Consider the following 56,264-nt stretch of genomic DNA (forward strand, 5'->3'; position numbering starts at 1 on the left):
CTTTATGTAAAACAATTAATAAACATGAATATTACATTGTGAACAAATTATCAAAAGAACAATTAACATAGGTGGAGAATGCGTAAAAAATTTTAGGTGATGAAATAGGTAGTATCTCTAAACATATCTTAAAAACCTAAAGTCTGCAGCACTCTATGAAGATTTGCAAATCGAATATCCGATAATTAAAAGATATTTTGTTTAATGATTCAACTTACTTGGCCCAATCGAAATATATTTTACCACTTGTTTTAAGTGATTCTTTTATTAGCATAAGAAAAAGGCTTGTTAAAATACTCAATAACTATCTAAGTGGTAAAAGTAAACAATTGGATCAGAATAAGTTTAAAGAACATTTATTCAATTATTCTGAAGTTAAGAATCAAATTATGAATTTTAATGATAAGTCTTCAAAAGAGATTTGGAGTTGTTCAATTGATCTTAAAAGAGACATAGAAAGAATCCAACCAGATTCAGCAAGTCAAATCATAGAGTTAATCGAAAAACATAACGGTCTAATTTCGTTTTCAATTGCACCTAAAATACAAGTTGAATCCTTTTTAAACACCTTTATGGCTGTTTTCAACGTATTGCACTTTCCCGAAATAAAGATAAAAGACTTTTCAATAGGTAAAATTACATTTACTTTTAATGATCTGAGAAATGAATATAATTTTTCAATAAACTCATCAATATTTATCGGATTTTTTTCAAAACAAGTTTTTTCAATTCGAGATGTTAAAGTTAGTGAATTTACAAGAAAATTCTATGATCAATTTACCCCATCGGATTCACTTACTTTTAAATTATTAGAACAATTATCAGAAATACATCTAGAGGAACAGTTTGGTTTTAAAGAGATGGAGATTAATTACAAACTTATTTTTAAATCAGATATTGAGACTGACTATAAATATACGGATAGGACCGAACGTATAGAAAAGATAACAAATAATCTTTTAATTTATCAAAAACAGTCAAGTGATAAAGTATATGTGTTTGATCGAAGCGACTTGTCTACGACAGGTATGGCTCTTAAATTTAATTCTGTCAAAAAAGACGATATACTTGATGGATTACTTTCGCGTGTAACTATCTTAACACAGAGTAATTTCTATCAATATTTAAGAAAAAATGTTTATGCTGTTAAAATGTCAAATTTGTAATTATCTCAAGTCTTCTTTAATATGAACAGTCTCATTTCTTCAGTAGTTGCACTACGGTTCATTGTAATAATAGAAAAGTTTTCTTTAATCACCACAGATATTACTGATCTAACAGGATTTACTTTATTTGGCTGTGGATACTTGTTAGAAAAAGAAATATATCTATAAGTTTTCATTAATAATAACCTCCAAAAAAAGACAGCACTAGCAAATTTTGAAATAAGATCACTCACCTCTTTCAAAAAATTGTGCTGTCTTTCTAGTCAAGTTAAGAAGAATAAGCGACGAGGGGACTATGCCCCCTTTCGATTTATGGATTGTTGTGAGTAGTCCAAAACCAGCTCTCCGTCTCTTCTACGCTATTACTATAACCCGTTTAAATCAAGAAATATACACAGGCTTTGAGGTCGCATTTTGTGACAATGTCAAAACAAGCGCAACTGATTCTGGTCTGCTGCATAATAATCAATTTCTTCTTGCTTCTTTAAGCGGTCCTCTCGCCTTGCCTCATGCTCATCAACAAACGACAACGTCTTTCGAATCTCAGTATGCCGCTTTCTTATATAAGACACGCTGTAACCTGTAGCATCTGCTATATCATAAACATCCATGTCATCAATATATTTTAATTTTACAATCTGATTGTCTGCTCCGCTGAAAGAATCGATTAATTCCATCAGTTCAACTTTTTCTTTTTCAAGCAGCTCTAACTCATTCTCTATAATCCTGATATTTTCTTCCAACGATGATGATCTTGAATTCTTTTCAAGGCGCACGTTTGCTAAATCACCGTTGACCCATCGATCTAATTCCAACCTACTCTTGTTAAGATTCCATTTCATGAAGAGTATTTGTTCTTCTAAGTCTTGGTAGTTTTTAAGCCATTGAAATCTCACAAACGCCACCCCTTTATGGTAAAATAGTCTTGTCACAGGTCACTTACCCAAAAGGTAGTGGCTTTTTTTATTTATCAAAATGTGAGCCATGTTGATGTTCTTCATCAATGATCAAACTCTTCAATGTCTTACCAAGAGATTTTTTATTTATGGTTCCGTTCGCCTTGGCTTTTTCTAGCAACTTACGCTTCTTCTTTTTTACTTTCGATTTTTTCTTTGGCAATGGCTTGCTTCTCCTTTTCATCTAATTCTTTACCGAAAATTACACTTGCGAATACTGCCGCAAAAAGTGCCACGGCTACTAACACTGCAAAGTCCATCATTTATCCCCCCTGCTTCCATAGCATCTCGTACTAGAGGATCATTGATAATAATCTTGTACTTAATTTGCTCATCCTGCAGTTGTTCATGTAACTGTTCAATTTGTTCCTGTTGGTCTACAATTGTATAGACAAACTATATTGAGTCAACCACGAATTCATTTTTTTAAATAACGTAAATCCCTTATAAATGTAAGCATGTCAAATAAGCTACATTAATAGGTAATTTTAAAAATAGTTAATTGACAACCATTTTCTGTTCGTCATAATCTTCGTTACTTCTTAATAGTTGGAAAAGAATTCGTACCAATTTCCTCACTACGTGGCTGAGTGCAACATTGTAGTGCTTACCCTCGTCTAATTTTTTCCCAAAGTAGACACGCATAGACGGTGACCATATTGACATTAACCTCGCTCCTTCATACAATGCCCAACGTAGATGTGAAGATCCACGCTTAACCATTTTCCCAGACTCTAATTGATTCATGCCTGAAGTGGATATTGACGGCTCTGCACCGGCATAAGCAAGTAATTGATTCGGCGATCGAAAATTTTTAATGTCACGAATCTCGGCTAGAATGACACTCCCTAATCCGGTCCCAATGCCTGGTATCGTTATAATAGGGGAATCAATTTCACTCATTAAACGTGTTACTTCTTCTTCGGCTTTTGAACGCATTTTTGTAAAGTACTGAATAGCTTCAATAGTTTGAATCAGTTCAAACTCTAGTGCTGGTGATTCCTGACCAATTGACGTTTGAGCCAAGCGTCTAAGTTCCACAGCCTGTTCTTTGCCTAACCTTCCTCTTGAATATTTTGATATAAGGTTGGTTAACTTAGTTAAGTGGGCATTACCCATTTTTTTAGTAGATGGATATTCTCTTAATAGCTCATACACATATACTTGGTGTTTAGCAGCAGAAGCCCCTAAAAATACGGCTAGTTCAGGAAATAAAATATCCAAAATGCGCGTGTAATTAATTTTCTTTCTAGTGCAATCATCTTTAATTCGAGCAACATGACGTGTTGCGTATTTCAGTTCAATCATGTTTGATTGGGTATCAAAAATTTGCTTATCCAAATCTTCCCTTAGTTTACGAGCAATTGTCATTGCATCCTTCTTGTCCGTCTTTGTTTTTCGTAAACTTTGATTTTTCGCAAACTCTTTAATTAAGAATGGATTATAGCTGAATGTTGGATAGCCCTGTGTCCGAAGAAAATGCAAAAGATTAAAACAATAATGACCGGTATCTTCTAGCGCAACCTGAATCTCTTCACCTGTTGTTTCTTGTAGATTAGCTAGCGTCATCTGAAGCTTTGTAAAACCTTCACGATTATTTTTAATCTGAAGATGACGAATGAAGATCGTTCCTGCAGTATCAATTACCGCCAAATCGTGTTTATTCTTTGCGACATCAATTCCAACATATAGCATAAGATCACCACTCCTACTTATTTTAAAATTACGCTGTGTTCCACTTACTCTTTGCCTATGTAACCTTGTGATCAATCAAGCGTCACGAACGTATGTCATGCGCTAACAAACTTATTACCAATTAGACAAAGAGCTGTGGCCAGAGCCTATACAAAACAGTATTCCAGTGGAATCTGGTGGATAACATACTGGTCCACAGCGTCTAGCTCAATTATAGAAAAGATAACAGCTGATTAGAATAGATCAACTGATTAATTGAGTACTTTAAATATACAAGGATAGCCAACTCAAGCTTGCGATCGTTAGCATTATAGATACAAGAGCTAGTACTGTATATTGATTAACTTTCAACCGTGATTGAACAAATCGGCATACTAGCCAGACCTGTGCCATGTCAAATAATTTGAATATCACATTATCCCTCCTGTTCAATCTGGTGGATTGTATCAATCAAATTAATGACCTGCCCTTTGCTAAGATTCCCCTTGATTCCCAAGACCTTCTTTTTCAGATTCAATTTAATTGCAGCCGAAATTTCTTTAGAAACCTGATCCGATATTTTTTCAGTGATTAGCTTTTCTTGTCTTTTCAGCTCGTTTACTTCATCAGCTAACTGCTTTTTTTCGATCCTCAGCGTATTATTTTTTGATTCTAGATCTTCTATCCGTAATTTATAACGATCGATACTGTATAGCCTCCCATTCAAATCCGCAATTGTTTTCTCTTTGTTCTCCAGTACGACTTTCAATGCCTCAAATTGCTGCAGATCATTTTGAAGTTTTTCAATTTCAGAATCTTTCTTTTCAATTTTTAATTCCAAAGACTTCTCTTTCTCGTATCCTTGGACCACATATTTTTTCAGATTATCAACCGGAATTTGATCTGCTAAATCATATTCTTTTTTCTTCTTTTTTAATCCGAACATCTTATCCCTCCATCCATGATTTAATCGCCATAGGAGGCGATTGGATGAAAAATAAAAAACTGAAAAACATTATTATATTTTTATTGGGTATTCTTGCTGGTATGCTTTTAAGTTCATTTTTCAGAAATTTTTGATTTCATTCCTTTTTAAAAATCAATCCTCTATTCCGTTATCGCTGACGACCAATTCTACTTTGTTACTAATCCTAGCATTGATCATGTTCCACAATAGCTCACTCGATGATTTCGTCCGCCTTGACCACGTTCCAAAACTGTTCGAAGTATCGAAAGCCACAATCAATCCCGTTTCGGATTTGTTCGGAACTAACACTTTTACACTACTTGGTAATAAACCCTTTTGGTATAGTTCTTCTGCCAAACTTCTTTCGCATACTAGATAATTTTCATCACCTAGAAATGTTTTTCCGTGACCCGAATTGAAATCGGCCATACAAGACTTCACTTCGTAGAAGCTGAACGTACCTTTGTCAATGGCCGCCGCGTTCATTCCGTTTTGCATGATGTTAAACGGCTTGAATCCCACAAAATCTATTCTTGCTTTTCCGAAATCCAATTCAACTTCTTCTGCCCAAAAGTTGCAGTTATTGGTCAGTTTCTTACGCACAAGATCACTAAGGTTTCTAGTGACATAATTTCTGTTCATCTTATCCCTCCGTCCATGATATAATCGCCATAGGAGGCGATCGTATGAAAATTACTTTTGATGCACGTGCTGCTATGAAATCTTCTATGGAATACGTTTTAAATGATTTGGAGTGTCTTCCAGTAGAGCTTGAACTGACAGACGATCCAAACGACTTCTTAAAAATCGCGTCCGATATTATTAGTGAATATCAAGACGAGTTCTTCCGTTGTCTTGATATGGAATTCAATTTTAGATTATTCCATAGTATTAGCGAACAACTTTCTGATAACGGTATTCATATTGTTCGCAAAGAAGACTCCTAGCAGGTCTTGACTTACCTCCAACTTTTGCTTTAGAATATTTATAATGCCTTTATATTCTTTTAACTAACCCTTTCAAGTTTAATGGCATTGCCAGCAATCGATTGGTTGTTGGCTTTTTATTTGCTCAAAAAGATTAATTAAAGTAATATTTTAAAAAAGGCACACTCCTAATCATAAGTATTGAGGCCCAATCAATTTTAAACGTAGCCTTTCCAGTACCTCTGCTCCAATGGTACTGGTTTTTTTATGGTTATTCCTTTATCGCTGACGATTGCGGAATTGCACACTTATATAAAATTACTATTTTGCTTCCTTTAATATGGTATTATAAAAATATCATATAAATGAGGTGATCCTGATGAACTTTTTTTTCTCTGACACGTATCAAATCATTCTTAACTCAATTACGGCTATAGGTACGCTAGGATCTGTTATTTTCGCACTCTACTTCTCGGCAAAGGAACTAAGAGAAAGAAGAGTACTTTTATTAAAAGATCAAGCATCTAAAATATATGCTTCAAGCAAATCTGGTAAAGAGGGTCTTCTTGTGAAAGTTCATAATGAATCGAAACTACCTATACATAATGTTTTTGTCATTACAGTTTTGAATCAATCAGGCCCTTCTCTTGAAAAACAGCTTGAAACTTATAATGATATAAGGTTCTTAGAATTATGTTACCCTTCGGAAACCAAGACTCTAATGCAAGACCGTGGTCATTCAATGGGTGGTAAACATGAAGTAGTTGTATTATTTTTTACAGACGCTCGGGGTATTGAATGGTCCTTAGACAACAAATTTAAACTTAGAAAATCAAAAAATTACAAAGAAAAAATTATCAAGTCTAAACTCAAATTTTATCCGCCATATTAAGAACCTATATAAACATAAGTTCTTTTTCCGTTATATTGGTGGATAGTGGAATTATCTATTATCTTTTTTAAAACATTGAATGCAAACATATGAATCTTCTACCTTTCGCATTCGGCCAACAAGATTACACTTAGAACATCTGATAACTCTACCTTTTCGATAGTTATTTCCCATAAGGTTATCTAATTGCTTTGACAAACGCATCATTTCAGATATATTCATCTGTAACTTCCTCCTATTCCATAATCTCTGTCGCTAATATACTTTAACCCTTTTAACATCATGAACCATTTGATCCCCTGTTTTTTCGATTGTAGATACACATGACAAATTCTGATTATCTGCCGTGGTCTCTGTTTTGAGTCCTGCTCTTTGGTCATATTTAACTTGATCCCAAAAAGCCTTTTCAACTTTTTTTCTGCTAGAAAAAATGGCGGGACTTGGATCGTCTCCTGTTGGTGTAGAAATCAAAATCCAAACATGTTTCATAAATCTCACCCATTCCGTTATCTCTTCCGTTAATGGAAACCTATCTAAACCTGTCCATACTAACATCTAAAGCATCTGCAATTTTTTTGATAAGCTCAAAGCTTGGTTTCTTTATTCGTCCTTTTTTCAAATCAGATATTGTACCTGAATGAATGCCAATTTTTTTAGCAAGTTGCTGTTGATTAAGGTTTGCTTTTTTCATTTCGATTTCTATTTTTTTCCACATGCCCATACCTCCCACTACATATAGTGTTGTTCGTATTGCGTTCCCCGTATATATCGTATACAATTGAAATTGAATAATGCGTCTGCCAATGTATTATTCAAATCTATAATGAAAGGAGAAATATACATGGGTGTTAAAATTAAAGGTTTAAAAGAACTGCAAAGAAACCTCAAAAATTTAGAAAAGAAAGCAGATTCTGTTAATGGTAGTCATTCTGTTCCTTTTAACGAATTATTTCATGATGGTTTTATGCAGTCTTATACTAACTTTTCTAACATTGATGAATTTGTTGAAAAGTCAGGTTTTGATTTTTCTAACATGGAATCAATTGACGAAAATGAATTAGATTCTTTCATAAAAGAAAACTCAAGTTTTGATTCTTGGAACTCTATGAAGTCTAAAGCTGCTGGTCTTTGGACAAAAAAACAGCTTGGGCTTTAAATTTTTCGATTTTCTCTAAAGTATCTTTTAACTGATCAATTTGGTATCCGGCCCGATTGATCAGTTTTTTTAATTCTTCCATATTTGTTATTTCAACTGGTATAAATAATTTATCCATAATAATCCTCCTTTTTTGATTACCTTTCTCTTCCGCTTCCTGAATTATTTCAGGTCACTGGACTTAACGAAAACACCATTGACCATCTTTCCAGTCCGTCCTTTGATTTCGTCGTAAGCGAAATTCAAGCACTCGTATAAATCCATGTCGTTTTGCAAAGCTAAAATAATTATGGTCACTGAAACATCTCCGATGCCATCACGTAATGCATCTTGGTCTTTTCTAGCTAATGCAGCCGCAACTTCACCAATTTCTTCGACAACTTTCAGCATTTGTTTGCTAGATTCTGCCTGATCAAGCCCCCTATTTTTTTGCCCACTTTTCTACTAATTCAACTAATACATCCATGTTATTTCCTCCAAATTTAAGTTATGCACATATCCACAAAGTTATGCACAATATATTGCGGGAACGTATTTTCGCCTACTATATATTGTTTCGAAATCAAATTTAGCAGGTATTAATTTCCACCTTTAGCCAAAACTCTTTCGAATTTCATATTCGTGGTCGATCAACTCTTTCAATGTATCTTTGGGATATAATTTCTTGCCCGACCGCTTTTGATGCTGCACACACAACCACTGAAACTTTTCGATGGTTGCATCATCCATAGCGTATCTGGGTCTTTTTTTCTTCGTAGCCAATAGGTGGGACACCTCCTGTGAAATGGTGGGACACCTTGAAGGTTACTCCTTCCACCGGTATATTCTTCCTTGTTTATCAGGGGACCCGCTTTGGATTAAATTTTTAATAGTGACTTTGGACTTCTTACATTTCTCACTAACGGTTTTCTTATTCCCTGTAAAAATGACATCCCCTTTATAGAGAACCTCAACTAAACGTTTTTCAGGATTTACACCTTCATAGAGATCCTCCCGAAGCTTTTCCCATTCCTTTTTGGCCTCCAGGTCTTTTTCGAGATCGACTTTTTCTGCAAGGTACACCATCCGCTGCCGGCGAATCTTTTTTTCAAGACTTTTTTCTTTATCCATCTAACCGCCTCCCTTTTTGTTTAGATAAGCTTGGACCTTAGCATTTATTTCCGCTTGGCGTTCTGGGGCAATTTCAGGCTCCGGTTCAGAATTAACAAACCTTTCAGGCAATGTTTCTTCTCGAATAAAAGCTTTATTCATTCGCTTTTGGTTACTTGTTTCTTTTTTTATCTCAAACTTGAGACTGTCAAATTTTTCTCTCAGCTTTTTAGCGCTTCTGATATTGCCAAACCAAAACTCACTTGAAGGAAGCCAATTGATCACATACTCAATTTGTTTGATAGTACGATCATCCTTTTCCTCCATAAGGCGGATAACATCTGCCCATTTTTCCAAGTTGGCTTTTTTCATTTCTTTTGGAAAATCATTAATCAAATTATTTTTAAGCTTCGAAGCAAGCGTGAAGTGTTCGGTAGAATACTTCACAGGAGAAGTTTCAACTTCTTCTTTATTTGTATTATTAAATGTATTATTAATAGATGTATTATTATCTTTGACTTTTTCGTCAATAGGGGTATTGACATTTTGATCAATAGGGTCTTGATCTTTTTGAGGGTACCTATTGATATTTTCGTCAATAGGGGGGTGATTTATTCGTAGATATCTATGGCTTATTTCTCTTGTACCATCTTTAAAAACTATCTCCCTATTCAGATACCCAAACTTTATTAATTGACTGATCCACCTACTGATTGTTTCTTTGCTAACCCCATATAGATCAGCAAAGTACTCATTCGTTGCCCAACAGAATCCTTTTTCATTACACAAAGCTGTTATTTCACCGTAAAGTAGCTTCGTATTGGCTTTTAACCGCTGATCATAACGAACGTTAGATGGAATGACGGCAAAATATCCTCTATGGCTTGTCACACAATCACTCCTTAAGTACTTTCTTAAATAATTCTTCATCTTCATATTTTTGATCAAAACTGATAATTTGAGCGTTGGACATTATCCCAATCTTGATCAATGTTTCTTTATCTAGGTAAACTGGAGTAATCACAAAATCATTTAGTAATTGGTTCTCTCCAATCGTATGAGCGATGTTGTGATGCACCCAGCACAAGCTTGCGAAAGGAAACAACCGGTGATCGACCTTATTCCTGTTTCGTTTCCCCACTGCTTTCACGTGGTGAATCTGAGCATGTGGCTTCCCACATATGCAGCACCTGCGGTACTTGCAGCAATAATAAAAGAATTTCTCATACTCTAATAAATAGCTATATCGTTTAGGAAGAGAAATCCCTTCGCTTAGGACATGTTCAATCAGGAACTCGACCCAAGTGTTCATTTCCGTCATAGATGCTTCGGCATGGCTAAATTCAATGCCCTGACCTTCTTTGTACAAGTCTTTCATCATTTGTTTTGCCTTGTGTAATGGCAATTCCTGATGCTTTGAGATATCTTTGATCAATGCATGAGCCAAAGCGTTTTGTTTTGCAGACTTTGGCTCATTATCAATCAACTTCACATCCGTCAGATTTTCTTTGTCTCGTGCAAGTAACTTCAAAAACTCTGGGTTGATTTCCTCTTCAAACTCAATCATTAATCGATTACCTTCGTGATAAATGACCTTGCCTAGCATTATTCGCTCACATTGACGACTTCAATTCCTAATTTGACAATTGTTTTATTTAACAAAAAGAATTGATCGTCGGTTCCTTTTAGTTTTAAAGTTACGACCTTTTCGGTACTCGAAGTTTCTTTTTCTTCAATTTGGATTTCACCTGTTTCCTGATCAATTGGCACCGCGGGAACGTGCTCTTTTTGTTTGACTACTTGAACGACTTCTTCTGCTTTGGTAAGACGAGCTTTTTGTTCTGCGACCACTTGGTCAATTTTCGACATGATGTCATCAACAGTAAGTCCCTGATCAAGGAGAATTATCCATGAAACAGGATCTAAATGAGCTGCTTTCGCATATCCTTCTACAATTCGCTTATTGACAGCTGCTTGTTGGCGCTTCTCAACAATTCCGTTGATTATCCCTGTAATTTCTTCGATTATTGCTTTTTTCAGCTCGCCTTTAGTTGTTGTAAAAGCTCCTTTATTTGTCCATTTATCAAGGATTTGAATATCACTTGGATCAACTCCAACAATGGCACACAATTCATTGATTTTTGCTTGCACCTTTTCAAGCCGTGCATCTCGTTCCGTTGATTCGAATTTTTTGAGACTTTCGGAAATGCCCTCTTTGGCTTCTCCCATTTGGTTGACATATCCCTTAATTTTCTTTTCAAAAGATTCTAAGGGCGCTGAGTATTTGCTCTTTATTTCTTTGCGTTTTGTTTCAAGAAGCTTGATTTTGTCTGTCAAAGATTTTTGTGCCTGTTTTGCACCTTCGATATCTCCCTCGGAAAAAACAAGGCTTTTGTAATGTTTAACAGTATTAGTAACGAGTTCAGTTAACTCAGCTTCATTTTTGATTTCAATCGCACTTGGTTTGAAATCAATCTGAATCTTTGTATCAGATTTGATTAATTCATTCATTTATCATTTCCCCCATGTAAAGTTTGTCGTTTGTGGTGCCGAAGTTGGTTTCTCAGTCACTTTTGCAGCTGTTACATTCTCTTTTAACTGCAATTCAGCTCTTTTGCCCATTGCTTTGACAGTGCCGATTACCTGTGCATACATGTCAGGGGTCACATCATCTAATCGGGCAAAGGTATTGACACCTAAGACATTTGCCTCTATTTCTTCATACGGCCTATTGGTCAATTTTGCAACGCCGTTGGCATAATGCTTAAAGTAATCGAAGAATACTTCTTGTTCGGACTTCTCCGGTTCTTCTTCGTCCTTGTTTAACGAATCTGGATCGATTCCATCATCCACAAGGTAAAGCCCTTGTAAGGCGTATTTACGCGCATAAGAAGAAGCAGAACCAGTGAGTTGACTATCATCCATTTTGGATTTTGACTCTGCTTCTCGGGCATAAGCATCAATGCAGATGGCTTCTTCCCCATCGCTAAGGGTTGCGGTCGATCGGATATAAAAGCGACCTTCAATAAATAAAGGGACGTCTGTGAGGGTCAATAAAAGCCCGTGTTCCAGATTATGCTTTTTGACAGCTTTCAAAATATCTTCGGCATTCCGGAAGTTATAGCCACCGTATTCACTAAAATTGTTTTTTGGCACTTTTAATTCTGATTGGATCTGGATCAATTTCTGCTGGATCGTACATTTTTCTGTAGTCATAACGGCACCGGCTTTCCTAATTTTTCTTGTGTATAGCGCAGTAAGTCATCTTCATGTACAAATTGATCATCAATGGAATAAACCATTTCCCCTGTAAACAGGGGATCACCTTTCCAATCAAATGCAATAGGGTCATTTTCATCTGGTGACAATTGCCTTGCCCCTAGACTGTCAAATGAATTCATAGTATAATCTCCTTAACTAATAATGTTTACATTTGGTCTACACTAGCGGGAACTGGTGTAGGCTCTTTTTTTGTACATACATGTAGTTGATAATAGTAGTTAGAAATAGCTCTTGATGCTTGATTAGTATGTGATCGATCAGGTAAAACTTGAATTTCCCCAGTTTTTCTCATCAGTTCAATTTTTTTGAAAACTGCACATCTTGATCTACCGGTTAAACGCATCAGCTCATTTACATTTGCAAGATAACCAAATTGATCAAATTTGCTGTGGGCTACTAGTAACTTACACTCATTCTCCGACCAATTCTTGCGCCGATAGTCAATAATTTTTAGATCGCGCAATTTAACGATTCTGGCGTAGACGGATCCTTCACTTCTGTCTAACACCTCTGCAATCCCTCTGACAGGAGTCCCTGATTTAAACGCATTCGCAATGAATCTATCCTCACGACTTGTATAGTTCTTTCTAAAAGGGTAAATCGGATCGTCATAGTAAATATCAGGTAATTCTCCTTCTTTTCTAAGTCTGTATACTCTACGATAGATTGCACCAACTTCTCTTCCGAACAAAATAGAAAGTTCTAAAGCATTATTTGTCAGTCCTTGTTCATTGAATGTCACTTTATTTTTTAACAAAAGGATCTCTTGGTCTGTCCATTTCCGATTCTTCATCAGTCTCACCTTCCTTTAGTTGGTCCTAACCTCCATCAATGCTTCCGCTTCGTAATAACATTCCTTCCAATCAATCGTCCGGTAAAATAAGTCTAAAATTTCTAATTTAGTCATTTTCTTTCCACCTCCGAGAACGGTGCTCAAAGATCGCATCATCATATGCAATCAGCCAAATCATCACGGCTGTTGGATACATAATTTTTAACCAGTTAGGCAGTTCTCCGGCGATCAACGTCCCCATAGCGAATACTGTCAATAGAAACGCAGTGCGTCTTAGCCAATAGATTTTTCTCATTATGACTCCTCCCAAATACTTCCTAATCCATTCGCATGATCGATCCTAGCCCGTAATTCAAATCTTGGTTTCCACTTAGGAATAATAGACAAAGCTTCTTCATATTTGATCTTTGGAATATCCATATAAGATGCAACGTCATACAGTTCCCGCACTTCTCGATAACACTGACTGAATGCAGTAGGTCGAATACTTGAATCATGATAAGCATTTGATTTTTTACCACCCAATACTTTTACTACAGTAGCAGTTACGGCTCCACTTATCTTTCGACGTTGGCTCGAATTAATCGTTGTTTCTGTTTCGAGTTGATCTAGACGTTCATTAACTACCACTAGACTACGCTGGTGTTTCAGAGCTGTTTCTAATAGCAATTCTGTATTATCTATTGGGGCTTTTAGTATTTTTTCCATTTGGTTGAATGCTTCAATGTATTTAAGCTTGAATTGCAATGCAGACTTCCCTGTGAATCCCATAGCCAGCAATGTGAAGCCGTCTCGATTCATGATAATTTGCGGATAAGTTTGTTTATTTTGCGGATGGACGTAATTATCTTCAAAAAATAAGTCTGTCCAATTTTGGACACCCTCTTTTAAATTCAACAGGTCTCTTAATACGTGCTGATGTTTCTTTCCGAAGACTTCTGCAACTTGTAAACTACTTGTTACTGCTTGCTGATCTTTCATAATTACTAAATTTGTCATTTTTTAATTTCCTTTCTGTTGTATAATTTCCTTATCAGTCAGTGGTCGGCTGAAATAATTGATAAGGGGGTGTGTTTTATGGGTAAAAACCAACACGTCACTAGAAACTCTGACGGGACTTGGAATGTCAAAGGTGAAGGCAACTCAAAAGCGACGAGTATACATTCTACACAAAAGGAAGCTCAGCAACGCGCTAAAGATATTGCTATAAATCAAAAATCAGAAGTTATTATTCATGGTGTTGATGGTAAAATTCGTGCTAAAGATAGCTACGGAAATGATCCTCACCCTCCAAAAGGTTAACTCTATTTCTCGGTGTTAAACGAATACTGTAGACTTCAGCAGAAGTTGCATCCGTCAATGTAACTTCTGCTATTTTTTACAATCTTCTGTTTCAACTATTAAGCAGGTATATTGTTTCTCGTTCAAAATATCTATTTTCATCTTTTCTTCCATTCCTCTCGCCTCATATCCTTTGCCGATTCAACCGACATAAAAAAGTAATTTTTGATATCTTTTAAGTTCTACGAGTAAGAAATCTCGTTGAGAATCGTACTGTAAGCTTTTGCGATTGTGTATCATGCAGGTTGTGAACTTTCTTTTTGGCTATGGTATCAACCAAAAATTCTTGATCGAAGTTGTATTTCATTTAATCCCACACAGATACTTTCCAAGTTCTTCATCGATAAATTTGATGAGCCCTTTGGCGTTGAACAACCAACGATCACTTTGAGATTGTGGATAGTAAACGAAACCGCCATTTTCTATATTTAATTTCTTTACTAATTGAGGATTGTTCAAGATGTTATCCTTTAACCATTTACTCGATCGATTGCTTCGTTCAGCAAAATCCTTCATAGTAAAGATTTTTCCTGCAAACTCGTTTTCTTCGAGTTCCTTCAAACGAATTTTATTCACTAGAACCATTTCTTCAGGAACTGGAATTTTAACTAGAATCTCTGCTTCTAATTGCTGCATGCTGATCGCCTCCTATCAAAGTCCATATGCTTGTAGCAGCTTAGAAATAATGATATTTGATTTTGGATTGGTACGCGTTCCTATCACAGCTTGATATACTTCTGATTTATTCTCTTGAATCAGATTAGCCATAGTTTGATATGAAAGTTTCTCTCTCTCTTTGAAAACCAAAATCTTTTTACGCAAATCTGTTGTATCAGGCATTTCTCAAACCTCCTTGTAGATTAAATTGTTAGCAAATTCGTTAGCTGTTTTAATTCACGTTGACATTTTTATGCAAATGTTTTAAAATCTAAACATAGCTAAATAAGCACTTTAAACCTATTTTTACGTTGGGGAACGGTGATTAGGTCTTTTTAGTTGCCTCTATTTTGCTAACGAATTTGCTTACATGAACTATATTAAAACATATGCGTAATTTTGTAAAGTTATTTTATGCGTATATTTTAATTTATTTATGTAGCGTTAAGGAGAATATTGATATGACGCTATTTGAACGATTAAAATTATTAGCTAAAAAACAAGGTCAATCTATAAATGATGTCGAAGAAAAGATGGGATATTCCAAAAACACATTGTACAGATTAAGAACAACAAATCCGAGTGCAAAAAAACTGCAAGAACTAGCTGACTATTTTGGTGTATCTACGGATTATCTTCTAGGCAGAACAGACAATCCAACTTTGGAAAAAGACAAAAAAGACGACGTTGCTGCCCTTTTTCGAATAAACACAGCCAACATGGATCCGGATACAGTGGAAGAGATCGAGGAAGAGCTAAAAAACTATTCTGAATTTTTAATTCAAAAAGCTTTGGAGAAGAAAGCACGTAGAAATAAAAAGTAGGTGATGGGCAGTGTATTATGTTGATGAAGATATTTACTTTGAGGCATCAGAATTTGCAAATAATTTAGCAAATGAAGTTAGTTTCTATACTGACTTGCCAATCTATAGAGTAAAGTGTATGCACGTGAAGAAGTACATGCAAAACATAGAAGATGTTGATTTTTTAGAAATTGAATTTGAGGAGCATCTAACAGAATTAATAATTGGATCAATAGCTAAGATATATGGGGAAGTTCTTATCACTATAAATAAGAACACTATGTATGAAAGAAAATGGTTCACAACTATGCATGAGGTGGCTCATTACTTCTTTGATTTGATAACATTAGAAGATGGTATGTCACTATCAGATATGGTTACAGACGAGGGATATCTACCTGAAGATCTACCACGTGAATATCGGGCTAACGTTACAGCTAGTATTCTAATGGCTAACGATGAAGCATTGGCCTACGCAATTAATAAATTCAAATGCTATCGTTCAGTTTGTAATTATTTCTATCTGAGTAAAGCTGCTCTTCAAAACAGATTAGTAGAACACTTGGTCTACGTTAAGAATTGCACTCCTCAGTATGCTTTTAGTCTAGTAAGCAATTATAGATATTCAGATGGAACACAATTCAAAAAAATATTCTTTAACCGACAGGACACTGTACAAATCAGCGAATAAAAACATCTTAAAATAAACATGATTGGAGGTATTTGAATGTGGCCATTTAAAAAGAGACAACTAAACAGCACCTCAATTGGGAATGACACAATTAAAGAAAACGAGCTTTTTGAGCACAAAAAATATATAAATGAACTTGTGAACTATCAACATTCTTTGGAAGAAGAAATAGCGACTCTTGAGCGTGAGGCAAAAGAATCGTTATCTGAAATTTCAGTTGCCATTGATAATTCGCTAAAAAAAATTAAAGTTATAATTGAAGAAGAAAAGCAGCTTAAAAAAATACTGATAAAAAATGAGATGGAGATTCTAGATCAATCTACCGGCCTCGAATTTGAAAATGAAATTGCTAAAATTCTTCATTTAGTCGGATTTGAGGAAGTTTCAGTTTCAAAGGGTAGTGGTGATCAAGGCATAGATATTTTCGCAAAGAAAGATGGAGAGAAATTTGGTATTCAATGCAAGAAATACTCTTCATCAGTTGGGAACAAAGCTGTTCAAGAAGTTATTTCAGGTAAAGAATTCTTCAACTTAGATAAAGCAATTGTCATAACAAACAGTTCGTTTACAACAAGTGCAACCGAACTAGCCTTCAAAGCAAATGTTACACTCTGGAATAGAATGAACTTAGAACAAATCATCTCAGAAAATTTAATTGATAAAAGAATTGGATCAATATTAGTTACTCTTTCAGAGGAAAATATAGCTGTAACAGAGTCTGAATTACCAAATAATTTTGCAAACAATTCTCAATCTACTACCAATACAAAACCGTTAGATGAGCTTTTTGAAGAAGCAAAAGAAATTGTGGTAGAAATGCAAACCGCCAGCGTTTCACTCATACAGCGTAGGTTTCGAATCAGCTATAACCGGGCTGCACAATTAGTCGATGAACTTGAAGTTCAAGGGGTTGTCGGTCCTTCTGAAGGCAGCAAGCCACGGAGGGTCTTGATTGAACAGCAAGCGGAATCACTATCTATTCTTGATGAACTAAAACTGCAACGAAAAAGGTTAATAAAATAAAAAACATCCCACCGATCAGAGTGAGAGCGTGAACTGAAATAAACAGAAAAAATTTTTACACATATTTTTGTATATTAGTTGATTTGTGATATAGAAACCTATAGAATGAACTTAAGAGATCAGTGTTGGAATCTCCACGGGGACCAACGCGAAAACCTTCATTCTATTAGGATGGAGGTTTTTTTGTTGAAAAATTTTGAATACTTACATGGTCAAATAGCAATTCTTAATAGCCGCGGACTTATTGTACCTAATTACAAACGAGCCAAGCAATACCTACTTACAAATAATTACTACAACATAATTAATGGATATAGTAAATACTTCATGAATGGTCAAAATACTTATATACCTGGTGCTACCTTTGACGAAATAACCCATCTTTACTATTTTGACAAAGAGATTAAGTATACTCTTTTCCGTGCTATCACTGAGGCAGAAAACCATATTAAAAGTATTTTAGCCTATCGATTTTCCGAAGTTTATAATAATAAACCATATGCATATCTCGATATTAATTGTTATGATAACTCAAAAACATTAGAACTTGGATGGTTAATATCGAGACTAACTAAAATTATAAATAATAATAAGAATAGTAAAAATAATAATTCTATAAAACATCATGTAAAAAAACATAACGATGTTCCAATATGGGTACTTATAGACTATCTTGACTTTGGTGAAATGAATGCATTGATAAAAAATTTACCAGTATCAGTACAAAATAATATAGCAAAGAATAGCTGTAGTTTCGTATCAGACAACATTTCTATGACTACTCCATTTACTCCAGAAACAATGATTTCTTTTACAGAAAACATAAGACAAGTTCGTAATATTTGTGCTCACAATAACAAATTACTAGATTCTAAGTGCAAAGCTGATGTTAAATTTTATCCTGATCTACATTCTATTTATGGAATTAGTAGAAACTCAAAAAGAAACGATGTTTACAATGTTTTTATTAGCTTGCAGTGTTTTCTCAGCAAAACTCAATATGCTCAATTGCACAATACTATAAGGAAACGGATAATCACGCTAGACAATAGATTAAATACTATCAAGGTTAATACTATTTTAAATAGCTTAGGTTTCCCAAAAGACTGGCATAGAAAAACACCATCTTTAAAGCAAAATTAAAAAAACACGCCCCACCGACCAAAGTAATAGCTAATTTCCGATTTAGAATATAATTTAATAGATTCATCCAAATGGAGTTGATGAGTCTTAGTCAAGAATGCCCTTTCTAAATTTCCAATCCCAATCGGTGGAAATGTGTTCACTCACAAAATAGCAGAACATATATTGAATCACTAGTTAAAACTTCATTCCTTAATACAATGGAGAATTTATGCAACGAAAAAAATTAATACAAAAACGTGCTATGTGCACTGAGAGGAAGTTATTATATGGATAAATTTTTATCTCCTTTTTTAAGTAAAGCTGATTCAATGCCCTTTCTTTTTCTTGGATCTGGCTTTTCAAGAAGATATTTAAATATTCCTACTTGGTTATCCCTTCTTGAATATATTGCATATTTAACTTATCAAAATAAAACTGGATTTCAAAAAGCAAAAAGGCAAGCTGCAAAAGAATTCAATATAGAAACTGAATACAACAGTTACATGACTTACTTGTGTGATATTATTTCTGATGATCTGGATGAAGTATGGTACGACGAGGATAGGTTCGAAGTAAATAGAGAAAAGTATTGGAATCTAATTGAAGAAAAAGGTACACCTCCGATAAAAATCGAAATCGCTACTTATTTAGAATCTTTCAAAAACTTCCTTCCTGGATTAGATCATGAGATAGATGCTCTCAAAAAAATAACACCCAGCTCTATCGCAGGTATAATTACTACTAACTACGATACTTTGCAAGAAAATCTATTTGACTATGAAGTTTATTCTTCTCAAGAAGAGTTATTATTCCATACAAAATATGATTTAGGAGAAATTTATAAGATTCATGGAAGCATGTCTGATCCGAATTCCATTTTAATTAATACTAAAGATTATGATTTAATTGAAAAAAAACATAAATATATTGCTGCAAAATTATTAACAATATTTGTCGAACACCCAATTTTTTTTATCGGATATTCTATTGGTGATGAAGATATTCGACAAATTCTAAATGATATCCAAGCTTGTTTATCTCAAGAGCAATTGAAAGAAATTGAAGATCGACTATTTTATATAGTGTGGGACCCTGAGGTAGAAACTTATGTCGACTCAACCTATACTATTTCGTTTGATAATGGTCGTTCAATAACTATCAAAAAAATTGCAATTAATGATTATTCTCTTCTGTATAAAACTTTAGGTCAAAATAAAGCCAAATATCCCATAAAAATGCTACGTTATGTTAAAGAAGATATGTATAACATCGTTCTGACGAACGACCCCAAAAATCGGATGATGCTGTCATTACCAGACAGAGAGCTTTCTTCAGAGGAGTTATCTGAAATAGAATTTTATTATGGATTCGGGATGATGGAGAGAGCGAAGAATGGTTATCGTTTGATTACTCCAAACGAGATTTTTAGAGATACTGTTTTTAATGACGGTAACTACGAATCAACATTATTTGTTCAAGAGACTTTACCCTATGCACTGTTAAAAGCATCAGGCTATCTACCTATCAGAAAATATACTTCTCAAATTGAAGAGTCATTAATACCTCCAATTGTTAAAAATAATATAGATAGATTTAATGATATCAGTAAATTTTTATCTCACAAATACAATTTGGAAAAGAAGAAATCTCCTAAAGATATGACAGTCAAAGATGCTTTGAGAGGACCTAGAAATGATAGAATGAAAAACCTCTCCTTAGTTCATTACAGGAAAGAAAACATCGAAGAACTCGGGGATTACTTAAGAAATACTTTGGATAAAGATAATTTCAACACTAATGGAGAACTCAGAAGATTAATTCGAATTTACGACTTCATAAAATACAAATAAAAAAAGAGCAAACCATGGAACAATAACATCAACAGAAAGATGTTACCTACCAAGAGGTCGGCTCAAACGGAATATAAGAAGTTAATGCTTAACTCATAAATATTATAACTCACATCAACGATTTTTCAAAGCAATATCTAAAAAAATAGAAATACGCACACGCCCCCACCGACCAAAGCTAGAGCGTGTAATGAAATAAACAATGGGTTTATTTTCTATGCCTATTGTATCAAAGAAAGTGAGTCGATTCAATCATGGCTAGATATATAAAGCGAGGTAACTCATGGCAGTATGAGATTTCTTACAAAGACGATGATGGAAAATACAAGAAACTTAGAAAAAGTGGCTTTCCAAAAAAGATAGATGCTATTTCAGCCGCTGCAGATATTGAATCAAAACTAACCAAAGGGCTACGAGTAACTACTAAAGATGTCTTATTATCTGATCACTTCGAGCAATGGATGAACGTATATAAAAAAGGAAAAGTATCCAATGTCACGTTCAGAAAGTATGAAAACACCTTGATGAATATCAAGAAGTATTTTCCAAACGACACTTTAAAAAGTCTAACGAGAACATCTTATCAAGCAAAATTAAATAGTTTTGCTCTAAAACACGCAGATGCTTCAGTAGAGAGATTTAACATTCAAATAAGAGCTAGCCTCAGAAATGCAGTTGACGAAGGTGTTATCCCCTATGATTTCACCCAGAGGGCAGTCATAAAAGGACATGCCCCTTCAGTAAAAGAAAAAGACAAATTTCTAGATTATCAAGAGTTTGAAGAACTTATGAATCTAGCTTCCCAGAGGCTGGATTCACGTTTTGCTTCTAGATTTATGTTGGTTATTGCAGGTGCAACCGGACTACGCTTTGCCGAGTTATTGGGCTTAACATGGGATCGTGTTGATCTTGACCATGGTGTTATCACAGTCAATCGTACATGGGATTATATGGACACTAAAGAATTTGCTCCGACTAAGAACGAGCAATCAAATCGTAAGGTCCCAATAGATAAAAAGACTGTCCGCATCATGAAAGACTTTAAGAGCTCCCAGAAACAGCTCTTTACTGGTTTAGGTGTCAATCCAAAGTTTGATTTTGTTTTCTACAATGCAAAAGAAGGTCTAATCTCGAATAATGCAGTAAACAAGAAATTGAAAGAATTACTTCGCCAATTAAAAATTGACACACCATTGACTATTCATGGATTAAGGCATACCCATGCCTCTGTATTGATTTACAAAGGTATAAATATAATGGCAGTATCGAAGCACCTTGGTCATAAAAATTTGGCTGTTACAATGGAGACTTACAGTCATGCTATCAAAGAGTTAGAAGAGCGAGAAGACGAAAAAATAAAGCTAGTATTTGATGATTTATATAAAGATAAATAGCGTTTGGCACATCCTTGGCACAAAAAAGCCCTAGAACCTTGATAAAACAAGATTCTAGGGCTAATTTAAATGCCAGCTGCAGGATTCGAACCTGTGACCTACGCGTTACGAGTGCGTTGCTCTACCAACTGAGCTAAGCTGGCGTTGTATGGCACAAAGAAAATTATATGCAAAAACGGTTGTTTTGTAAAGAGGTCTGCTGAAAAAAATCTACTTACTGAAATTTTCCGAAAATTGTGATATAATAGAAGTATCAAGGAGGTTTTTACATGGCAACATTTGGTAAATTCGAAACAACAATTGTCCCGTCACAAGAAGGTTCAACGTTTGAGGTCGCTACTCCTGTCATGTTCACGTTCCATGGGAAGAAACAAACTGGTACCATCACAAAGCAGTTGAAAAACTCTGCGGTGGTCGAGCTGAACGAAACCCCAGAAAACCAGAAATTAGTTTCGCAAAGTAATGGTGTATTGATCATCAATTACAAACAATTAACCAAACTATAACCCGTTTAATGCAAGGAGAAAATCAGTTGATTTTCTCCTTTTTTCATTGTCTGATTTTATGAAAAGCTAAAAAAGCCATGGATAACCGATCGAACCGTTTTGGCAGTCGATCTTCTTCCATGGCATCATTGACGAGGCAAAACTTGAAGCAGTTGCCTTTGTCTTATTTGTATTGATTTATTTTGTACCGAATAGACGGTCACCGGCATCGCCCAAACCAGGAACGATATAGCCGTGTTCATTTAGGCGTTCATCAAGATTTGCAGTGTAGATATCAACATCTGGATGGGCATCTTGCAATGCTTTCACGCCTTCTGGTGCAGCAACTAAGCAGACGAATTTCATGTTTGAAGCGCCGCGTTTTTTCAGTGCGTCGATCGCCATGATCGCTGAACCGCCCGTAGCTAACATTGGGTCAACGATAAATAATTGACGTTCATCGATATCTTCAGGTAATTTTACGAAGTATTCGTGTGGTTCTAGCGTTTCTTCATCACGGTACATCCCGATATGACCAACTTTTGCGGCTGGGATCAATTCAAGGATACCATCAACCATGCCTAGACCTGCGCGCAGGATCGGAATGATCGCTACCTTTTTACCAGATAGTGTTTTTTGTGTTGATTCTTCAATTGGTGTTTCAATCACTAGATCTTCAAGCGGCATGTCGCGAGACACTTCATACGCCATCAACATTGCGATTTCATTAACAACTTCACGGAAAACCTTTGTTCCACAGTTCTTGTCGCGGATCATTGTTAATTTGTGTTGGATCAGCGGGTGATCGATTACTTGAAATTTACCCATTTAAAAAAATCTCCTTTGGTTTTTCTCTTATTTTAAAGCAAATCGGCTCTTGTTACAACCATCTGCCACAGGCAATACTGCTTTTCCTCAAAAAAAGGATTGTGTTAGAAGGAAGGAGACAAGACGGCATGTAACACGCCTCTGCGTTCATTCTAGCCCCTTTTTCACTTTTGGTGATCAAAGAGCTGGAGCGCAGGAAAAACGCGTGAGACATCTTGTCTGACCTTAACTTCTGTCACAGTCCCATTTTATTTGTTTTTGTAAAGTGGATAGTTATCCGTCAATTCTTTGACTTGCGCCGCTACTTCTGCCAAGACGGCTTCATCATTTGGTTTTTCTAAAACTTTGACGATCAATTTCGCCACTTCGACACAATCTTCTTCTTTAAAGCCACGACTAGTGATCGCTGGTGTCCCCACGCGAATCCCACTCGTTTTGAAAGGACTTAATGATTCGAAAGGAATCGAGTTTTTATTGACGGTGATATTGACTTGATCCAGCAATGCTTCTGCTTCTTTTCCGTTCAAATCAAAGCCACGCACATCGATCAATAATAGGTGATTGTCTGTTGCACCAGAGACCAAGCGAGCTTGTGGTGCTTGGTTGAAGACTTTCGCCATTGCTTGCGCATTGCGAATGACTTGTTCAGAGTACTCTTTGAACGACGCATCTTGTGCTTCTTTAAAAGCAACAGCTTTCGCTGCAATCACGTGCTCTAATGGGCCGCCTTGAATACCAGGGAAAACGGCACTATTGATTTTTTTCGCTAAATCTTCATCATTTGTTAAAATCAAGCCGCCTCGAGGGCCGCGTAATGTTTTATGGGTCGTAGAAGTCGTGATGTCCGCATAAGGAACTGGGTTTGGATGAAGACCAGCCGCTACTAAACCAGCGATATGCGCCATATCCACCATCAATTTTGCGCCAACTTCATCGGCGATTTCACGGAACTTCGCAAAATCGATTGTACGTGAGTAAGCACTGGCACCGGCAACGATCAGTTTCGGTTGATGCTTGCGCGCCAAAATACGAACGACATTGTAGTCAATGACTTCTGTTGCAGGATCAACACCATAACTAACAAAATTATAGGTCTTGCCGCTGAAATTCACTGGTGAGCCATGGGTCAAATGACCGCCTGCGGAAAGATCCATCCCTAATACTGTATCGCCTGTTTCGATCAACGCTAAATAAGCTGCTGTGTTGGCTTGAGAACCAGAATGCGGTTGAACATTGGCATATGCCGCACCGAAAATACTTTTCGCCCGTTCAATTGCTAAGTTTTCTACCACATCAACAAATTCACAGCCGCCATAGTAACGACGACCTGGATAACCTTCAGCGTATTTATTTGTCAAAATACTACCTTGCGCAGCCATTACACCTTCTGAAACGATATTTTCAGACGCAATCAATTCCAAATTGTTTTGTTGACGATTCGTTTCTTTTTCGATCGCTTGCCACAATTCGGGATCAAACGTTTGATAATCCATGCTTACAACACCCCTTTACCTTAATGGTAGCATTGTATCACATTTCTTCATAAGCTACCTATAATGAATTCTGGTTTTTTGCTAATTTTCTTGAAAGAAACTTTGATTTGCAGCTTTTTTCAACCGATTCATATAAGCAGCCCCTAAGCCGCTTTCTGGAAACGTGGGTGCGAATAAGACATCTAGCTCAGCAATCGATTCATCTAACGCCCGTAACCCCGCAAACAGCCCTTTTGTCGCAGCTTCCACACTGTCATCAAAAAATAAATAGATGGCTGCAGCTTCGAAGCGGACCTGCTCGGCGATCGTCGGTCCAGCTAAAACACCTACCTTAAGCTGCTGTTCTCTCGCCCAAGCCATGGCTGCCGACCAATCTTGGTCATTGACCATCATGACGTTGGTATTCGGTGCATAGTGCTTGTATTTCATGCCTGGCGCTTTGGGTGCTTCACTTTCTGTTACTAAATGCTGATCGACGAGGACTTTTGTTTGTAAGACTGCTTCAAGCTGTTCTTTAGAGATTGCACCAGGGCGTAAGATGATCGGCGGTGCCGTTGGGTCACTCAAATCTAAGACCGTTGATTCGACACCGATCTGTGTCACCCCATCGTCCAAGATGCCAGCGATTTTGCCTGCCAGATCATGCTGAACATGCGCAGCTGATGTTGGGCTTGGTTTACCAGATGTATTTGCGCTAGGACCAACCAATGGCTGTTGGGCTTGTTTGATCAACGCTAACGTCTTGGTGTTGTTGGGCATCCGAAACGCCGCTGTGGATAAGCCGCCAGTAACGATGCTAGGTAAGCTGTCTTTTTTGATCGAAAAGATCAAGGTTAGGGGCCCAGGCCAGAAAGTTTCCATCAATTTATCAGCAAAAGGATGCTTGTTATCCACAAACGGTTCCAACTGCTCTGGCTCGGCAATATGAACGATCAAAGGGTTGTCACTAGGTCGTCCTTTGACTTGATACACTTGCGCAACAGCCTTTGGCAAAAGCGCGCTAGCCCCTAGTCCATAGACAGTTTCCGTCGGGAACGCCACTAATCCCCCCTCAGCTAAGATAGCTGCTGCTTCGTTTAACTTTGATTGATCAAAAATTTTTGTTTCCACAATTTATCCACATCCTTTTTTGAGAAGTTTCCACACTTATCAACATTTTCTCGTTTCTTATCCACATTTTGTGGATAAGTCGTTTGTCAAGTGTGGATAACCTTGTTTATAACTCCATTTATTCCCAAATTGTTCATTTCATAAGGTTTTTGCACTTTTTCTGTAGCAAAAAAAATTTATTTATCCACATCTTGTGGATGACTGACAAACACCATCCGATCTTGACCCGCAAGATCTTTTACTACGGTAACTTCTTTGTTGGGAAAAGCGGCTGCAAAAAGCTGTTGAACAGCTTGTCCTTGCTGGAAGCCGATTTCCAGCGCCATTTGCCCACTTGGTGCCAAACACTTCGGTGCTTGCTGTGCTAATTGCTTATAGATCGCTAACCCTTGTTCTTGAGCAAAAAGCGCCATTTTAGGCTCTTTTTCCCGTACGCTGATATCCATCAGCGGCCACTCTTCAGCACTGATATACGGCGGGTTGGAAACGATCAGATCCCATTGCTGATCTGCCACAGGTTCTAAAGTATCTCCTTGGAAAAAGCGGATCTCTGCGCCTAAGGCTGTCGCATTTTCTTTAGCAACGGCTAATGCCTCTGCTGAAAGATCCACGGCACTTACGGCCCACTGGGGACGTGCCAATTTTAAGGCAATGGCGATCGCTCCAGTACCTGTGCCGATGTCTACGACTCGTAGTGGCTGATCTGCTGGTAATTTTGCCAAACACTTTTCCACCAGCTCTTCGGTTTCTGGACGCGGGATCAAGGTTGCAGGAGTCACTTTTAAGCGATGCCCATAAAATTCTTCATACCCCAGTAAATATTGCGGGGGTTCATGCTGTAGCAACTGTTCAAGATCTGCTGCGATCTGTGCCTCATCTTCCTTTAGGATGGGTTGGTCCATCTGCAGCAGCCAATCGAGTTGTTGCCAGTTTTTTCGCTGTAAAAACAGGTATTGGATCGCATACCCGTCCAGTCCTTTCGTTTCTAAAAAAGAAGAAGCCCGTGAAAGGACTTCTCGATAGGTTTTAGCCATTTTGCATCTCATCTAATTTTGATGTTTGATCGTAAACGATCAGTGCATCAACAATTTCATCGAGTTTTCCAGCTAAAATTTGATCCAATTTTTGAATAGTCAACCCGATACGATGATCTGTTACGCGGTTTTGTGGGAAGTTATAGGTCCGAATCCGTTCAGAACGATCGCCGGTACCCACTGCTGATTTACGGTTTGCATCGTATTCGCTTTGTGCTTCTTGCTGCATTTGGTCATAGACCCGTGCCCGCAAGACTTTCATCGCTTTCTCACGGTTTTTCAGCTGTGAACGCTCATCTTGCATCGCAACAGCGATCCCTGTTGGCAAGTGCGTCAAACGAACAGCAGAAGCTGTTTTGTTGACGTGCTGACCACCGGCACCAGAGGCATGGTAAATATCGGTCCGAATATCTTTGTCTGCGATATCGATTTCGACTTCTTCTGCTTCAGGCATAACCACGACCGTTGCCGTAGACGTATGGATTCGGCCTTGTGATTCGGTAGACGGTACCCTTTGTACTCGGTGGGCGCCGCTCTCATATTTCAATTTTGAAAAGACGTTGTCGCCAGTGATCATCATGATGACTTCTTTGTAGCCGCCGATCCCAGTGACGTTGGCATCCATGACTTCGACTTTCCAGCCTTGATTTTCCGCATATTTTTGATACATATTGAAAAGATCGCCAGCAAATAAGGCTGCTTCATCGCCGCCTGCTGCACCACGGATCTCCATGATGATGTTTTTGTCATCATTCGGATCTTTTGGCAATAACAAGATTTTGATGCGTTCTTCTAAAACATCTTTTTCTTTTTTCAAGTCAGAGAGTTCTTCTTTGGCCATCTCCGCCATTTCCGCATCAAGGTTTTCCCCAAGCATTTCTTCGGTATCCTTGATTCCTTCAACGACTTCTTTGTAACGGCGGTAGACTTCCACCGTTTCCCGTGTATTGGCTTCTTCTTTTGAAAGCTGCATGAAGCGTTTGGTGTCAGAGATCACGGCTGGATCACTTAGTAATTCGCCTAATTCTTCGTAACGGTCTTCGATTGCTTGTAACTGATCGTACATTGATTATTCTCCTTCTTTTTTCATTCCCGGGTGAAAGTAATGCTTGCGGCAAACTGGATAATACGCTTCATTGCCGCCGATTTGTACTTGATCGCCCTCGTAAACGGGTTTTCCGTCGATATAGTGCAAGTTCATGGTTGCTTTTTTATGACAGAACCAGCAGATGGTTTTCATCTCTTCGATTTTATCTGCGTAAAGCAGCAAGTATTTTGAGCCTTCAAATAATTCATTGCGGAAATCATTTTTCAAACCAAAGGCCATCACAGGGATACCTAACTCGTCCACGATTTTGGTGAAAGCCAGCACCTGATGCTTCTTTAGGAACTGTGCTTCATCGATTAAAATACAATAAGGTTTATAACCCAGGTCTTTGATCAAATGGAACAGATCCGTTTCATCAAAAATCGGGATCGCGTCTCGTTCTAAGCCGATGCGACTCGAAACATTTCCCACGCCACTTCTCGTGTCCAATCCGCTTGTCATGATCACGACTGGTTTGTCTTGTTCTTCATAGTTGTGAGCAACTTTCAGTATCTCGATCGTTTTCCCACTATTCATTGCGCCATATTTAAAAAAAAGCTGTGCCATCTCGCCCATCCTTCCTCATACTCCTTTGGTATTATACTTGAAAAAGGAGAATTTTTACAGACTTAAATTCGACACATGCCGCCTTTTACGCAAGAGTTTTACGAAAAGTTAACGGATTTTTTTCCGCCAGCATCTCTTACTCGTTTCTGGCTTTTTGGGCCACTTCTGCCAATACCTGACAAGCCAGTGGATATTCTGGATTTTCAGCCCCATTGATATCTGTTGCAATGATCGCAAATCCAAGCTGCTGATAGAGCTTGATTGCTGCGTGGCTCCAGGTTTGCGTATGAAGGTACATTGGTTCGTTGGCTGCCTCCAAGACAGCAACGACTTGCGTGACCAAGCCGCGAGCGATCCCTTGACGCTGGGCTTGCGGCATTACTGCTACCCAATGGACTAGTGGAACCAGTGTGCCGTCTTGCTTGGCTTTTTTCCAAGCGGTAGCCGTACCGACCGGTGTACCTGATTGATCAAGGGCAAAAAACATTCGCTGTCCTAGCTGTGCTTGCTCGGGCATAAATTCCCTTTCAAAATATGCCAATGCCTCGGCCTCATTGTCAAACTCTCCGACGGATGTTTCGATCCGTGCCCAGTGCCTTTCGTCTCCTGCTTGGTAGCTGCGTAGCGAATAGTTATCGGATTGAAGGGGCTGGATCGGTGTGTTTTTGTGCGCTCGCTTCATCCAGATTTCTGCATATGGAATTGATTTATCTAACATTGGTTGTGCCTCTCTCTCATTGGTTTTTTCCTTGTTCAAAGGTTTATTTGAGAATCAATTTGGAATCAATCATGTAATTTCTTTACTAGAAAAATTTCTGTTAGCTGATTTTGCGTATGGGCGATTCTCCCAATTTCGTCATAACCCATTCGCTGATAAAAATCTGGCGCTTGAAAATCAAAGGTCGCCGTCTGACAGTTTTCACAGCCAAATGCTTTCAACTGCTGTTCAAGATCCGTAAGGATCTGCTTGCCATACCCTTTTCCCCGCTCGGATGCTTTGACCCACAGGGTGTCAAGATAGCCGATATGATACATTGAGGCGTAGGCAATGCCACCAGCAATCACCACACCCTCTTTTTTGATTACACTGCTAAAGTTCTGATAGGTCTCTGTTTGTGTAAATGGTTTTTGGTGCTTTGTGTATGCTGTTAATGCTGTTTCTAACGCAGCCAATTCTTGGTCTGTTCCTTGTTCAATGATTCGCGCCATATTCAATCACTCCTTCTTGTTTCTTGATAATCTGCGATGATCTGATCGACCGTTTCTGCTATCGTTAGGCCTTCTTTGATCAGTCTTTCCTCTGAAGATCCTTTTGGGAAAAGCAAGTCTCGCTCAAGCCACCATTTACGCATCGCTTCCTCGGAAAAATAGTCTCGCTGCATTCGGGTCTGATGTCTTTTGACCGTTTCCTCGAAAGAAAGATCAAAATAATAAACTAGCTTTTTTTGGGGAAAGAGTTTCATTAGAAAGTCGAGAAAGTCTTGGTATTTTTCACGAGAATAAATCCCCTCAACAAGTATCATCGGCACTTTCCCCTTCGCATATAGGACAGCTTCTTTCATCAAACCGCTGGCTAAATTATTAGGGGTATCTTTGACACAAAAAATTTCTCGCCGAAAAACATCTTGTGAAATCAGCACTGCCTCTTCCCCAAAAACGTGCTGAACAGCTTTGGCAATAGTGGTTTTTCCGCTGCCAGAATTCCCCCGTAGTAAAATTAACATGCTTTCCATGGGCGGTTCCTTTCTTCGTTAGTAAGTTATCTAAGCATATCTCTTGTTTTTCTCTACTAGAAGCATACCATAGAAGCAAAGGAGGAATACCTATGAATGATACGGCAATTTTTGCTGGTGGTTGTTTTTGGTGCATGGTGAAGCCTTTTGATTCACAGCCAGGCATCCTCAAAGTGGTTTCGGGCTTTACTGGCGGCCATGTCCCTAACCCAACCTACCAACAAGTAACGACAGGTACCACCGGTCACACCGAAGCAGTTGAAATCACCTTTGATCCTGAAGTCATCTCTTATGAAGAATTAGTTGCCATCTATTGGCAGCAGACAGACCCCACGGATGCGTTTGGTCAGTTTGCCGACCGTGGTGATTCCTATCGTCCAGTGATTTTTTACAATAGTGAAGAACAAAAAGCGATTGCGGAAAAATCAAAGGCGCAGTTGCAAGCTAGCGGCCGCTTTGACCGTCCGATCGTAACGAAGATCGAACCAGCAGAACCTTTTTATCCTGCAGAAGATTATCATCAAGATTTTTACAAAAAAAATGCAGCCCATTACAATGCTTATAGCGAAGGCTCCGGTCGAGCCGGCTTTATTCGCCAAAACTGGGCTTAACATTTTGGGGAACGTTCCTTACAATTCATCACTAACAGCCGATCTGCCTCGTCAGCAGATCGGCTGTTTTCTGTTTTTTCCCAAAAAGGAAATTGACAGTCAGGGCATTTTCGCGCTACACTGATTAGAAAATTCTGACGATTATAAAGGAGTGTTTGTTTGATGTTAGCTAATGAAGTCCGTCCAGGTCCAAACCGTTATATTACGGGCGATGGGGTCTTAATTGATTTGCCGGAGTATTTACGAGAGTTCCAAGAGGTAGCAGTAATTACTGGGGAGCAGTCATTCGATGTGTTTTCGAACTATTACCCTCATTCATTTGACTACCCGATCTACCGCTACGATGGATCATCGAGTTATGAAAATGCGCAAACCTTAGCTGAAGCGATCCAGCAAGCAGATGCCGTGGTGGCAATCGGCGGCGGCAAGGTCGCTGATACAGCAAAAATCACCGCCCAAACCCTTGGCGCAGAGCTGATCGTGATCCCTACATTGGTTTCCAACTGTGCGCCCTTTACCCCGGTGATCGTCGCCTATTACCCCGATCATACGATTTGTAAAATCGACTATGCCAAAAAAGGTGCCTACATGACGATCGTCGACACCCGTTTTTTACTAGCCACACCTGTTGATTACTTTATCGCAGGGATCGCTGATACCTTAGCCAAATATTATGAAATGGAAGCCATCGTCCGCAACATGGCAGAAGACGACAAGACTGCCTTAGTACGGCTAGGTTTCCAAAGCGCTCTTTTGATCAAAAACTTGCTGATTGCCGATGCGATCCAAGCTGTCAAAGACCTAGAAGCTGGGCAGCTGACACCCGCCTTTGCCCGCATCACCGACGCGATCATTGCTTTGGCAGGCGAAGTTGGCGGTTTTGCAGTAGAGTTTGGCCGCACGTCCGGTGCGCATGCGCTGCATGACGGCTTGTCTTATTTGAATGAGACCCATAGTGTCTTGCACGGCAATAAAGTCGCCTACTGCATTTGGGTCCAGCTTGCCTATACCAATGATTTTGATGTGATTGAAGAATTACGGCCGTTTTACGAAGCTTTGCACTTGCCGATGAAGCTGAAGGATCTCCACGTGACACGCCTTGATCGGGATTACTTCGCCTCGGTTCTGACCTATGCTGTCAAGGAAGAAGAAACCTTTATTTTGATTGATCCTGCGATCACACCCGAAAAAGTCTATCAGGCGATCGAAGCAGTAGAGGCGCTGTAAACCGTACAAATTGCTAAACAACTTTATATCAATAAAAAACTGTTTCCCTAATGCATTTCGGAAACAGTTTTTTTATTTGATCAAACTGACACGCAGTAGCGATCCTGGCTGCGCATGTTCTTAGCGGGCAACAGCAACTGACGCATTGCCCATCACTGCACGGCTTCACCCAGCAACCCGTTTTCTAAGCAGTATTGATAAATGCCTTCCTCGGCTACGTGACCAATCACTTCGTCGGCGATCGCTTTTAACTCATCCGAAGCATTGGCCATTGCTAGACCCCAGCCGACTGCCTCCAGCATCTCAATATCATTGTTGCCATCCCCAAAGGCAATGGCTTCGGATTTATCCAAGCCATAGTAAGCCAGCATTTTGGCAATGCCGCTTCCTTTCCCGCTGCTGGCTGGAATAATATCGACTGCCCGATCCCACCAGGCGGTGATTTTCGCCTCTGTAGTATTTGCCATCACTTTGGCGTAGTCTTCTTTCCCTGAACCTAACATCACTTGGAAAATGTCTTGCTGTTGGATCAACTCTTCAAAATCTTCTGCCACGATCACTTCTTGGTGAGCAAAGGAAAAATACTCAACTAAATCAGCATCTTTGCCATTGGCAACGGTACGATCCTTCGTTGCGATTGCTACTGGACGCTTGAGCGCCGTCGCATTTTCTATGATTTGGTGAACATCTTTTTTAGGAATGGGGTTTTGGTGGATCCCCTCTGCTTGATTAAAACAATACGATCCGTTAAAGGTCAAAAACGCATCGAAGGTCACGCCTTCAAATTGCGGCAACGCGATGGGACTTCTGCCAGTCGCAATGCACAACAGGATCCCTTGCTTCTTCAAGGCTTTTAATGTGGCTAACATTCTTTTAGAGATTTGCTTTTTGCTCATGTCGATCAGTGTGCCATCAACATCAAAAAAAATAATTTTCACGTTCTTCATGATCTTCCCCATTTCCGTCTCGATTTTCAAAAAAATTGATGCGCTTTTCTCTCTATTGTTCCGTGCGGATCGTCGCTGTTATCTTTTATTTCTTTTATCTTCTCATAAATTGCCAGCGTTTTCTTCTGAAATCGTGAAAATTGATCGGAATACTTACCTATTTTTAAGAATCTTAAAGAACGCCTAGACTATCGGGAACAGCTGATCCAATGTGACTAATACTCCATCCTCATCATTTGAGGGACAGACAGCGGTGGCAACGGCTTTGACGTTTTCTGGCGCATTGTCCATCGCATAGCCTCTCTGGCAATAGGCTAACATTTCCAAATCATTGCCGCCATCGCCAAAAGCGACACATTGCTCAGGAGTGATCCCCCATCGCTCTACCAAGCGTGCCAATCCTGATGCTTTGTGGCAGTTAGGCACGATCAGATCCACGGAACCATGCCCACTGCCTGTTGGCACTAGCAAACCAGCTAGTTCTTTTTGAAATAGTTCCGAATAATAGGCCGTTTTTTCGACAGGAACGGTTGGGGCAAATTTCAGGATCGTGTCCTCTACTTGGGCAAAGTCATCGACCCATTGCAATTTGTGGTAATACTTATTTGTTAATTCAAAAAAAGCATCACTGACCGTTCCCCGTTCACAATAAGCACTATTGAGCCCACACATTACATTTTTAACTTCGGGGTATTTTTTACATAAATCTAAGGTTGCGAAAACCGTTTCTCGGGGAATGTCCGCTGCAAAAAGCACTGTTTCTTTGTCTTTGACAAGTGCTCCGTTTTCTGCAACAAAACTCAGCTCGTGATCATAGCCGGGAAATTGAGCCCGCAACTGGTAATACTGATTGCCGCTGGCAACGACAAACTGACAGCCGACTGCTTTCATGCGGGCCAACACGGCCTTGAAGCGGGGAACATCATACGTATAATCCGTGCGCATAAAGGTTCCATCCATATCGACAGCTACTAACTTGATATCATAAGGGTTGGCATTCATCTACTTCTCTCCATTCTGGCTTTCTTTATTAAAGAAAGCGTTTTTCTTACATTATTATTTTAACATGTATATACAACTTCCGCATCCTTTTTCTTGCTAAAAAATCGATTGAAGGGATAGTGCCTCTCAAAAAAAGAGACTACTGCTTTACACCATTCAATCGTGCCTACCTTTTCAAAAATCCTTACAATGATTGAAGATCATTCAAAGGCAGACCATCGCTGCCAAACACAAGGATTGATTGGCGGCTCCTTTGCCCGAATGAAAAGAATCACTCCAGAAACGTTTCCTTGCGCAATTTCTGCCCCACATAAATTCTATCCTGCTTTCTTTCAAATCTACTTGGTTCTTTGGTATACTGGGGATAGTTTAATTAGTGAGGGGTTTTTGTTATGAACTTTACCCGCTTTGCTCGCTTGACGCAGCGCAGGAGCAAGACGTTTATTTCCCAGAATGTATCTTCAATCCAAGTGATTGTTTTTTATTATATCGTGATGATGGTGGTCTCTTTGGGGCTTTTTTCACTTCCCTTCTTTCGGGAACCGGGCTCTCATGTCGCGTTTATCGATCTGTTCTTTATGGCGGTCAGCACGGTCAGTGTCACAGGGTTGACTACCTTCCCGATCAATGACGTATTTAACGACCGCGGGGTCATTTTATTGGAAGTCCTCTTTCAAGTTGGTGGTTTAGGGATCATGATGATCTCGACCTTTTTTGCGATCGTTTCACGGCGCAAAATCAGTTTAAAGCAGCGCCAATTGATCATGACAGATATGAACCAGCCAAAGCTTAGCGGGATCGTTCGGATGATTCGAACGACGTTTACCATCATTTTAGTTTGTCAGTTGGTAGCAGGTACGATCTTCGCTGTTTATTTTCATCTTTACGGGTATTATGACAATTGGCGTGACGCGATCTTTTATGGGTTTTATCAAGCGATCTCTGCTGTGACCAACTCAGGGTTTGATGTGACGGGCAATTCCATCTTGCCGTTTTCCCATGATTATTTCTTCCTGACGTGTATCATGATTTTGATTTTTATCGGGGGGATCGGATTTCCAGTGATCATGGACTTTCGGGAATGGGTCCTTTTTAAAATGAAAAAACAACGCCGCCGCTTGCCGTTTCGCTTTTCTTTATTCACAAAAATTGCTGTTTTGGCTTTCGTGATCCTCTTTGTCGGCGGTACATTAGCGATCTTTTTCCTTGAGAAAGATTATTTATTCAAAGATTACAGCTTTAGTGGTATGTGGATGAACAGCATGTTTTATTCCATGACAACGCGGAATGCTGGCCTGCAGATCCATGACTTAGGCAACTTCCAAACCACGACGTTGATCGTTTTCTCCTTGCTGATGTTTATTGGTTGTAGTCCCAGCTCTGTTGGTGGGGGGATTCGGACGACGACCATTGCCATCATTGGGCTGTACCTCTATGCCTTCTTGAAAAGTGAGGACAATATCAATATCTTCGGTCGCCGGATCGATCAAGATGACGTCCGTAAATCAGTGGTGGTCTTCATGCTTTCGATGGGCATGTGCTTCTTTTGTGTCTTATTCTTGACCGCCATCGAGGATATCCCTTTGATCGCCATCATTGTTGAAGTTTCCTCGGCCTTTGGAACCACAGGGCTTTCTTTAGGAATCACGGGCGATTTATCAACCATCGGCAAACTCGTGATTGCTCTTTTGATGTTTATCGGCCGTGTCGGCATGCTGTACACCTTGATGTTATTCGTACCAAAAGAAACACGTGACTTAGGCTACGAGTACCCAACGGAAAAAATCATTATCGGTTAAAGCAGCAGCAAACCTGGCAGAAGGTTTGCTGTTTTGCTTTTCAATTTGTTGATCATCGCAAGTGAAAGAGCCGTTTATCAACATGGTCTTTGTAGAAATTTAAAGAATCGCAAAAGCAATTTAACCTTTTTCTTGGTATATGGTATGATAAATTGAATTTGCACAACGAAAGCATTCGCTCTAATGGAGGGTTACATTATGGGAATACGAAGTCATCTGGCTGTTTCAGTCGGTAAGACCTCTCAATGGGTATTAAAGAACTTTTTCAAAGGTGGCTCAAGCCTGCCTGGTAAATTAGCATTAAAAGTTGATCCACATATATTAGATCATTTGGCGAAAGATTACCAAGTCGTCGTGATCACAGGCACCAACGGCAAAACATTGACGACTGCCTTGACTGTCAATATTTTGCGCCAAGAATTTGATGAAGTATTAACGAACCCCACCGGCGCCAATATGGTCCAAGGGATCGTTTCAACCTTTCTATCGGCACGCCCTAAAAAAGGCAAAAAATTTGCGGTTTTAGAAATCGATGAAGCCAGTCTCAGCAAAGTAACGAAGTACATCAAACCGGAATTGTTCGTTTTCACCAATATTTTCCGCGATCAAATGGACCGTTATGGCGAGATCTATACGACCTATAAAATGATCGTTGAAGGTGCGGCAAACTCACCGGAAGCAACGATCCTCTGCAATGGGGATTCGCCACTGTTCAATTCGGTGGCAACTGTCAATCCGCGGAAATACTATGGATTTGATCATTTGCCAGATGAAGAGCAGATGGCCCATTACAATACGGATGGCGTGTTGTGTCCTGAGTGTCATCACATTTTGCATTATAAGATGATCACCTATGCCAATCTTGGGAAATACTACTGCCCAAATTGCGGCTTCCATCGACCAGAATTGGATTATAAACTGACGGAAATGACCGCAATGGACAACACCTCTGCTGATTTTGTGATCGATGGCAATGACTATCGCATCGAAGTTGGTGGGATGTACAATGTCTACAATGCGCTGGCGGCAACTGCGGTTGCGGAATATTATGGCGTAGCACCTGCAAAAATCAAAGCTGGTTTGGCCTATGACGAAAAAGTCTTTGGCCGCCAAGAAGTGATCCGCATCGGGGACAAAGAATGTACGTTAGTTTTAGTTAAAAACCCTGTTGGTTTGAACCAAGTCATCGATATGATCGGCCTGTCGCCCTATCCTTTCTCACTAGTCAGCTTGTTGAATGCCAACTACGCAGATGGGATCGACGTCAGCTGGATTTGGGATGGCGACCATGAAGCGTTTGCCGATATGGGGATTCCTCAAGTGATCGCTGGTGGTGATCGTCACAAAGATATGGCGTTGCGGTTAAAAGTTGCGGGGATCCCTGAAGAGAAAATCATTGAAACCCCTGAACTTGATGACGTCATCAAGCAAATTGCAGACTTACCAACAGAAAAAGTCTATATTTTAGCGACTTACACTGCAGTCCTGCAGCTACGCAAAAAGCTTGCGGAAAAAGGCTATATCAAAGGAGGAATGAGTCGTGACTAAGTATCAACTGAATGTTGCCCACTTGTATGGAAATCTTTTGAATACTTACGGCGACAACGGCAATCTCTTGATGTTGCGCTACGTGGCCGAAAAACTAGGCGTGACCTTCAACGCAGAAGTCGTCAGCATTCACGAGCCCTTCGATCCTGAAAAATATGATCTCGTCTTCTTCGGTGGCGGACAAGATTTTGAACAAGTGATCGTTTCACAAGATATCCAATCAAAAAAAGAAGCCCTGGCCAGCTATATCGAAAATGATGGCGTGATGCTGGCAATTTGCGGCGGCTATCAATTGCTGGGTCATTACTACATCGGTGCCAACGGCGAGAAAATCAAGGGGATCGGTGCCTTGGATCATTACACCTTAAGCCAAGAAAACAACCGGTTCATCGGTGACATCGTGATCCACAATGAAGAATTCGATGAGACCTATTATGGCTTTGAAAACCATAATGGCCGTACTTTCTTAGGTAAAGGGGAAAAACCATTGGGGAAAGTCATCCAAGGACAAGGAAACAATGGCGAAGACCAAACCGAAGGCGTGGTTTACCGCAATGTGTTCGGCTCTTACTTCCACGGACCGCTTCTCGCAAGAAATGAGCATTTGGCAGAGCGCTTGATCCGCACCGCCCTTACCAATCGTTATGGCAACGTCGAAATTTAAATACACGTACTTAGCAAACAAACCTGTTTTTCGCAGGTTTGTTTTTTTATGGGAAATTTCCCCGCAGTTGCTACCTTTTCTCTTTGTTTGCTTCTACGTTCCTATGCCGCCTCGCTTTATTGTAACCGCTATCTTTCTTTTCTATACTGAGGTTGTAGTAAAAATTGAAAGGAGATGTTAAGAAATTATGATGGAAAAAGTTCAGCGGTTTGGCGGTGCGATGTTTACCCCGGTCCTCTTGTTTTCATTTTCGGGGATCATGGTCGCGCTGTGTATTATCTTTAAAAATCCGATGCTTGTGGGGAGCATCGCCACTGAAGGCTCTACTTGGTTCAACATTTGGACGATTATTGAAAACGGTGCATGGACGGTCTTCAACCAAATGGAATTACTATTTGTTATTGGATTACCGATCGGTCTCGCAAAAAAAGCCAATGCGCGAGCGGCAATGGAAGCCTTTGTCGTCTATATTACTTGTAATTATTTTATTTCTGGCATGATCGAATACTTTGGTCACTTCTTCGGTGTCAACTTTGCAGCTGATCCCGGCGGTGAGAGTGGCTTAAAAATGATCGCCGGCATCAAAACATTAGATACTGGTATTATCGGAGCAATTTTTATTTCGGCGATCGTCGTCTATCTTCACAACAAGTTTTTCGATACGAAGCTGCCTGATTTTCTCGGAATCTTCCAAGGCTCTTCCTTTGTCGTGATCCTTGGATTCTTTTTGATGTTGCCAGTCGCTTTCTTGATTGCATTGATTTGGCCGAAAGTCCAAGCTGGCATTGGGTCCATGCAAGGGTTTCTAGCAAGTGCTGGGGTCTTTGGGGTCTGGCTCTATACTTTCTTAGAGCGAATATTGATCCCCACAGGTCTCCATCATTTCGTGTATACCCCCTTTGTTTTTGGTCCTGCTGTCGTCGAAGAAGGAATCTCCAAATACTGGATGGCACATTTACAAGAATTTGCCCAATCCACCAGACCATTGAAAGAGCTTTTCCCTGAAGGGGGCTTTGCTTTACATGGCAATTCTAAGATCTTTGCTGCACCGGGGATCGCTGCTGCTTTTTATTTCACAGCCAAGCCTGAGAATAAAAAGAAAGTCTTAGCGATTTTGATCCCTGCCACTTTAACTGCCGTTTTAGCTGGTATCACTGAGCCATTGGAATTCACCTTCCTCTTTATCTCACCACCCCTCTTTGCGGTGCACGCTGTTTTAGCAGCGACCATGGCGGCAACGATGTTTGCCTTCGGGGTCGTTGGAGATATGGGGGGCGGCTTGATCGATCTGTTAGCGAAGGTCTGGATTCCGCTATTTCAAAATCATCGCAGTATGATCTTCACGCAGTTGGTGATTGGGTTAGCCTTTACTGCGCTTTATTTCCTTGTTTTCCGCTTCTTGATCCTCAAATTTAAGTTAGCCACACCAGGACGGGAAGAAAACAATAGCGAAGTCAAACTATACACCAAAAAAGATTACAAAGAAAAACAAGCCAACACTGGAACTCCAGTGATTGCCGGTGCCAATCGCTACACCGAACAAGCCGCAGTCTACTTAGAAGGGTTTGGCGGTCGCGACAATATCGATAAAGTCACTAATTGTGCCACTCGCCTAAGAATCACCGTCAAAGATCAAGACCAAGTGCTGCCAGATGACATCTTTAAAGGCGCTGGTGCCCATGGTGTCGTTCGCAACGGCAACGCCTTCCAAGTGATCGTTGGCCTGGATGTGCCACAAGTGAGAGAACAATTCGAAAAATTATTAGCTGTATCAGACTAAGGAGGAAACAAAAATGAAAAAATTTTCAATCGTGATCGCTGGAGGCGGCAGTACCTTTACCCCTGGAATCGTCTTGATGCTTTTAGAACACTTGGATCGTTTCCCGATTCGCCAAATCAAGTTTTACGACAATTTGGAAGAACGACAAGAAAAAGTGGCACAAGCTTGCGAGATTTTATTGAAAGAACGCGCACCCGAAATCAGCTTTTTAGCAACCACTGATCCCGAAACCGCGTTTCAGGATGTCGATTTTGTGATGGCGCATATCCGAGTTGGCTTGTATGCGATGCGCGAAAAGGATGAAAAAATCCCTTTGAAATATGGTGTGGTCGGCCAAGAAACTTGTGGTCCTGGCGGGATCGCTTATGGGATGCGTTCTATCGGCGGTGTATTGGAGTTAGTCGATTATATGGAAAAATATTCCCCTGATGCGTGGATGTTGAATTATTCCAATCCTGCAGCGATCGTCGCAGAAGCGACTCGTAAATTGCGCCCTGATGCTAAGATCATTAATATTTGTGATATGCCAGTGGGAATCGAAGAACGGATGGCGCAAGCGATCGGTTTAGCTTCTCGCAAAGAATTGGTCGTTCGCTATTATGGCTTGAATCACTTTGGCTGGTGGACAGATATACGAGACAAAGCTGGCAATGACTTGCTGCCGCAGATCCAAGCGCATGTAGCAAAATACGGCTATTCATTGCCAGAAGAAATCGAAGCGAGCCAACATGCTGATGCCAGCTGGATGCACACCTTTGCCAAAGCAAAAGAAGTGTACGAGGTTGATCCATCCACTTTGCCAAATACCTACTTGAAGTATTACTTTTTCCCTCAAGATGAAGTGGCGCACACCAACCCATCTTTTACACGGGCAAATGAAGTCATGGCTGGTCGCGAAAAACACGTCTTTGGTGAATGCCAACGCATCGTAGAAAACCAGACAGCGACTGACACCACGCTTGAAGTGGATGAACACGCCAGCTACATTGTTGACCTTGCACGAGCGATTGCTTATAACACGCAAGAACGAATGCTGTTGATCGTGCCTAACGAAGGAGCGATCGTCAACTTTGATGAACAGGCAATGGTGGAAGTGCCTTGTATCGTCGGCAGTAACGGGGCAGAACCAATCACACAAGGCAAGATCCCTCGCTTCCAAAAAGGATTGATGGAACAACAAGTCGCCGTAGAAAAATTAGTCGTGGAAGCTTGGGCAGAGGGTTCTTACCAGAAGCTGTGGCAAGCACTGATTCTTTCAAAAGTGGTCCCAAATGCCCGTGTAGCCAAAGAATTACTCGATGAATTGATCGAAGCAAATCAAGCCTTTTGGCCAGAATTACACTAGCCAGCGTTCTTCGCCTCCCCTCCTGGCTTTTCAGCTATACTTAATCAATAAGGAGGGGTTTTTGTGAAATTACAGTATTTGATTCAACAGCACCAAGCAGAGTTAAGTGAACTTGATCGTGGCATTCTGAACTATATTCTTTCCCACGGCGATACCGTTCTATCTATGGGGATCGTCGAGCTATCCGAGCAGGTTCACGTCTCAAAGTCTTCTATTTTACGGTTGACGAAAAAACTTGGTTTTTCTGGCTATTCCGAGTTCAAATATTTTCTACGGCATCAGCAAGAACAGGCAACAACGATTTCGCAGCAAAAAACGATTTTTGAAAAGCAACAAGAGGATATTTTCGCCACCCTCAACTATGTAAAAACGGTAGACTTAGCTGCCCTCAACCACTTGTTTGACCGCAGCAAAACCATCTACTGCTACCCAACTGGGTTTTCCCAAAAGAAAGCACTGGAGGAGTTTTCCAAAATGATGCTTTCTATGGAAAAACGAGTGATCGTATTGCCGAACAAAACGGAATTTGATATGGTCATGCCGATGATCACTGCCGAAGATTGTGTGATCATCGCCTCACTGAGCGGCGAAACAGAAAACGTCAAAGAGAATCTGACGACTTTTGCGATTCGTCAGATTCCCGTTTTGACATTGAGTGCGCCAGGAGATAATTATTTTGCTCGCCATTCAACGTTTCACCTGACCTATTATTGCGATTTTTTTCAAATCGGTCGCAAGAAAATCCCTAGCCAGTCTTTGATCGGACTGAGCTGCTTGATTGATTATTTGATCCGTTCCTACGGACTATTCACTTTACAGGAGGGCAACCATGACTAAACGAAAATGGGCGTTTCCATTGATTTTACTGATTTATTGGCTTTTGATCGCCGGTGCTTACTATCTTTATCTTTCCTTGACTGCCTTCAACCATGGGATGACCTTTGCCCAGTACCTCAACTCGCAACCGTTAGCCGCTTTAGGGGTCTTGTTAAGTAGTCTCCTTTTGCTGCAAGGGGCTTGCCTGTACTTTATTCAACGGTTTTCCATGAGTAAAAAAGGCCTTTTGGGACAGTATTTATTCTTGATCTTCTTCCAGCAGTTACTGACAGCGAATGTCATCGGCGCAGGACTCGTCTTTTTTACAAGAAGAAGTCTTTCGAGTCAGGAGGAAAACGCAACCTGGGGCGAAAAGAGTTTTACCTATGGGACATTAGCATTCATTCTTTTATTGAGTTTATTCTTTTTCCTCCTTGTTCGATCAGCGATTTAACTTCCCCAAAAAGAAAAGCAGTGCCGGTTGGCGCTGCTTTTTTGCTGTAGCTCATGTTAGTTTGGATCTGTTTTTGAAGCAAAAACCACTTTGATTCCAAAGTGATCGCTGACGATTGGAGTACGCGTTCCGTCAAAAACGACTTCATATTCCGTTGCTTGCAGGTCATTAGATGCAAAAACATAATCGATCCGCAATGCTTCTCGATTGTCTTGCCAACCATCAATGGCTTTAACGACAGAGGCTTCACCAATCGTTTCAGCAGCCGTTAAAAAGCTGTCTTGCAGCTGTAAGGAGCTGTCAAGGACGAGTTGATGACCAGAACTGGCGGCATCGTTGTTGAAATCTCCTAGAATCAATAAGGTATCTGCCCGTTCTGCTAAAAATGCTTCTGTCTGTTGCCACTCGTAGGCAAATTTACCGTCTTGCCACCAAGAAAAGTGACAGCTAACGACTTGTACGATCTGCCCATCGGCTTCAGTCACGCCGCTCAGGTTTTTGCGCGTGGTATGATCCCAGACATCCGTGGCTTGTGAAGCAAGATATTCTTTGGCAATGATGGGCTGTTTGGACAATAAGGCATTGCCTTCGTGGTAAATGTCATAGCCTACGTGACTGTAGGTCCATGACCAATAGTAGTCACAGTCTAACAGTTGCAGTTCTTCCACTAGGCGTAAAGCAAAATTGTCCTCCTTGATTTCCACCAGCGTATCTGTCGGGCAATAAAGCCCATCAGGAACGATGGTTTGAGCAGCGATCGTTTGGTTGACTTCTTGCAAGGCGATGATGTCATAGTCGCCTGTTGCAATCTCTTGTGCGATCATTTTGCATTTTTCTAACTGATTTTCTTCTAACCAGCTATGGGTGTTCAATGTTAATACCTTCATGAATAAGGCTCCTTCTCTCGGTTTGCTTGTACGATTCCTTTTAAAAATAAAAGAGAGCGGGTCAACAAAAGAGTCGACCCGCTTGTCATTTTATTATAGTTTTACGATTCCAACAACTGCGGCTGCTTGTTGCTTGCCGATTTGGGTCAATTCAAAGGAATCGATTTGATCGCTGTTGGTCAACACTACAACGATGGTGGTGTCTTTGCCAGCAGCACTTACTGCAGCGAGATCCATCTCCGCTAACTTGTCACCGACCGCCACTTGTTGTCCTTCAGTGACAGCTACCGTAAAGGGTGCACCGTTTAAGTCAACGGTATCTAAGCCCATGTGAACCAATACTTCGATGCCTTCATCAGAAAGCAAGCCGATCGCATGTTTCGTTGGGAAGATGTTGGTGACTTTCCCGCTGATTGGTGCGACAACTGTCGTCTGCTCTGGACGCACGCCATAACCGTCACCCATCATTTTTTCCGCAAACACTTGGTCTTTGACAGAGGTGATCGGCATCACTTCTCCAGTGGCAACGGCAGCTAGTTCAGCTGTCACGCCTTGGCTTTGATGGGTAGTGGTTTCAGCTGGTGCTTGACTAGCAGTCGGTTCGGGAATCGTGACACCAGAATCTAAGATATCTTGAATGTCTGATTTTAAGACATCTGCTTTCGGTCCATAGACTGCTTGCACACCGTTGTCTTTTACGATCAAGCCTAAAGCCCCTGCGGCTTTCCACGCTTTTTCATCGCCGACCGCTTCCCGATTTTTCACAGAAACTCGTAAACGGGTCATACATGCATCAACGTCGGCGATATTTTCACGTCCACCTAATAAATGAATGATTTTCACGACTTGTGAATCTGGGTTCAAGTTGCCATCCGCCGAAGCAGTTGCTGGCGCATCGCTGGCCCCTTCTGTTTCATAGTTGCCGTTTCTACCTGGTGTTGCAAAGTTGAATTTTTTGATCAAGAAGTTTGCCAAGAAATACATCCCGACACCAAAGACGATGGTCACTAACACAAAGTTGATCAAATCTTGTCCTAAGCCGGCATTGATCGCCATTGGGGTACGTGTCAACAACTCGATATTCCCAAAAGAATGGACCCGTAAGTTGACGATATCCGCCATCGCAAATGCCGCCCCTTGTACGACTGCATAAACGATGTAAAGCGGTACGGCAGCAAACATAAACATGAACTCCAACGGTTCTGTTACCCCTGTCAAGAAGACAGCGATGGCAGCTGATAAATACATAGAGGTATATTTGTGCCGTTTGTCCGCATCGACATTGCGGTACATGGCATAAGACAAGCCCATCAAGATCCCAGATGAACCAATCATTTGTCCAACTTTAAAGCGGGCAGGAACAAAGTTTTCCAATAAAAATTGATATTGTGACGTATCGCCAGCATTGCGCATATTCACTAGATCCGTTGCCCAAGCAAGCCATAATGGGTCTTGTCCAAAGACTTGGGTGCCGGCTTGTGCCCCAGAAAGAATTGTGTAGGTTCCACCTAATTCGGTGTAATTGATCGGGATCGTCAACATATGATGCAGCCCGAATGGTAAGAGCAGCCGCTCCAAGGTTCCAAACAAGAAAGGTGCTAAAACGGGCGCACTTTCTTGTGATTGCGCGATCCATAAACCGAAGTTGTTGATGCCGGCCTGAATGTAGGGCCAAACGATCGATAACACTAATGCGACGACTACTGAACGGGCAATCACCACGAAAGGGACGAAGCGTTTGCCGTTAAAGAAGGAAAGCGCATCCGGTAATTTGCGGAAATTATAGTATTTGTTGTAAGCTGTTGCCCCCACAAAACCTGCGATGATCCCGACAAAGACGCCCATGTTCAAAGCAGGTGCTTCTAATACACTAGTAAAGAAACCGTCGATCATGATCTTTGTCCCAAACAACGTATGGGTAAAGGCGCCTTCTTCGGTTAACATCGCGCTCGTCACGCCAAAGATCGAACCAGTGATCCGGTTGATCAAAATAAAGGCGATCCCGGCAGCAAATGCCCCACCAGCTCGCTCTTTAGCCCAACTACCACCAATAGCTAATGCAAATAATAAATGCAGGTTACCAATAATTGCCCAACCAATGTTTTCAATGACGCCTCCTGTGGTGATCAAGAATGCCCAGTCGGCATTGATCATTGGGATCGTTTTCCCAATACTGATCATCAAACCAGCGGCTGGCATAACAGCGACAACCACCATTAGCGCTTTTCCGAATTTTTGCCAAAATTCGAAGCTCAATAATTTTTTCATCTTCCTTCTTCCTTCCCTGAATCGATTTACGCAATCGGTTTCTTAATAATTTCATTCTAACGGAGAAAAAAGATTTTGTAAACCCAGAAATATCAAAAGGGATTCTATTCGCTTTTTCACCTTTATATAACTGAATCTCTCTTTCTCGATGTTTCCTAATAGGAAATTCTTTAAACGCAACAACTTTCACTTGACGATGCAATCGTTTGCGCTTATGATAGAGATATCAAAAAGATTCTGGAGGGACTTTCATGAAAAAAATCCAACGATTGTTCGAGATCGATCCATGGAAAATCGCGACATCTACCTTAGATAAAGAAAATCGTCGACTGCAAGAGTCGCTAACAAGCATCGGGAATGGCTACATGGGAATGCGCGGCAACTTCGAAGAACAATACAGCGGCGATCATCACTTAGGTACCTATATCGCAGGTGTCTGGTACCCAGACAAAACCCGTGTTGGCTGGTGGAAAAACGGCTATCCTGACTATTTTGGCAAAGTGATCAATGCGGTCAACTTTATTGCAATGGATCTATTTATCAATGACCAATTAGTCGACTTAGCAAAAATCAGCCCAAGTGATTTCCATTTAGAACTAGACATGGAAACTGGGATTTTACGCCGCAACTATACTGTGACTTTAGCAGGTGCAACGGTTAAATTCTCTTTTGAACGCTTCTTGAGCATCGTAAAACGTGAACTTGCCCTCATTAAGATGGATGCTGAGATCATTGAAGGCGACGCTGAGATCAAAGTCATTTCTAAACTAGATAACAACGTCCATAACGAAGACAGCAACTACGACGAACGTTTCTGGGAAGAATTAGCTCATGGCCAAACCGAAACCTTCCATTACTTGACGACTCGGACCGTAGAAAATAATTTTGACATTGAACGCTTTACTGTCACTTCTGCTATGCGTCATAGCCAAACACCGATTGATTCCGTGAAAAGCGAACTTTGCGTCGCTGATACCTTTGCCTTTCTGGGGCAGCCGGTGACACCTTCTCATTGATCAAAGAAGTCTTGATCGTTACGAGTCGTGATGTTCCCGCTCATGATCATCCAGCAAAAGTCACCGAATTAGGCACTTTATACAAAGCAGATTATGATGCGTTGCGTGCAGAACAAGTCGCTGCTTGGAAAGCCCGCTGGGATTTAGCCGATGTGATCATTGAAGGCGATGCTGCGGCGCAACAAGGGATTCGTTTCAACCTGTTCCAATTGTTTTCAACCTATTATGGCGAAGACGAGCGCTTGAACATTGGACCGAAAGGCTTTACTGGTGAAAAATATGGCGGTGCGACTTACTGGGATACCGAAGCCTATGCAGTCCCATTGTATTTGGCATTAGCAAAACCAGAAGTGACCCGCAACTTGTTGAAATACCGTCACAACCAATTGCCGCAAGCCCATATCAATGCGCAAAAACAAGGCTTAGCAGGTGCCCTTTACCCAATGGTGACCTTCACTGGGATCGAATGCCACAATGAGTGGGAGATCACTTTCGAAGAAATTCACCGAAACGGTGCCATCGCTTATGCCATCTACAACTATACGAATTATACTGGCGATACAAGTTACCTGAAAAAAGAAGGATTAGAAGTGTTAAGCGCGATTTCACGTTTCTGGGCAGATCGTGTCCACTATTCAAAACGTCAGCAAAAATACATGATCCATGGCGTCACTGGACCAAACGAATACGAAAACAATATCAATAACAACTGGTACACCAATAAAATGGCTACTTGGGTCTTAGCTTATACCTTAGCCAGCTATGAAGCCTTCAAAGACGAAGCGGCTGTCACGATCTCTGACGAAGAGCAAGCCAAATGGCAAGACATCATCGACAATATGTACTTCCCAGAAGACCAAGAGCTTGGAGTCTTCGTCCAGCATGATACCTTCTTAGACAAAGACTTGATGCCCGTTTCCGATCTTGATCCAAAACATTTACCATTGAACCAAAATTGGTCGTGGGATCATATCTTGCGCTCTTGCTTTATCAAGCAAGCCGATGTTTTGCAAGGGATCTACTTCTTCGGCGATCAATTCAGCAAAGAAGAAAAACAACGGAACTTTGATTTCTATGAGCCGATGACAGTGCATGAATCTTCCCTTTCCCCAAGTATCCATGCGATTTTGGCAGCGGAATTAGGCATGGAAGAAAAAGCGTTGGAAATGTATGAGCGGACTGCTCGTCTTGATTTGGACAATTACAACAATGATACCGATGATGGCTTGCACATCACTTCTATGACCGGCAGCTGGTTAGCGATCGTTCAAGGCTTTGCTCAAATGAAAACCGATCACGACCACTTAGGGTTTGCGCCATTCTTACCTAAAACGTGGAGCCGCTATGCCTTCCACATCAACTATCGTGGACGTCTGCTCTTTGTTTCCGTCAATGAGTCGACGGTGACTTTGAAAAAAATCAGCGGTGAGGCATTGCCAATCAAGGTGTATGGCAAAGACTATGTTTTAGAAGACGAAATCAGTACAGCGATTAGCTAAACAAGCCTTCTGAAAGAAGAAATGTCTGCATTTCTTCTTTCTTTTGATTGGCTCTACCCTTGTGCCGACACTTTGTGATACTATAAGCTAAAAAAGGAGGGAAATCAGTGAGCATTACGGTCAAAGATGTCGCCAAAAAGGCTGGCGTCGCTACATCCACGGTTTCTCGTGTCGTAAACGATCATCCCAGCATTTCTGAAGATACTAAGAAGAAAGTACGCAAAGTAATGGCAGAAATGGGCTACGTCCCCAATCTTGCGGCTCGAAATCTCGGCAAACAGATATCTAGTGCCATCGGCGTGATCTTGCCGCCCCTTGATTCGAAAGAACGACTAGGAAACCCCTTTTATTTAGAAACGATCGAGGCCATCAACGAAGAGGCCCGTCATCATCAAATGACAGTTGCCGTCGCCTCCGCCCGTGATTTTACTACGTTGCTAAAAAACGTGGAACGAATGCACTTGCAAAAACAAGTAGATGGCTTTATCTTGGTCTATTCCGATGAAAAAGACCCCATCATCGATTATCTGGTCGAAAAAGAAGTCCCCTTTACCTTGATTGGTCAACCATACAGCAATGAAGACAAAATCGTTTTTGTCGATAATGACAACCAGTTGTTAGGCAAGCAAGCAACCGAGCATCTGATCGCCCAAGGGCATACGAAGATTCTATTTGCTACTAATACGACCCATGAAAATCTGTATTTCGAACGTTTTTTCGGCTACCAAAAAGCCATGATGCTGGCAAATCTCCCCTTTTATCCAGCATTGACCTTTGAAAAAGCGGAAGATTACGTCACGTTTGAAGAAACGATCAAAGAATCCCAAGCAACTGCCATCGTCGTGATCGATGATCTGTTCGCTGTGCGGATCATTCAATTAGCGACGATGTATGGCTACAAAGTCCCGGATGACTTATCCATCATCAGTTTCAATAATTCGATCTTTGCTACTTTGACACACCCGTATTTGACTAGTATCGATATCAACGTGTTGTCCTTAGGAAAAATCGCTACCGAACGGCTGATGGTGCAATTGAATCATGAAGATTCAAACGGCGTACAGCTGGTCGTACCACATAAGCTGATCAAACGAGAAACGGTCTTGAACCGCAATCAGTTGAACTGATCCACTGTGTTTGGTCCACTTCCCCCACACGCAAAAGCACCCGCTGTCCCTAAGGATAGCGGGTGCTTTTCATATTATTATTTATACTCTTTGCTTTCCAGGCGGAACAATGGACTCATTGGTGTATTTTCGTGAATGCGGCGAACGGCTTCCCCCATCAATTCAGCACAAGAAATGTAGTGCAGTTTTTCTGGATGGCGTTCTTCGCTGGTCCAACAAGAATCGGTGACACAAATCCTTTCAATCGCTGATTGATCCAAAATTTCTTTAGCTGGCGGCGAAAGTAAGGCATGAGACACACAAGCATACACTTCGCTGGCACCAGCTTCCTTCAACAAGTCTGCCGCTTTTGCCAATGTATGGCCGGTATTTAAAATGTCATCAACTAAAATACATTTTTTCCCAACGACATCACCAATCACATAGCCGCCATCGGCTTCATCTTGATCGACGATCGCGATCGCTGTATCTAAGTATTCTGCCAAACTACGGGTCCGTTGGACACCGCTGTTTTTTGGTGAAACAACGACATAGTCGTCACCAGTCATTTTTTGTTCGCGATAATAATGAGCAAACAATGGGATCGTAAAGAGATTATCCACTGGGATGTCGAAAAATCCTTGAACTTGGACGGCATGCAGATCAAGCGTCAAGATCCGAGAAGCCCCTGCTTCCACCAGCATATTGGCAATCAATTTTGCAGTAATCGGCTCATGCGGGTTGGCGGTTCGGTCTTGCCGCGCATATGCGTAATAAGGCAAAACGACATTGATGGTCTTCGCACTAGCCCGTTTCATCGCATCGATCATGATCAGCAACTCTAAATAATGATCATTGACGGGTTCATTCGTCGATTGAATGATATAAATATGGTCGCCCCGCACACTTTCTTCAATATTGATGGCAATCTCTCCATCACTAAACTGTGTCACTTTTGACTTCCCTAGTTCTGTACCGAAAACTTTCGCAATGTTTTCTGCTAATGGTAAATTTCCATTTAAACTAAAAATTTTCAACGAACTATCTTTATAACTTTCGCCCATGATTGCCTCCAATGAATGTGGTTGTTTTCTTCTATTCTAGCACAAAGTGACTGTTTTTTTAACCGTCTCGTTCAAGGAAGTGTGACGGTACCGTTTACCCAACTGGCGGGAATTACTTTTTTGTAGTTGCCCCAGTTGTCATGAACTTTAAAATAGCGTTCTCCGCTGGCGGTTTCGGCGTAGGCGTAAGCCACGACCCAATGATTGCCATATGTACTGCCTAAAGGCTTCAAAATACCGATGATCACCGGTTTGCCTTCGTCGATTCGTTTGCACGCTCGATGCCAACCGCCAACAACGGTCGCACGTCCGCGGTAAGGCAATTGGAATTGATCGAAAAACCGAGTCAAACCATGACTGACTTGCCAAGCGATCGTCGGCAACCCATGAGGCTGAATCAGCACACGCAGCATTTCCGTCACTACTGTCAGATCCCGCTGTTTTTTTCGGCGAAACGCTTTCGGGATGATCGTTTCATCGATGTAATCTTGATAGTAGGCCAAAAAGACGGCTGCCGCATAGGTGCCGCATAAATACCCTGAAGGAGTGACCCACTGCTTATACGGACGAAACCGCTCTTCGGCGATCCCTTTCCACTCTACTTGTTCCATCTCGTTCACCTGCCTTTTTTCTTATTATACCTTAGATTCTCCTCCTACTTGGATCAAAACCCTTTTTCGTCTAGAAAACTTTTCTTTGCGTCCTTACAGATTTTGTTTCATAATAGTAGAAAGCGAGAGGAGCGAAAGACATGACAACCTTGTTAAAAGATGATTTTTATGACTATGTAAATGGCGAGTGGCTGGAGACCGCTGTTATTCCAGCAGATAAACCCGCTACGGGTGGATTCCAAGATCTCGTTGACGGAATCGATTCCTTAATGATCGCAGAATTTGAAAATATGGCACACGATCCCCATGCTACGCCAAAAGGCCGCATGAAGGATGCTGTGGCTTTTTACCGCTTAGCCAGCGATTTTGCCCAACGAGAGGCAGCTGGCGCTACTGAAGCAAATGCACTATTAGCAAAAATCGAAGCGTTGCGTTCTTATGAGGAATTGAATCAGCAACTGGCAAGTTTCGTTTTAGATGGCATTGCCTTGCCTTTCCAACTGGATGTCGATGCAGACATGAAAAATGCGCAAATGAATACTTTGTCGGTCTATCCGCCTGCTACTATTTTGCCGGATAAAACCTATTACACAGAAAATCCCCAAGCAGGCGAAATGCTGCAAGTCTACTTTGAGATGGCCGTCAACGTTTTAGTTGCTTATGGAAAAGACCAAGCAGAAGCGGAATCGATGGTAGAGCAAGCGATCGCATTTGATAAATTGATCGCCCCTCATGTCCGCAGTGCGGAAGAAAGTGCGGATTATAGTAAAAACTACAATCCTCGCTCCTTGGAGGAATTTGCAAAGCAAGCTAGCAAGATCGATTTTACACAACTCTTGACAGCCCTTTTACCAGGTACACCAGAAGAGCTGATCGTAACGGAACCCGCTTACTTTGAAGCCTTTGACATTATTGTTTCTGATAGCCATTTTGAACTCTTGAAAGGCTGGATGATCGTCAACCAAAGCTTGCGCTATACTAGCTATCTGAGTGAAGAATTGCGTCAGTTAGGCGGAACCTACAGTCGCTACTTATCAGGGATCGATGAAGCGGCTCCCCAACAAAAAGCGGCTTATTACTTAACGATGGGTCATTTTAGTCAAGTGATCGGTGATTATTATGGACGCAAGTACTTTGGGGAAATGGCGAAAAAAGACGTCAAACACATGGTGGAAACAATGATTGCTGTCTACCAAGATCGTTTGCGCAACAACACGTGGTTAAGTGAAGAAACCCGCCAAAAAGCGATTATCAAATTGAATCGTTTAGGCATCCATGTCGGGTACCCTGATCAAGTTCCTGCTATTTATGATCAATTGCATACCGATGAAGAGAAAAGTCTGTTGGCAAATGCCCTTCATTTCAATCGTTTGTTCCGAGAAGATACCTTCAAAAAATGGCAGCAGCCCGTGGATCGCGAGGAATGGGAAATGTCCGCCGCTACCGTGAATGCCTACTATCACCCATTTAAGAACGTGATCGTTTTCCCAGCAGCAATCTTACAAGCGCCCTTTTATAGTTTGGAGCAATCCACCAGCGCAAATTATGGGGGGATCGGCGGGGTCATTGCTCATGAGATTTCCCACGCCTTTGACAACAACGGGGCAAAATTTGATGAATATGGTAATTTAAACAATTGGTGGACAGAAGAAGATTTGGCACACTTTGAACGCTTAGCTCAAGCGATGATCGACGAGTTTGATGGCCTGCCCTTTGCCGGCGGTACCGTCAACGGAACATTGACTGTTTCTGAAAACATCGCCGATGCAGGCGGACTAAGCTGTGCGCTAGAAGCAGCGCAAAAAGAAAGCGATGTTTCTTTAACAGACTTCTTCACCAATTGGGCGAAGATTTGGCGTACAAAAGCCAAAGAACAATACCAACAGCTCTTACTGGCGATCGATGTCCACGGACCAGCTAAACTACGGGCCAATATCCAAGTCCAAAATATCGATGAATTTTATACAACCTTTGATATCAAACCTGGTGACCCTATGTATCGTGCACCAGAAGATCGTGTGCAGATCTGGTAAACAAAAGCGCAAGCAGATTTTTCTGCTTGCGCTTTTTCTTCGCCAATTGTTTATTTCTGTAAAGCTTTTTTCATCATACTAATCACAGAATCGAATTGAGAATGCTCATTGACGACTTGATCGGCTTTTTGTCGATTGGGGCGGTCTTTTAGAAAGTCGAAGATTTGGTTTTCATTCTGGATTCCTAGTTTAGCCATAAACTCATCCAAGTTCTGAAAATCTGTATACTTTTGTAAGAAGTCATTGTTCAACAACGCCTTCACATCAAGATTCCCTTTTTGATACGCTTGATAAAGGCTAGTCAGTTCACTGAAACTGAAATTTGCTTTTAATTGATCCATCCATCCCATTTATGCTTCCTCCTTCGCAGAAATGATTTTCGCACCAAGGGTATTTTCAAAATGGCGTAGTGCCCATTCATGTCCGACCGCGTCAAAGCTGGCAACGGTATCTGCATCGATCACCAGTTGGTAGCCTAAATTATAGGCATCCACTGCTGTATGCAAGACACAGATGTCGGTACAAACGCCGGTCAGGTACAATTCCGTGATCCCTCTTTCCCGGAGTCGGATGTCCAAGTCGGTACCACTAAACGCTGAGTAATGGCGCTTGTCGATCCAATAGACATTTGGCGCATCCTGATAGTTTTCATAAAGCGGGGCTAAACGACCATAAAGATGTCGCCCCGCACTGCCCGCAAGATTGTGGGGTGGGAACAAGCGGTTTTCAGGATGATAGTTGTCTGTTTCCTCATGACGATCAATGGCAAAAACGACATACTCACCGGCTTCGATAAAGGCTTGCGTCCGAGCCACTAAGGCAGCTTCAATCGCTTGCCCAGCAGCACCCGTCGTCAATCGTCCCTCATCTGCAACAAAATCAAACGTATAATCAATGGATAGTAATGCTCTCATGCTTCCTTCCTCCTCTTACGGATCGGCTCTCCTGTTTTTTAAGTTACTTTAATGTTTCAACGAATGCCAAGACCATTTCAGCGGAACGCTTGCCAGCTTCTAAGATAAACTCATCAAAAGAGACGGTTGCTGCGTGGTCGGCGGTGTCGCTGATCGCGCGCACGATCAAGAAAGGAATATTGAATTGCTGCGCGGTCTGTGCGATCGCGGCTCCTTCCATCTCACAAGCCAAGGCATCTGGAAAATGTCCTAAAATCTCCTGTACTTTTTGCGGGTCATGAATGAAGCTGTCACCAGTAACGATCAGTCCCTTTTTCACGGTATGATGGGTCGCTTCTGCGGCTTTCGTCATCTCACTGATCAAATAGCGGCTGGCTTCATAATACAAAGGCATCCCACCAGGCAACTGGCCATATTCATAACCAAAGCCAGTCACATCGACATCAAAATAGGCCACTTTATCTGAGATCACTAAATCCCCTACTTGTAAACCGGCACCGATCCCACCAGCTGATCCAGTATTGATCACCATATTGACCCCGTATTGTTGGATCAGTAAACTAGTGGTGATCGATGCCAGAACTTTACCAATACCTGAACGAACGACGATCACTTCATGATTGCCGATACTTCCTGAAATAAATAGTGCGCCGCCGCGTTCCCAAGAAAGCGGTGAAATCAACTGTTCCCGCAACGCCTTGATTTCTTCCTCCATTGCACCAATAATACCAATTTTCATGTGTTTGCCTCCTGCTTCTCGTTTATTTTTCATCCTTTAAAATGAAAAACAACAGAAATTCCCACGTATCTACTGACGTGTTTTTTCTCCTTTCATGATAAACTAGTTTTGACGAAACGAACAGTTTTTTGTCATTATCAAAGGAGGCACTTATGTCTGAAATTTTCAACGCCATGGCAGCAAAATACGATACCCCTGAACGGATCGCGTTAGCACAATTAGTCACCCAAACCCTTGAAACTTATTTTAAAGACAACCAGCACCAAACTCTGATCGATATCGGCGGCGGTACCGGCCTAGTAAGTCTGCCCTTAGCAGCTTATGTCCAGCACTTAGCCATCTGGGATACTGCCCCTGGCATGATCGAGGTTTCTGAAAAAAAAATCAACCAACTGCAGCTGGCCAATGCTTCTGCAACTGTCCACGATCTGCTGCAAGAATCCTTACAAGCAAAAGCAGACGCTGTGCTGCTATCCCTCGTCTTGCTGCATATTCCTGACACAGCCGCTATGATGGAAAAACTATACGCCTTGCTGCAGCCAGGAGGAACCCTTTACCTAGTGGATTTCCTCAAAAATCCCGCCGTGTCTCACCCGCTGGTTCATAATGGGTTTGACCCTGCTGCATTGACTCAACTGACAGAGGCGATTGGGTTTACCGACACTTCCTTTACCGTTTTTCATGAAGCGGATCATTTGTTCATGAATCAGCCAGCGGCCATGTTTTTAGCTATTTTGAAAAAGCCGACCGAATAACAAAAAAGCCGCACTTGCAGAAGATGCAGGGGCGGCTTTTTCTTAGTACTAGATGAATCACAACAAAAAGATCGCCAAACCGACGACGACTAACAATAAAGTGACGATCACAATGGCTTTCATTAAAAAACGGTTCAGATCCCGAGATTTCTGGTTCTCACCGGCACGGGTCTTCGTGATTTCTTTGTTTTTCTTGCGCACTTTTCGGTAGTGGTTATCAATTTGTTTTTCTTTTTGTTTCCATTCTTTCTTGCTTTGCTTTTCTACGATTTGCTGATTACGTTCAGACGCCGCTTGTTCTTCTTCGCGTCGGCGTCGAAGTTCACTGCGGGTGATCAATGGTTCTTTAGGCAAGTCCGTTCCTCCGTTTCAATTCCAGCAACTCCCAAAATTGGATCGCAAACACGGTCTTCGCATCACAGATCGTTCCATCAGCGATAGCGGCTTGTGCTTGCTCTAAGCTCAATTCATAGACTTCCAGCACTTCGTCTTCGTCTTGCGGTAAGGGATTTGCCACTTTTTCCAGCTCTTTCGCATAATAGACGTGCAAGATTTCATTCGCAAAGCCTGGTGAAAGGTACATAGAAGAAACATGCTCTAGCGTTTTTGCGCGATAGCCAGTCTCTTCTTCCAATTCCCGGGCGCCAGTCAAATCTGGACGTGCGCCTTCTCCTGGATCGATTTTGCCTGCTGGTATCTCTAAAATCACTCGCTCTAATGGCTTTCTGAATTGGCGAACGAACAGCATTTTGTTCTCACTCGTCAAGGCGATCACGGCCACCCCACCTGGGTGGAAGACTAGTTCGCGTTTACTGGTTCCACCATTGGGCAAGGAGACATCATCAACTACCACATCAATGATTTTGCCATGGAAAATTTCATTCCGTTGGATCGTTTTTTCTTCAAAATCTTTAAATTCTAACATCTATCGACACCTAACTTTCCTCATACGTCTTATCTATCAAACACTTTAGCATAATTTAGAAAAAATATCTTCTTAAGAAATGGCAAGAAAGCTTATGAATTTACTAAAAATCGGAAAATCCACCCCAAGTCT

The 56,264-nt window shown here is 40.8% G+C and carries 64 protein-coding genes, 1 tRNA gene and 5 pseudogenes; 27 read left to right on the top strand and 43 right to left on the bottom strand.

All coding sequences use genetic code 11. The annotated features are described in order from the left end of the window. Positions 1 to 218 precede the first annotated feature (218 nt). The gene (locus tag FJU10_RS12585; protein WP_140966076.1) at positions 219 to 1,166 is read left to right on the top strand and encodes a hypothetical protein; all 948 of its coding nucleotides are present in this window, start codon (positions 219 to 221) and stop codon (positions 1,164 to 1,166) included. A 425-nt stretch (positions 1,167 to 1,591) separates the two neighbouring features. Here FJU10_RS12585 and FJU10_RS12590 read toward each other — a convergent pair whose 3' ends face one another. The 6 genes from FJU10_RS12590 to FJU10_RS12605 all read right to left on the bottom strand — a co-directional run bounded on the left by FJU10_RS12590 (position 1,592) and on the right by FJU10_RS12605 (position 5,405). After that, on the bottom strand, positions 1,592 to 2,062 hold the full coding sequence (locus tag FJU10_RS12590) for a hypothetical protein (RefSeq protein WP_140966077.1): 471 nt from the start codon (positions 2,060 to 2,062) through the stop codon (positions 1,592 to 1,594). Between the two features lie 67 nt (positions 2,063 to 2,129). After that, positions 2,130 to 2,285, bottom strand: a complete 156-nt coding sequence (locus FJU10_RS19080; RefSeq protein WP_189372318.1) for a hypothetical protein — start codon at positions 2,283 to 2,285, stop codon at positions 2,130 to 2,132. Beyond that, positions 2,245 to 2,382: a hypothetical protein gene (locus tag FJU10_RS19085; protein WP_189372320.1), complete on the bottom strand. Its 138-nt coding sequence runs from the start codon at positions 2,380 to 2,382 to the stop codon at positions 2,245 to 2,247. The genes FJU10_RS19080 and FJU10_RS19085 overlap by 41 nt, the downstream gene beginning before the upstream one ends. A 238-nt stretch (positions 2,383 to 2,620) precedes the next feature. After that, positions 2,621 to 3,817 (bottom strand): IS110 family transposase, encoded by a 1,197-nt coding sequence (locus FJU10_RS12595; RefSeq protein ID WP_140966078.1) that lies wholly within the window; start codon positions 3,815 to 3,817, stop codon positions 2,621 to 2,623. Positions 3,818 to 4,232: 415 nt separating this feature from the next. Further along, complete coding sequence (locus FJU10_RS12600) at positions 4,233 to 4,742, bottom strand: hypothetical protein (protein ID WP_140966079.1); 510 nt, start codon at positions 4,740 to 4,742, stop codon at positions 4,233 to 4,235. Positions 4,743 to 4,895: 153 nt separating this feature from the next. Next, the gene (locus tag FJU10_RS12605; RefSeq protein ID WP_140966080.1) at positions 4,896 to 5,405 is read right to left on the bottom strand and encodes a hypothetical protein; all 510 of its coding nucleotides are present in this window, start codon (positions 5,403 to 5,405) and stop codon (positions 4,896 to 4,898) included. A gap of 44 nt (positions 5,406 to 5,449) precedes the next feature. On the opposite strand from FJU10_RS12605, the gene FJU10_RS12610 reads away from it, so the two are divergent. Both FJU10_RS12610 and FJU10_RS12615 read left to right on the top strand, forming a co-directional pair. Further along, positions 5,450 to 5,710, top strand: coding sequence for a hypothetical protein (locus FJU10_RS12610; RefSeq protein ID WP_140966081.1), 261 nt, complete (start codon positions 5,450 to 5,452; stop codon positions 5,708 to 5,710). A gap of 358 nt (positions 5,711 to 6,068) precedes the next feature. Then, entirely contained in the window at positions 6,069 to 6,581 is a 513-nt protein-coding gene (locus tag FJU10_RS12615; RefSeq protein WP_140966082.1) for a hypothetical protein, read from the top strand. 255 nt (positions 6,582 to 6,836) lie between these two features. On the opposite strand, the gene FJU10_RS12620 is transcribed toward FJU10_RS12615, so the two are convergent. Further along, positions 6,837 to 7,070: a hypothetical protein gene (locus FJU10_RS12620; RefSeq protein WP_140966083.1), complete on the bottom strand. Its 234-nt coding sequence runs from the start codon at positions 7,068 to 7,070 to the stop codon at positions 6,837 to 6,839. A 40-nt stretch (positions 7,071 to 7,110) separates the two neighbouring features. Further along, a complete protein-coding gene (locus FJU10_RS12625; protein ID WP_140966084.1) occupies positions 7,111 to 7,296 on the bottom strand; it encodes a helix-turn-helix domain-containing protein in 186 nt (61 codons plus the stop codon). A 126-nt stretch (positions 7,297 to 7,422) separates the two neighbouring features. Between FJU10_RS12625 and FJU10_RS12630 the strand changes: the two genes are divergently transcribed. Next, positions 7,423 to 7,737, top strand: a complete 315-nt coding sequence (locus FJU10_RS12630) for a hypothetical protein (protein ID WP_123836407.1) — start codon at positions 7,423 to 7,425, stop codon at positions 7,735 to 7,737. Here the strand turns inward: FJU10_RS12630 and FJU10_RS19090 are convergent. The 12 genes and pseudogenes from FJU10_RS19090 to FJU10_RS12680 all read right to left on the bottom strand — a co-directional run bounded on the left by FJU10_RS19090 (position 7,694) and on the right by FJU10_RS12680 (position 13,900). Further along, positions 7,694 to 7,855 carry a hypothetical protein gene (locus FJU10_RS19090; RefSeq protein WP_185079740.1) on the bottom strand — a complete coding sequence of 54 codons (162 nt, stop codon included), beginning with the start codon at positions 7,853 to 7,855 and terminating at the stop codon, positions 7,694 to 7,696. The two genes, FJU10_RS12630 and FJU10_RS19090, sit on opposite strands and share 44 nt — an antisense overlap. A gap of 44 nt (positions 7,856 to 7,899) precedes the next feature. Then, positions 7,900 to 8,203: pseudogene (locus FJU10_RS12635) on the bottom strand (MazG-like family protein). Positions 8,204 to 8,328: 125 nt separating this feature from the next. Next, positions 8,329 to 8,499, bottom strand: coding sequence for a hypothetical protein (locus tag FJU10_RS19095; protein WP_167827182.1), 171 nt, complete (start codon positions 8,497 to 8,499; stop codon positions 8,329 to 8,331). Between the two features lie 42 nt (positions 8,500 to 8,541). Next, positions 8,542 to 8,847 carry a hypothetical protein gene (locus FJU10_RS12640; RefSeq protein ID WP_140966085.1) on the bottom strand — a complete coding sequence of 102 codons (306 nt, stop codon included), beginning with the start codon at positions 8,845 to 8,847 and terminating at the stop codon, positions 8,542 to 8,544. Further along, positions 8,848 to 9,717, bottom strand: a complete 870-nt coding sequence (locus FJU10_RS19415; protein WP_223273062.1) for a helix-turn-helix domain-containing protein — start codon at positions 9,715 to 9,717, stop codon at positions 8,848 to 8,850. A gap of 4 nt (positions 9,718 to 9,721) precedes the next feature. Next, the gene (locus FJU10_RS12650; RefSeq protein ID WP_223273063.1) at positions 9,722 to 10,393 is read right to left on the bottom strand and encodes a putative HNHc nuclease; all 672 of its coding nucleotides are present in this window, start codon (positions 10,391 to 10,393) and stop codon (positions 9,722 to 9,724) included. A 38-nt stretch (positions 10,394 to 10,431) separates the two neighbouring features. Then, the gene (locus tag FJU10_RS12655; RefSeq protein WP_140966087.1) at positions 10,432 to 11,337 is read right to left on the bottom strand and encodes a DUF1351 domain-containing protein; all 906 of its coding nucleotides are present in this window, start codon (positions 11,335 to 11,337) and stop codon (positions 10,432 to 10,434) included. A 3-nt stretch (positions 11,338 to 11,340) separates the two neighbouring features. Continuing rightward, positions 11,341 to 12,042: an ERF family protein gene (locus FJU10_RS12660; protein WP_140966088.1), complete on the bottom strand. Its 702-nt coding sequence runs from the start codon at positions 12,040 to 12,042 to the stop codon at positions 11,341 to 11,343. Then, a complete protein-coding gene (locus FJU10_RS12665) occupies positions 12,039 to 12,227 on the bottom strand; it encodes a hypothetical protein (RefSeq protein WP_140966089.1) in 189 nt (62 codons plus the stop codon). Before FJU10_RS12665 ends, FJU10_RS12660 begins: the two co-directional genes overlap by 4 nt. A gap of 26 nt (positions 12,228 to 12,253) precedes the next feature. Beyond that, a complete protein-coding gene (locus FJU10_RS12670) occupies positions 12,254 to 12,901 on the bottom strand; it encodes a hypothetical protein (protein ID WP_140966090.1) in 648 nt (215 codons plus the stop codon). 106 nt (positions 12,902 to 13,007) lie between these two features. After that, entirely contained in the window at positions 13,008 to 13,196 is a 189-nt protein-coding gene (locus FJU10_RS12675; RefSeq protein ID WP_140966091.1) for a hypothetical protein, read from the bottom strand. Continuing rightward, positions 13,196 to 13,900, bottom strand: coding sequence for a Rha family transcriptional regulator (locus tag FJU10_RS12680; RefSeq protein ID WP_140966092.1), 705 nt, complete (start codon positions 13,898 to 13,900; stop codon positions 13,196 to 13,198). Before FJU10_RS12680 ends, FJU10_RS12675 begins: the two co-directional genes overlap by 1 nt. 78 nt (positions 13,901 to 13,978) lie before the next feature. Between FJU10_RS12680 and FJU10_RS12685 the strand changes: the two genes are divergently transcribed. Then, positions 13,979 to 14,203, top strand: coding sequence for a DUF2188 domain-containing protein (locus FJU10_RS12685; RefSeq protein ID WP_140966093.1), 225 nt, complete (start codon positions 13,979 to 13,981; stop codon positions 14,201 to 14,203). A gap of 342 nt (positions 14,204 to 14,545) precedes the next feature. Here FJU10_RS12685 and FJU10_RS12695 read toward each other — a convergent pair whose 3' ends face one another. Next, positions 14,546 to 14,878 (bottom strand): DUF771 domain-containing protein, encoded by a 333-nt coding sequence (locus FJU10_RS12695; RefSeq protein WP_140966094.1) that lies wholly within the window; start codon positions 14,876 to 14,878, stop codon positions 14,546 to 14,548. Between the two features lie 15 nt (positions 14,879 to 14,893). Next, complete coding sequence (locus tag FJU10_RS12700; RefSeq protein ID WP_140966095.1) at positions 14,894 to 15,082, bottom strand: hypothetical protein; 189 nt, start codon at positions 15,080 to 15,082, stop codon at positions 14,894 to 14,896. A gap of 278 nt (positions 15,083 to 15,360) precedes the next feature. On the opposite strand from FJU10_RS12700, the gene FJU10_RS12705 reads away from it, so the two are divergent. From FJU10_RS12705 to FJU10_RS12730, 7 genes and pseudogenes are all read left to right on the top strand, one after another. Beyond that, positions 15,361 to 15,723, top strand: a complete 363-nt coding sequence (locus FJU10_RS12705; RefSeq protein ID WP_140966096.1) for a helix-turn-helix domain-containing protein — start codon at positions 15,361 to 15,363, stop codon at positions 15,721 to 15,723. Between the two features lie 10 nt (positions 15,724 to 15,733). Then, entirely contained in the window at positions 15,734 to 16,393 is a 660-nt protein-coding gene (locus FJU10_RS12710; RefSeq protein WP_223273064.1) for an ImmA/IrrE family metallo-endopeptidase, read from the top strand. Positions 16,394 to 16,693: 300 nt separating this feature from the next. Beyond that, positions 16,694 to 17,023, top strand: a pseudogene (locus FJU10_RS19420) (restriction endonuclease); the annotation flags it as partial. A gap of 138 nt (positions 17,024 to 17,161) precedes the next feature. Next, a pseudogene (locus tag FJU10_RS19425) lies at positions 17,162 to 17,416 on the top strand (DNA translocase FtsK); the annotation flags it as partial. A 186-nt stretch (positions 17,417 to 17,602) separates the two neighbouring features. Next, a complete protein-coding gene (locus FJU10_RS12720; RefSeq protein WP_140966098.1) occupies positions 17,603 to 18,559 on the top strand; it encodes an Abi family protein in 957 nt (318 codons plus the stop codon). 269 nt (positions 18,560 to 18,828) lie between these two features. After that, positions 18,829 to 20,391 carry an SIR2 family protein gene (locus FJU10_RS12725; protein ID WP_140966099.1) on the top strand — a complete coding sequence of 521 codons (1,563 nt, stop codon included), beginning with the start codon at positions 18,829 to 18,831 and terminating at the stop codon, positions 20,389 to 20,391. Positions 20,392 to 20,645: 254 nt separating this feature from the next. Then, entirely contained in the window at positions 20,646 to 21,785 is a 1,140-nt protein-coding gene (locus tag FJU10_RS12730) for a tyrosine-type recombinase/integrase (protein ID WP_140966100.1), read from the top strand. Between the two features lie 70 nt (positions 21,786 to 21,855). On the opposite strand, the gene FJU10_RS12735 is transcribed toward FJU10_RS12730, so the two are convergent. After that, positions 21,856 to 21,928, bottom strand: a tRNA-Thr gene (locus tag FJU10_RS12735). A 126-nt stretch (positions 21,929 to 22,054) separates the two neighbouring features. Between FJU10_RS12735 and FJU10_RS12740 the strand changes: the two genes are divergently transcribed. Then, entirely contained in the window at positions 22,055 to 22,291 is a 237-nt protein-coding gene (locus FJU10_RS12740) for a hypothetical protein (protein ID WP_005227896.1), read from the top strand. Positions 22,292 to 22,468: 177 nt separating this feature from the next. On the opposite strand, the gene upp is transcribed toward FJU10_RS12740, so the two are convergent. The 9 genes from upp to FJU10_RS12790 form a co-directional block, all read right to left on the bottom strand. Continuing rightward, entirely contained in the window at positions 22,469 to 23,098 is a 630-nt protein-coding gene (upp, locus tag FJU10_RS12745; protein WP_005227894.1) for a uracil phosphoribosyltransferase, read from the bottom strand. A gap of 248 nt (positions 23,099 to 23,346) precedes the next feature. Further along, complete coding sequence (glyA, locus tag FJU10_RS12755; RefSeq protein ID WP_008379359.1) at positions 23,347 to 24,591, bottom strand: serine hydroxymethyltransferase; 1,245 nt, start codon at positions 24,589 to 24,591, stop codon at positions 23,347 to 23,349. Between the two features lie 81 nt (positions 24,592 to 24,672). Next, positions 24,673 to 25,701, bottom strand: a complete 1,029-nt coding sequence (locus tag FJU10_RS12760) for an L-threonylcarbamoyladenylate synthase (RefSeq protein ID WP_008379357.1) — start codon at positions 25,699 to 25,701, stop codon at positions 24,673 to 24,675. A 176-nt stretch (positions 25,702 to 25,877) separates the two neighbouring features. After that, entirely contained in the window at positions 25,878 to 26,735 is an 858-nt protein-coding gene (prmC, locus tag FJU10_RS12765) for a peptide chain release factor N(5)-glutamine methyltransferase (protein WP_140966101.1), read from the bottom strand. Next, complete coding sequence (gene prfA / locus FJU10_RS12770; protein WP_005227884.1) at positions 26,728 to 27,801, bottom strand: peptide chain release factor 1; 1,074 nt, start codon at positions 27,799 to 27,801, stop codon at positions 26,728 to 26,730. Before prfA ends, prmC begins: the two co-directional genes overlap by 8 nt. Positions 27,802 to 27,804: 3 nt before the next feature. Continuing rightward, a complete protein-coding gene (locus tag FJU10_RS12775; RefSeq protein WP_140966102.1) occupies positions 27,805 to 28,389 on the bottom strand; it encodes a thymidine kinase in 585 nt (194 codons plus the stop codon). A 136-nt stretch (positions 28,390 to 28,525) separates the two neighbouring features. Beyond that, positions 28,526 to 29,107 carry a GNAT family N-acetyltransferase gene (locus FJU10_RS12780; protein WP_140966103.1) on the bottom strand — a complete coding sequence of 194 codons (582 nt, stop codon included), beginning with the start codon at positions 29,105 to 29,107 and terminating at the stop codon, positions 28,526 to 28,528. 65 nt (positions 29,108 to 29,172) lie between these two features. After that, entirely contained in the window at positions 29,173 to 29,598 is a 426-nt protein-coding gene (locus FJU10_RS12785) for a GNAT family N-acetyltransferase (protein WP_081117796.1), read from the bottom strand. A 2-nt stretch (positions 29,599 to 29,600) separates the two neighbouring features. Further along, positions 29,601 to 30,122: an AAA family ATPase gene (locus FJU10_RS12790; protein ID WP_008379349.1), complete on the bottom strand. Its 522-nt coding sequence runs from the start codon at positions 30,120 to 30,122 to the stop codon at positions 29,601 to 29,603. Positions 30,123 to 30,214: 92 nt separating this feature from the next. On the opposite strand from FJU10_RS12790, the gene msrA reads away from it, so the two are divergent. Both msrA and FJU10_RS12800 read left to right on the top strand, forming a co-directional pair. Further along, a complete protein-coding gene (gene msrA, locus FJU10_RS12795) occupies positions 30,215 to 30,733 on the top strand; it encodes a peptide-methionine (S)-S-oxide reductase MsrA (protein WP_008379347.1) in 519 nt (172 codons plus the stop codon). A gap of 162 nt (positions 30,734 to 30,895) precedes the next feature. Next, positions 30,896 to 31,960, top strand: coding sequence for an iron-containing alcohol dehydrogenase family protein (locus FJU10_RS12800; RefSeq protein WP_016612946.1), 1,065 nt, complete (start codon positions 30,896 to 30,898; stop codon positions 31,958 to 31,960). Between the two features lie 152 nt (positions 31,961 to 32,112). Here FJU10_RS12800 and FJU10_RS12805 read toward each other — a convergent pair whose 3' ends face one another. Next, the gene (locus FJU10_RS12805) at positions 32,113 to 32,907 is read right to left on the bottom strand and encodes an HAD family hydrolase (RefSeq protein WP_345774313.1); all 795 of its coding nucleotides are present in this window, start codon (positions 32,905 to 32,907) and stop codon (positions 32,113 to 32,115) included. Positions 32,908 to 33,090: 183 nt separating this feature from the next. Continuing rightward, entirely contained in the window at positions 33,091 to 33,909 is an 819-nt protein-coding gene (locus FJU10_RS12815) for a Cof-type HAD-IIB family hydrolase (RefSeq protein ID WP_016612950.1), read from the bottom strand. 392 nt (positions 33,910 to 34,301) lie between these two features. Between FJU10_RS12815 and FJU10_RS12825 the strand changes: the two genes are divergently transcribed. From FJU10_RS12825 to FJU10_RS12855, 7 genes are all read left to right on the top strand, one after another. Continuing rightward, the gene (locus FJU10_RS12825) at positions 34,302 to 35,708 is read left to right on the top strand and encodes a TrkH family potassium uptake protein (RefSeq protein WP_140966104.1); all 1,407 of its coding nucleotides are present in this window, start codon (positions 34,302 to 34,304) and stop codon (positions 35,706 to 35,708) included. Positions 35,709 to 35,906: 198 nt separating this feature from the next. Beyond that, positions 35,907 to 37,256, top strand: coding sequence for a Mur ligase family protein (locus FJU10_RS12830; protein ID WP_077452305.1), 1,350 nt, complete (start codon positions 35,907 to 35,909; stop codon positions 37,254 to 37,256). Continuing rightward, positions 37,249 to 37,920 (top strand): type 1 glutamine amidotransferase, encoded by a 672-nt coding sequence (locus tag FJU10_RS12835; RefSeq protein ID WP_140966105.1) that lies wholly within the window; start codon positions 37,249 to 37,251, stop codon positions 37,918 to 37,920. Before FJU10_RS12830 ends, FJU10_RS12835 begins: the two co-directional genes overlap by 8 nt. Before the next feature lie 187 nt (positions 37,921 to 38,107). Then, positions 38,108 to 39,700 carry an alpha-glucoside-specific PTS transporter subunit IIBC gene (locus FJU10_RS12840; RefSeq protein WP_005233553.1) on the top strand — a complete coding sequence of 531 codons (1,593 nt, stop codon included), beginning with the start codon at positions 38,108 to 38,110 and terminating at the stop codon, positions 39,698 to 39,700. Positions 39,701 to 39,713: 13 nt separating this feature from the next. Beyond that, positions 39,714 to 41,045 carry a 6-phospho-alpha-glucosidase gene (locus FJU10_RS12845; RefSeq protein WP_008379332.1) on the top strand — a complete coding sequence of 444 codons (1,332 nt, stop codon included), beginning with the start codon at positions 39,714 to 39,716 and terminating at the stop codon, positions 41,043 to 41,045. Between the two features lie 63 nt (positions 41,046 to 41,108). Next, positions 41,109 to 41,882 (top strand): MurR/RpiR family transcriptional regulator, encoded by a 774-nt coding sequence (locus FJU10_RS12850; RefSeq protein ID WP_140966106.1) that lies wholly within the window; start codon positions 41,109 to 41,111, stop codon positions 41,880 to 41,882. Continuing rightward, on the top strand, positions 41,875 to 42,315 hold the full coding sequence (locus FJU10_RS12855; RefSeq protein WP_140966107.1) for a hypothetical protein: 441 nt from the start codon (positions 41,875 to 41,877) through the stop codon (positions 42,313 to 42,315). Before FJU10_RS12850 ends, FJU10_RS12855 begins: the two co-directional genes overlap by 8 nt. Before the next feature lie 56 nt (positions 42,316 to 42,371). On the opposite strand, the gene FJU10_RS12860 is transcribed toward FJU10_RS12855, so the two are convergent. Next, complete coding sequence (locus FJU10_RS12860; RefSeq protein WP_140966108.1) at positions 42,372 to 43,202, bottom strand: endonuclease/exonuclease/phosphatase family protein; 831 nt, start codon at positions 43,200 to 43,202, stop codon at positions 42,372 to 42,374. A gap of 93 nt (positions 43,203 to 43,295) precedes the next feature. Next, positions 43,296 to 45,470, bottom strand: coding sequence for a PTS transporter subunit IIBC (locus FJU10_RS12865; protein ID WP_086316620.1), 2,175 nt, complete (start codon positions 45,468 to 45,470; stop codon positions 43,296 to 43,298). Between the two features lie 251 nt (positions 45,471 to 45,721). On the opposite strand from FJU10_RS12865, the pseudogene FJU10_RS19850 reads away from it, so the two are divergent. The 3 genes and pseudogenes from FJU10_RS19850 to FJU10_RS12875 form a co-directional block, all read left to right on the top strand. Further along, a pseudogene (locus tag FJU10_RS19850) lies at positions 45,722 to 46,396 on the top strand (glycoside hydrolase family 65 protein); the annotation flags it as partial. Between the two features lie 107 nt (positions 46,397 to 46,503). After that, positions 46,504 to 47,985 (top strand): annotated as a pseudogene (locus FJU10_RS12870) (family 65 glycosyl hydrolase domain-containing protein); the annotation flags it as partial. Between the two features lie 107 nt (positions 47,986 to 48,092). Then, positions 48,093 to 49,112 carry a LacI family DNA-binding transcriptional regulator gene (locus tag FJU10_RS12875; RefSeq protein ID WP_140966109.1) on the top strand — a complete coding sequence of 340 codons (1,020 nt, stop codon included), beginning with the start codon at positions 48,093 to 48,095 and terminating at the stop codon, positions 49,110 to 49,112. A 77-nt stretch (positions 49,113 to 49,189) separates the two neighbouring features. On the opposite strand, the gene FJU10_RS12880 is transcribed toward FJU10_RS12875, so the two are convergent. Together FJU10_RS12880 and FJU10_RS12885 are read right to left on the bottom strand one after the other, a co-directional pair. Beyond that, positions 49,190 to 50,155 (bottom strand): ribose-phosphate diphosphokinase, encoded by a 966-nt coding sequence (locus FJU10_RS12880; protein ID WP_005233536.1) that lies wholly within the window; start codon positions 50,153 to 50,155, stop codon positions 49,190 to 49,192. 71 nt (positions 50,156 to 50,226) lie between these two features. After that, positions 50,227 to 50,766, bottom strand: coding sequence for a C39 family peptidase (locus tag FJU10_RS12885; RefSeq protein WP_005233534.1), 540 nt, complete (start codon positions 50,764 to 50,766; stop codon positions 50,227 to 50,229). A gap of 140 nt (positions 50,767 to 50,906) precedes the next feature. Here FJU10_RS12885 and FJU10_RS12895 point away from each other — a divergent pair, with 140 nt between their 5' ends. Beyond that, complete coding sequence (locus FJU10_RS12895; RefSeq protein ID WP_140966110.1) at positions 50,907 to 52,799, top strand: M13 family metallopeptidase; 1,893 nt, start codon at positions 50,907 to 50,909, stop codon at positions 52,797 to 52,799. 50 nt (positions 52,800 to 52,849) lie between these two features. Here the strand turns inward: FJU10_RS12895 and FJU10_RS12900 are convergent, their stop codons facing one another. Genes FJU10_RS12900 through FJU10_RS12910 form a run of 3 tightly spaced genes read right to left on the bottom strand, consistent with a single transcriptional unit; the run spans position 52,850 to position 54,452 of the window. Next, positions 52,850 to 53,149, bottom strand: coding sequence for a hypothetical protein (locus FJU10_RS12900; protein WP_008379310.1), 300 nt, complete (start codon positions 53,147 to 53,149; stop codon positions 52,850 to 52,852). Continuing rightward, positions 53,150 to 53,713 (bottom strand): cysteine hydrolase family protein, encoded by a 564-nt coding sequence (locus FJU10_RS12905; RefSeq protein ID WP_005233527.1) that lies wholly within the window; start codon positions 53,711 to 53,713, stop codon positions 53,150 to 53,152. A gap of 43 nt (positions 53,714 to 53,756) precedes the next feature. Continuing rightward, on the bottom strand, positions 53,757 to 54,452 hold the full coding sequence (locus tag FJU10_RS12910; RefSeq protein WP_005227823.1) for a 5'-methylthioadenosine/adenosylhomocysteine nucleosidase: 696 nt from the start codon (positions 54,450 to 54,452) through the stop codon (positions 53,757 to 53,759). A 152-nt stretch (positions 54,453 to 54,604) separates the two neighbouring features. Between FJU10_RS12910 and FJU10_RS12915 the strand changes: the two genes are divergently transcribed. Then, entirely contained in the window at positions 54,605 to 55,207 is a 603-nt protein-coding gene (locus tag FJU10_RS12915) for a class I SAM-dependent methyltransferase (protein WP_140966111.1), read from the top strand. A 57-nt stretch (positions 55,208 to 55,264) separates the two neighbouring features. Here FJU10_RS12915 and macP read toward each other — a convergent pair whose 3' ends face one another. Then, positions 55,265 to 55,561 carry a cell wall synthase accessory phosphoprotein MacP gene (gene macP / locus FJU10_RS12920; RefSeq protein ID WP_005233519.1) on the bottom strand — a complete coding sequence of 99 codons (297 nt, stop codon included), beginning with the start codon at positions 55,559 to 55,561 and terminating at the stop codon, positions 55,265 to 55,267. Beyond that, on the bottom strand, positions 55,554 to 56,132 hold the full coding sequence (locus tag FJU10_RS12925) for an NUDIX hydrolase (RefSeq protein ID WP_008379307.1): 579 nt from the start codon (positions 56,130 to 56,132) through the stop codon (positions 55,554 to 55,556). Before FJU10_RS12925 ends, macP begins: the two co-directional genes overlap by 8 nt. Positions 56,133 to 56,264: the final 132 nt, after the last annotated feature.

Source organism: Enterococcus sp. OL5 (assembly GCF_006491895.1).
Taxonomy (GTDB): Bacteria; Bacillota; Bacilli; order Lactobacillales; family Enterococcaceae; genus Enterococcus_D; species Enterococcus_D innesii.

Bases quoted from the DNA above. Each gene is read 5' to 3' on its own strand.
- FJU10_RS19085 (WP_189372320.1), bottom strand. From the start codon at position 2,382: ATGGACTTTGCAGTGTTAGTAGCCGTGGCACTTTTTGCGGCAGTATTC.
- FJU10_RS12595 (WP_140966078.1), bottom strand. From the start codon at position 3,817: ATGCTATATGTTGGAATTGATGTCGCAAAGAATAAACACGATTTGGCG.
- FJU10_RS12600 (WP_140966079.1), bottom strand. From the start codon at position 4,742: ATGTTCGGATTAAAAAAGAAGAAAAAAGAATATGATTTAGCAGATCAA.
- FJU10_RS12605 (WP_140966080.1), bottom strand. From the start codon at position 5,405: ATGAACAGAAATTATGTCACTAGAAACCTTAGTGATCTTGTGCGTAAG.
- FJU10_RS12610 (WP_140966081.1), top strand. From the start codon at position 5,450: ATGAAAATTACTTTTGATGCACGTGCTGCTATGAAATCTTCTATGGAA.
- FJU10_RS12615 (WP_140966082.1), top strand. From the start codon at position 6,069: ATGAACTTTTTTTTCTCTGACACGTATCAAATCATTCTTAACTCAATT.
- FJU10_RS12620 (WP_140966083.1), bottom strand. From the start codon at position 7,070: ATGAAACATGTTTGGATTTTGATTTCTACACCAACAGGAGACGATCCA.
- FJU10_RS12625 (WP_140966084.1), bottom strand. From the start codon at position 7,296: ATGTGGAAAAAAATAGAAATCGAAATGAAAAAAGCAAACCTTAATCAA.
- FJU10_RS12630 (WP_123836407.1), top strand. From the start codon at position 7,423: ATGGGTGTTAAAATTAAAGGTTTAAAAGAACTGCAAAGAAACCTCAAA.
- FJU10_RS19090 (WP_185079740.1), bottom strand. From the start codon at position 7,855: ATGGATAAATTATTTATACCAGTTGAAATAACAAATATGGAAGAATTA.
- FJU10_RS12640 (WP_140966085.1), bottom strand. From the start codon at position 8,847: ATGGATAAAGAAAAAAGTCTTGAAAAAAAGATTCGCCGGCAGCGGATG.
- FJU10_RS12650 (WP_223273063.1), bottom strand. From the start codon at position 10,393: ATGATTGAGTTTGAAGAGGAAATCAACCCAGAGTTTTTGAAGTTACTT.
- FJU10_RS12655 (WP_140966087.1), bottom strand. From the start codon at position 11,337: ATGAATGAATTAATCAAATCTGATACAAAGATTCAGATTGATTTCAAA.
- FJU10_RS12660 (WP_140966088.1), bottom strand. From the start codon at position 12,042: ATGACTACAGAAAAATGTACGATCCAGCAGAAATTGATCCAGATCCAA.
- FJU10_RS12665 (WP_140966089.1), bottom strand. From the start codon at position 12,227: ATGAATTCATTTGACAGTCTAGGGGCAAGGCAATTGTCACCAGATGAA.
- FJU10_RS12670 (WP_140966090.1), bottom strand. From the start codon at position 12,901: ATGAAGAATCGGAAATGGACAGACCAAGAGATCCTTTTGTTAAAAAAT.
- FJU10_RS12675 (WP_140966091.1), bottom strand. From the start codon at position 13,196: ATGAGAAAAATCTATTGGCTAAGACGCACTGCGTTTCTATTGACAGTA.
- FJU10_RS12680 (WP_140966092.1), bottom strand. From the start codon at position 13,900: ATGACAAATTTAGTAATTATGAAAGATCAGCAAGCAGTAACAAGTAGT.
- FJU10_RS12685 (WP_140966093.1), top strand. From the start codon at position 13,979: ATGGGTAAAAACCAACACGTCACTAGAAACTCTGACGGGACTTGGAAT.
- FJU10_RS12695 (WP_140966094.1), bottom strand. From the start codon at position 14,878: ATGCAGCAATTAGAAGCAGAGATTCTAGTTAAAATTCCAGTTCCTGAA.
- FJU10_RS12700 (WP_140966095.1), bottom strand. From the start codon at position 15,082: ATGCCTGATACAACAGATTTGCGTAAAAAGATTTTGGTTTTCAAAGAG.
- FJU10_RS12705 (WP_140966096.1), top strand. From the start codon at position 15,361: ATGACGCTATTTGAACGATTAAAATTATTAGCTAAAAAACAAGGTCAA.
- FJU10_RS12725 (WP_140966099.1), top strand. From the start codon at position 18,829: ATGGATAAATTTTTATCTCCTTTTTTAAGTAAAGCTGATTCAATGCCC.
- FJU10_RS12730 (WP_140966100.1), top strand. From the start codon at position 20,646: ATGGCTAGATATATAAAGCGAGGTAACTCATGGCAGTATGAGATTTCT.
- FJU10_RS12740 (WP_005227896.1), top strand. From the start codon at position 22,055: ATGGCAACATTTGGTAAATTCGAAACAACAATTGTCCCGTCACAAGAA.
- upp (WP_005227894.1), bottom strand. From the start codon at position 23,098: ATGGGTAAATTTCAAGTAATCGATCACCCGCTGATCCAACACAAATTA.
- glyA (WP_008379359.1), bottom strand. From the start codon at position 24,591: ATGGATTATCAAACGTTTGATCCCGAATTGTGGCAAGCGATCGAAAAA.
- prmC (WP_140966101.1), bottom strand. From the start codon at position 26,735: ATGGCTAAAACCTATCGAGAAGTCCTTTCACGGGCTTCTTCTTTTTTA.
- prfA (WP_005227884.1), bottom strand. From the start codon at position 27,801: ATGTACGATCAGTTACAAGCAATCGAAGACCGTTACGAAGAATTAGGC.
- FJU10_RS12775 (WP_140966102.1), bottom strand. From the start codon at position 28,389: ATGGCACAGCTTTTTTTTAAATATGGCGCAATGAATAGTGGGAAAACG.
- FJU10_RS12780 (WP_140966103.1), bottom strand. From the start codon at position 29,107: ATGTTAGATAAATCAATTCCATATGCAGAAATCTGGATGAAGCGAGCG.
- FJU10_RS12785 (WP_081117796.1), bottom strand. From the start codon at position 29,598: ATGGCGCGAATCATTGAACAAGGAACAGACCAAGAATTGGCTGCGTTA.
- FJU10_RS12790 (WP_008379349.1), bottom strand. From the start codon at position 30,122: ATGGAAAGCATGTTAATTTTACTACGGGGGAATTCTGGCAGCGGAAAA.
- msrA (WP_008379347.1), top strand. From the start codon at position 30,215: ATGAATGATACGGCAATTTTTGCTGGTGGTTGTTTTTGGTGCATGGTG.
- FJU10_RS12800 (WP_016612946.1), top strand. From the start codon at position 30,896: ATGTTAGCTAATGAAGTCCGTCCAGGTCCAAACCGTTATATTACGGGC.
- FJU10_RS12805 (WP_345774313.1), bottom strand. From the start codon at position 32,907: ATGAAGAACGTGAAAATTATTTTTTTTGATGTTGATGGCACACTGATC.
- FJU10_RS12815 (WP_016612950.1), bottom strand. From the start codon at position 33,909: ATGAATGCCAACCCTTATGATATCAAGTTAGTAGCTGTCGATATGGAT.
- FJU10_RS12825 (WP_140966104.1), top strand. From the start codon at position 34,302: ATGAACTTTACCCGCTTTGCTCGCTTGACGCAGCGCAGGAGCAAGACG.
- FJU10_RS12830 (WP_077452305.1), top strand. From the start codon at position 35,907: ATGGGAATACGAAGTCATCTGGCTGTTTCAGTCGGTAAGACCTCTCAA.
- FJU10_RS12840 (WP_005233553.1), top strand. From the start codon at position 38,108: ATGATGGAAAAAGTTCAGCGGTTTGGCGGTGCGATGTTTACCCCGGTC.
- FJU10_RS12845 (WP_008379332.1), top strand. From the start codon at position 39,714: ATGAAAAAATTTTCAATCGTGATCGCTGGAGGCGGCAGTACCTTTACC.
- FJU10_RS12855 (WP_140966107.1), top strand. From the start codon at position 41,875: ATGACTAAACGAAAATGGGCGTTTCCATTGATTTTACTGATTTATTGG.
- FJU10_RS12860 (WP_140966108.1), bottom strand. From the start codon at position 43,202: ATGAAGGTATTAACATTGAACACCCATAGCTGGTTAGAAGAAAATCAG.
- FJU10_RS12865 (WP_086316620.1), bottom strand. From the start codon at position 45,470: ATGAAAAAATTATTGAGCTTCGAATTTTGGCAAAAATTCGGAAAAGCG.
- FJU10_RS12880 (WP_005233536.1), bottom strand. From the start codon at position 50,155: ATGGGCGAAAGTTATAAAGATAGTTCGTTGAAAATTTTTAGTTTAAAT.
- FJU10_RS12885 (WP_005233534.1), bottom strand. From the start codon at position 50,766: ATGGAACAAGTAGAGTGGAAAGGGATCGCCGAAGAGCGGTTTCGTCCG.
- FJU10_RS12895 (WP_140966110.1), top strand. From the start codon at position 50,907: ATGACAACCTTGTTAAAAGATGATTTTTATGACTATGTAAATGGCGAG.
- FJU10_RS12900 (WP_008379310.1), bottom strand. From the start codon at position 53,149: ATGGGATGGATGGATCAATTAAAAGCAAATTTCAGTTTCAGTGAACTG.
- FJU10_RS12905 (WP_005233527.1), bottom strand. From the start codon at position 53,713: ATGAGAGCATTACTATCCATTGATTATACGTTTGATTTTGTTGCAGAT.
- FJU10_RS12910 (WP_005227823.1), bottom strand. From the start codon at position 54,452: ATGAAAATTGGTATTATTGGTGCAATGGAGGAAGAAATCAAGGCGTTG.
- FJU10_RS12915 (WP_140966111.1), top strand. From the start codon at position 54,605: ATGTCTGAAATTTTCAACGCCATGGCAGCAAAATACGATACCCCTGAA.
- FJU10_RS12925 (WP_008379307.1), bottom strand. From the start codon at position 56,132: ATGTTAGAATTTAAAGATTTTGAAGAAAAAACGATCCAACGGAATGAA.